59 protein-coding genes and 1 tRNA gene (2 of these 60 running past the window's edge) are annotated in these 54,601 nt (G+C 65.2%); 36 read left to right on the forward strand and 24 right to left on the reverse strand.

What is annotated here, in order from left to right; all coding sequences use genetic code 11:
- The 6 genes from NGM99_RS02115 to glgX all read left to right on the forward strand — a co-directional run.
- Positions 1–166: the 3' end of a glycogen/starch/alpha-glucan phosphorylase gene (locus NGM99_RS02115; RefSeq protein WP_252815459.1), read on the forward strand. 2,303 nt of this gene lie to the left of the window's left edge; only the last 166 of its 2,469 coding nucleotides appear in the window; the start codon falls outside the window, past its left edge; the stop codon is at positions 164–166.
- 77 nt (positions 167–243) lie between these two features.
- Positions 244–2,454 (forward strand): 1,4-alpha-glucan branching protein GlgB, encoded by a 2,211-nt coding sequence (gene glgB, locus NGM99_RS02120; protein ID WP_252815460.1) that lies wholly within the window; start codon positions 244–246, stop codon positions 2,452–2,454.
- Between the two features lie 22 nt (positions 2,455–2,476).
- On the forward strand, positions 2,477–3,739 hold the full coding sequence (gene glgC, locus NGM99_RS02125; RefSeq protein WP_252815462.1) for a glucose-1-phosphate adenylyltransferase: 1,263 nt from the start codon (positions 2,477–2,479) through the stop codon (positions 3,737–3,739).
- Positions 3,740–3,754: 15 nt separating this feature from the next.
- Positions 3,755–5,203, forward strand: coding sequence for a glycogen synthase GlgA (gene glgA / locus NGM99_RS02130; RefSeq protein ID WP_252815844.1), 1,449 nt, complete (start codon positions 3,755–3,757; stop codon positions 5,201–5,203).
- Positions 5,200–6,828 (forward strand): alpha-D-glucose phosphate-specific phosphoglucomutase, encoded by a 1,629-nt coding sequence (locus NGM99_RS02135; protein WP_252815464.1) that lies wholly within the window; start codon positions 5,200–5,202, stop codon positions 6,826–6,828. The genes glgA and NGM99_RS02135 overlap by 4 nt, the downstream gene beginning before the upstream one ends.
- A 42-nt stretch (positions 6,829–6,870) precedes the next feature.
- Complete coding sequence (glgX, locus tag NGM99_RS02140; protein ID WP_252815466.1) at positions 6,871–8,835, forward strand: glycogen debranching protein GlgX; 1,965 nt, start codon at positions 6,871–6,873, stop codon at positions 8,833–8,835.
- A 13-nt stretch (positions 8,836–8,848) separates the two neighbouring features.
- Here glgX and NGM99_RS02145 read toward each other — a convergent pair whose 3' ends face one another.
- The 11 genes from NGM99_RS02145 to betI form a co-directional block, all read right to left on the reverse strand.
- Positions 8,849–10,528 (reverse strand): pilus assembly protein TadG-related protein, encoded by a 1,680-nt coding sequence (locus tag NGM99_RS02145; protein WP_252815467.1) that lies wholly within the window; start codon positions 10,526–10,528, stop codon positions 8,849–8,851.
- Positions 10,528–10,962 (reverse strand): TadE/TadG family type IV pilus assembly protein, encoded by a 435-nt coding sequence (locus NGM99_RS02150; RefSeq protein WP_252815468.1) that lies wholly within the window; start codon positions 10,960–10,962, stop codon positions 10,528–10,530. Before NGM99_RS02150 ends, NGM99_RS02145 begins: the two co-directional genes overlap by 1 nt.
- Positions 10,963–11,835: 873 nt before the next feature.
- Complete coding sequence (locus NGM99_RS02155) at positions 11,836–12,159, reverse strand: hypothetical protein (protein WP_252815470.1); 324 nt, start codon at positions 12,157–12,159, stop codon at positions 11,836–11,838.
- Positions 12,160–12,217: 58 nt separating this feature from the next.
- Positions 12,218–12,517 carry a DUF6719 family protein gene (locus NGM99_RS02160; protein ID WP_252815472.1) on the reverse strand — a complete coding sequence of 100 codons (300 nt, stop codon included), beginning with the start codon at positions 12,515–12,517 and terminating at the stop codon, positions 12,218–12,220.
- A 227-nt stretch (positions 12,518–12,744) separates the two neighbouring features.
- A tRNA-Pro gene (locus tag NGM99_RS02165) sits at positions 12,745–12,821 on the reverse strand.
- Positions 12,822–12,887: 66 nt separating this feature from the next.
- Complete coding sequence (gene betB, locus NGM99_RS02170) at positions 12,888–14,351, reverse strand: betaine-aldehyde dehydrogenase (protein ID WP_252815474.1); 1,464 nt, start codon at positions 14,349–14,351, stop codon at positions 12,888–12,890.
- Positions 14,352–14,697: 346 nt separating this feature from the next.
- Positions 14,698–14,844: a hypothetical protein gene (locus NGM99_RS02175; protein WP_252815476.1), complete on the reverse strand. Its 147-nt coding sequence runs from the start codon at positions 14,842–14,844 to the stop codon at positions 14,698–14,700.
- 65 nt (positions 14,845–14,909) lie between these two features.
- Positions 14,910–16,562: a choline dehydrogenase gene (betA, locus tag NGM99_RS02180; protein ID WP_252815478.1), complete on the reverse strand. Its 1,653-nt coding sequence runs from the start codon at positions 16,560–16,562 to the stop codon at positions 14,910–14,912.
- Positions 16,555–17,550 (reverse strand): threonine/serine dehydratase family protein, encoded by a 996-nt coding sequence (locus tag NGM99_RS02185; protein ID WP_252815480.1) that lies wholly within the window; start codon positions 17,548–17,550, stop codon positions 16,555–16,557. The genes betA and NGM99_RS02185 overlap by 8 nt, the downstream gene beginning before the upstream one ends.
- On the reverse strand, positions 17,550–19,076 hold the full coding sequence (betC, locus tag NGM99_RS02190) for a choline-sulfatase (RefSeq protein ID WP_252815482.1): 1,527 nt from the start codon (positions 19,074–19,076) through the stop codon (positions 17,550–17,552). The genes NGM99_RS02185 and betC overlap by 1 nt, the downstream gene beginning before the upstream one ends.
- Positions 19,073–19,666 carry a choline-binding transcriptional repressor BetI gene (betI, locus tag NGM99_RS02195; protein ID WP_252815483.1) on the reverse strand — a complete coding sequence of 198 codons (594 nt, stop codon included), beginning with the start codon at positions 19,664–19,666 and terminating at the stop codon, positions 19,073–19,075. The genes betC and betI overlap by 4 nt, the downstream gene beginning before the upstream one ends.
- A gap of 111 nt (positions 19,667–19,777) precedes the next feature.
- Here betI and NGM99_RS02200 point away from each other — a divergent pair, with 111 nt between their 5' ends.
- On the forward strand, positions 19,778–20,170 hold the full coding sequence (locus NGM99_RS02200) for a GFA family protein (RefSeq protein WP_252815486.1): 393 nt from the start codon (positions 19,778–19,780) through the stop codon (positions 20,168–20,170).
- Positions 20,171–20,173: 3 nt separating this feature from the next.
- Here NGM99_RS02200 and NGM99_RS02205 read toward each other — a convergent pair whose 3' ends face one another.
- On the reverse strand, positions 20,174–20,938 hold the full coding sequence (locus NGM99_RS02205) for a DUF3750 domain-containing protein (RefSeq protein ID WP_252815488.1): 765 nt from the start codon (positions 20,936–20,938) through the stop codon (positions 20,174–20,176).
- Positions 20,939–21,057: 119 nt separating this feature from the next.
- Between NGM99_RS02205 and NGM99_RS02210 the strand changes: the two genes are divergently transcribed.
- Positions 21,058–22,071, forward strand: coding sequence for an asparaginase (locus NGM99_RS02210; RefSeq protein ID WP_252815490.1), 1,014 nt, complete (start codon positions 21,058–21,060; stop codon positions 22,069–22,071).
- Here the strand turns inward: NGM99_RS02210 and NGM99_RS02215 are convergent.
- The gene (locus tag NGM99_RS02215; protein WP_252815492.1) at positions 22,064–23,440 is read right to left on the reverse strand and encodes a TIGR03808 family TAT-translocated repetitive protein; all 1,377 of its coding nucleotides are present in this window, start codon (positions 23,438–23,440) and stop codon (positions 22,064–22,066) included. The two genes, NGM99_RS02210 and NGM99_RS02215, sit on opposite strands and share 8 nt — an antisense overlap.
- A gap of 47 nt (positions 23,441–23,487) precedes the next feature.
- On the opposite strand from NGM99_RS02215, the gene NGM99_RS02220 reads away from it, so the two are divergent.
- Positions 23,488–23,949, forward strand: coding sequence for a GreA/GreB family elongation factor (locus NGM99_RS02220; RefSeq protein ID WP_252815493.1), 462 nt, complete (start codon positions 23,488–23,490; stop codon positions 23,947–23,949).
- A 77-nt stretch (positions 23,950–24,026) separates the two neighbouring features.
- Positions 24,027–25,589, forward strand: a complete 1,563-nt coding sequence (locus NGM99_RS02225; RefSeq protein ID WP_252815495.1) for a helicase HerA-like C-terminal domain-containing protein — start codon at positions 24,027–24,029, stop codon at positions 25,587–25,589.
- A 225-nt stretch (positions 25,590–25,814) separates the two neighbouring features.
- Here the strand turns inward: NGM99_RS02225 and NGM99_RS02230 are convergent, their stop codons facing one another.
- Positions 25,815–26,543 (reverse strand): L,D-transpeptidase, encoded by a 729-nt coding sequence (locus tag NGM99_RS02230; protein ID WP_252815497.1) that lies wholly within the window; start codon positions 26,541–26,543, stop codon positions 25,815–25,817.
- 259 nt (positions 26,544–26,802) lie between these two features.
- On the opposite strand from NGM99_RS02230, the gene NGM99_RS02235 reads away from it, so the two are divergent.
- The 4 genes from NGM99_RS02235 (at position 26,803) to NGM99_RS02250 (ending at position 30,032) form a co-directional block, all read left to right on the forward strand.
- Complete coding sequence (locus NGM99_RS02235; RefSeq protein ID WP_252815499.1) at positions 26,803–27,672, forward strand: branched-chain amino acid aminotransferase; 870 nt, start codon at positions 26,803–26,805, stop codon at positions 27,670–27,672.
- Positions 27,673–27,799: 127 nt separating this feature from the next.
- The gene (locus NGM99_RS02240) at positions 27,800–28,402 is read left to right on the forward strand and encodes a superoxide dismutase (protein ID WP_252815501.1); all 603 of its coding nucleotides are present in this window, start codon (positions 27,800–27,802) and stop codon (positions 28,400–28,402) included.
- 241 nt (positions 28,403–28,643) lie between these two features.
- Positions 28,644–29,072 (forward strand): cytochrome c, encoded by a 429-nt coding sequence (locus tag NGM99_RS02245; protein WP_252815502.1) that lies wholly within the window; start codon positions 28,644–28,646, stop codon positions 29,070–29,072.
- A 9-nt stretch (positions 29,073–29,081) separates the two neighbouring features.
- The gene (locus NGM99_RS02250; RefSeq protein WP_252815505.1) at positions 29,082–30,032 is read left to right on the forward strand and encodes a cytochrome c; all 951 of its coding nucleotides are present in this window, start codon (positions 29,082–29,084) and stop codon (positions 30,030–30,032) included.
- 9 nt (positions 30,033–30,041) lie between these two features.
- Here NGM99_RS02250 and NGM99_RS02255 read toward each other — a convergent pair whose 3' ends face one another.
- From NGM99_RS02255 to msrB, 3 genes are all read right to left on the reverse strand, one after another.
- Positions 30,042–30,425: an SET domain-containing protein gene (locus NGM99_RS02255; RefSeq protein ID WP_252815507.1), complete on the reverse strand. Its 384-nt coding sequence runs from the start codon at positions 30,423–30,425 to the stop codon at positions 30,042–30,044.
- Between the two features lies 1 nt (position 30,426).
- The gene (locus NGM99_RS02260; protein ID WP_252815509.1) at positions 30,427–32,541 is read right to left on the reverse strand and encodes a S9 family peptidase; all 2,115 of its coding nucleotides are present in this window, start codon (positions 32,539–32,541) and stop codon (positions 30,427–30,429) included.
- A 131-nt stretch (positions 32,542–32,672) separates the two neighbouring features.
- Positions 32,673–33,098: a peptide-methionine (R)-S-oxide reductase MsrB gene (gene msrB, locus NGM99_RS02265; RefSeq protein ID WP_252815511.1), complete on the reverse strand. Its 426-nt coding sequence runs from the start codon at positions 33,096–33,098 to the stop codon at positions 32,673–32,675.
- A gap of 346 nt (positions 33,099–33,444) precedes the next feature.
- Here msrB and NGM99_RS02270 point away from each other — a divergent pair, with 346 nt between their 5' ends.
- A complete protein-coding gene (locus NGM99_RS02270) occupies positions 33,445–33,870 on the forward strand; it encodes a Ros/MucR family transcriptional regulator (protein ID WP_252815513.1) in 426 nt (141 codons plus the stop codon).
- Positions 33,871–33,877: 7 nt separating this feature from the next.
- Here the strand turns inward: NGM99_RS02270 and NGM99_RS02275 are convergent, their stop codons facing one another.
- Positions 33,878–34,192, reverse strand: a complete 315-nt coding sequence (locus NGM99_RS02275) for a hypothetical protein (RefSeq protein ID WP_252815514.1) — start codon at positions 34,190–34,192, stop codon at positions 33,878–33,880.
- Positions 34,193–34,408: 216 nt separating this feature from the next.
- Here NGM99_RS02275 and NGM99_RS02280 point away from each other — a divergent pair, with 216 nt between their 5' ends.
- Both NGM99_RS02280 and NGM99_RS02285 read left to right on the forward strand, forming a co-directional pair.
- The gene (locus NGM99_RS02280) at positions 34,409–34,825 is read left to right on the forward strand and encodes a helix-turn-helix domain-containing protein (RefSeq protein WP_252815515.1); all 417 of its coding nucleotides are present in this window, start codon (positions 34,409–34,411) and stop codon (positions 34,823–34,825) included.
- Positions 34,826–34,827: 2 nt separating this feature from the next.
- Positions 34,828–35,583 carry a DUF6456 domain-containing protein gene (locus tag NGM99_RS02285; protein ID WP_252815516.1) on the forward strand — a complete coding sequence of 252 codons (756 nt, stop codon included), beginning with the start codon at positions 34,828–34,830 and terminating at the stop codon, positions 35,581–35,583.
- Between the two features lie 6 nt (positions 35,584–35,589).
- Here NGM99_RS02285 and NGM99_RS02290 read toward each other — a convergent pair whose 3' ends face one another.
- Together NGM99_RS02290 and NGM99_RS02295 are read right to left on the reverse strand one after the other, a co-directional pair.
- Positions 35,590–36,021 (reverse strand): SufE family protein, encoded by a 432-nt coding sequence (locus NGM99_RS02290; protein ID WP_252815517.1) that lies wholly within the window; start codon positions 36,019–36,021, stop codon positions 35,590–35,592.
- A 31-nt stretch (positions 36,022–36,052) separates the two neighbouring features.
- Positions 36,053–36,415, reverse strand: a complete 363-nt coding sequence (locus NGM99_RS02295) for a DUF5330 domain-containing protein (protein ID WP_252815518.1) — start codon at positions 36,413–36,415, stop codon at positions 36,053–36,055.
- 546 nt (positions 36,416–36,961) lie between these two features.
- On the opposite strand from NGM99_RS02295, the gene NGM99_RS02300 reads away from it, so the two are divergent.
- From NGM99_RS02300 to NGM99_RS02310, 3 genes are all read left to right on the forward strand, one after another.
- Positions 36,962–38,296, forward strand: a complete 1,335-nt coding sequence (locus NGM99_RS02300) for a sensor histidine kinase (RefSeq protein ID WP_252815520.1) — start codon at positions 36,962–36,964, stop codon at positions 38,294–38,296.
- Positions 38,253–39,002, forward strand: coding sequence for a peptidoglycan-binding domain-containing protein (locus NGM99_RS02305; protein ID WP_252815522.1), 750 nt, complete (start codon positions 38,253–38,255; stop codon positions 39,000–39,002). Before NGM99_RS02300 ends, NGM99_RS02305 begins: the two co-directional genes overlap by 44 nt.
- Before the next feature lie 348 nt (positions 39,003–39,350).
- Positions 39,351–39,695: a DUF1491 family protein gene (locus NGM99_RS02310; RefSeq protein WP_252815846.1), complete on the forward strand. Its 345-nt coding sequence runs from the start codon at positions 39,351–39,353 to the stop codon at positions 39,693–39,695.
- Here NGM99_RS02310 and NGM99_RS02315 read toward each other — a convergent pair.
- Positions 39,685–40,533, reverse strand: coding sequence for a hypothetical protein (locus NGM99_RS02315; protein WP_252815524.1), 849 nt, complete (start codon positions 40,531–40,533; stop codon positions 39,685–39,687). The genes NGM99_RS02310 and NGM99_RS02315 overlap by 11 nt on opposite strands.
- A 425-nt stretch (positions 40,534–40,958) precedes the next feature.
- On the opposite strand from NGM99_RS02315, the gene NGM99_RS02320 reads away from it, so the two are divergent.
- Both NGM99_RS02320 and NGM99_RS02325 read left to right on the forward strand, forming a co-directional pair.
- Positions 40,959–41,951 (forward strand): hypothetical protein, encoded by a 993-nt coding sequence (locus tag NGM99_RS02320; protein ID WP_252815528.1) that lies wholly within the window; start codon positions 40,959–40,961, stop codon positions 41,949–41,951.
- Positions 41,952–42,149: 198 nt separating this feature from the next.
- On the forward strand, positions 42,150–42,320 hold the full coding sequence (locus NGM99_RS02325) for a hypothetical protein (RefSeq protein ID WP_252815530.1): 171 nt from the start codon (positions 42,150–42,152) through the stop codon (positions 42,318–42,320).
- Here the strand turns inward: NGM99_RS02325 and NGM99_RS02330 are convergent.
- Genes NGM99_RS02330 through NGM99_RS02340 form a run of 3 tightly spaced genes read right to left on the reverse strand, consistent with a single transcriptional unit; the run spans position 42,314 to position 45,600 of the window.
- On the reverse strand, positions 42,314–42,862 hold the full coding sequence (locus NGM99_RS02330; protein ID WP_252815532.1) for a DUF1254 domain-containing protein: 549 nt from the start codon (positions 42,860–42,862) through the stop codon (positions 42,314–42,316). The genes NGM99_RS02325 and NGM99_RS02330 overlap by 7 nt on opposite strands.
- On the reverse strand, positions 42,855–43,430 hold the full coding sequence (locus NGM99_RS02335; protein ID WP_252815535.1) for a DUF1214 domain-containing protein: 576 nt from the start codon (positions 43,428–43,430) through the stop codon (positions 42,855–42,857). Before NGM99_RS02335 ends, NGM99_RS02330 begins: the two co-directional genes overlap by 8 nt.
- Before the next feature lie 13 nt (positions 43,431–43,443).
- On the reverse strand, positions 43,444–45,600 hold the full coding sequence (locus NGM99_RS02340) for a transglycosylase domain-containing protein (RefSeq protein WP_252815848.1): 2,157 nt from the start codon (positions 45,598–45,600) through the stop codon (positions 43,444–43,446).
- Positions 45,601–45,880: 280 nt separating this feature from the next.
- On the opposite strand from NGM99_RS02340, the gene NGM99_RS02345 reads away from it, so the two are divergent.
- The 14 genes from NGM99_RS02345 to NGM99_RS02410 all read left to right on the forward strand — a co-directional run.
- A complete protein-coding gene (locus NGM99_RS02345; RefSeq protein ID WP_252815537.1) occupies positions 45,881–46,369 on the forward strand; it encodes a hypothetical protein in 489 nt (162 codons plus the stop codon).
- Positions 46,308–47,591, forward strand: a complete 1,284-nt coding sequence (locus NGM99_RS02350) for a DNA-packaging protein (protein WP_435371365.1) — start codon at positions 46,308–46,310, stop codon at positions 47,589–47,591. The genes NGM99_RS02345 and NGM99_RS02350 overlap by 62 nt, the downstream gene beginning before the upstream one ends.
- A gap of 15 nt (positions 47,592–47,606) precedes the next feature.
- Positions 47,607–48,800, forward strand: coding sequence for a phage portal protein (locus NGM99_RS02355; RefSeq protein WP_252815538.1), 1,194 nt, complete (start codon positions 47,607–47,609; stop codon positions 48,798–48,800).
- 164 nt (positions 48,801–48,964) lie between these two features.
- The gene (locus NGM99_RS02360; RefSeq protein WP_353937361.1) at positions 48,965–49,306 is read left to right on the forward strand and encodes a DUF6107 family protein; all 342 of its coding nucleotides are present in this window, start codon (positions 48,965–48,967) and stop codon (positions 49,304–49,306) included.
- Positions 49,299–49,847: an HK97 family phage prohead protease gene (locus tag NGM99_RS02365; protein ID WP_435371366.1), complete on the forward strand. Its 549-nt coding sequence runs from the start codon at positions 49,299–49,301 to the stop codon at positions 49,845–49,847. The genes NGM99_RS02360 and NGM99_RS02365 overlap by 8 nt, the downstream gene beginning before the upstream one ends.
- A gap of 7 nt (positions 49,848–49,854) precedes the next feature.
- Complete coding sequence (locus tag NGM99_RS02370; protein ID WP_252815540.1) at positions 49,855–51,102, forward strand: phage major capsid protein; 1,248 nt, start codon at positions 49,855–49,857, stop codon at positions 51,100–51,102.
- 116 nt (positions 51,103–51,218) lie between these two features.
- Positions 51,219–51,788 carry a head-tail connector protein gene (locus tag NGM99_RS02375; protein WP_252815542.1) on the forward strand — a complete coding sequence of 190 codons (570 nt, stop codon included), beginning with the start codon at positions 51,219–51,221 and terminating at the stop codon, positions 51,786–51,788.
- On the forward strand, positions 51,788–52,120 hold the full coding sequence (locus tag NGM99_RS02380; RefSeq protein WP_252815544.1) for a phage head closure protein: 333 nt from the start codon (positions 51,788–51,790) through the stop codon (positions 52,118–52,120). Before NGM99_RS02375 ends, NGM99_RS02380 begins: the two co-directional genes overlap by 1 nt.
- 105 nt (positions 52,121–52,225) lie before the next feature.
- The gene (locus tag NGM99_RS02385) at positions 52,226–52,603 is read left to right on the forward strand and encodes a DUF3168 domain-containing protein (protein ID WP_252815546.1); all 378 of its coding nucleotides are present in this window, start codon (positions 52,226–52,228) and stop codon (positions 52,601–52,603) included.
- A 25-nt stretch (positions 52,604–52,628) separates the two neighbouring features.
- Entirely contained in the window at positions 52,629–53,045 is a 417-nt protein-coding gene (locus tag NGM99_RS02390) for a phage major tail protein, TP901-1 family (protein WP_252815548.1), read from the forward strand.
- Positions 53,042–53,389 carry a gene transfer agent family protein gene (locus tag NGM99_RS02395; protein WP_252815550.1) on the forward strand — a complete coding sequence of 116 codons (348 nt, stop codon included), beginning with the start codon at positions 53,042–53,044 and terminating at the stop codon, positions 53,387–53,389. The genes NGM99_RS02390 and NGM99_RS02395 overlap by 4 nt, the downstream gene beginning before the upstream one ends.
- Positions 53,390–53,418: 29 nt before the next feature.
- Positions 53,419–53,592 carry a phage tail assembly chaperone gene (locus tag NGM99_RS02400; RefSeq protein WP_252815552.1) on the forward strand — a complete coding sequence of 58 codons (174 nt, stop codon included), beginning with the start codon at positions 53,419–53,421 and terminating at the stop codon, positions 53,590–53,592.
- Entirely contained in the window at positions 53,585–54,121 is a 537-nt protein-coding gene (locus NGM99_RS02405; RefSeq protein WP_252815554.1) for a phage tail tape measure protein, read from the forward strand. The genes NGM99_RS02400 and NGM99_RS02405 overlap by 8 nt, the downstream gene beginning before the upstream one ends.
- Before the next feature lie 75 nt (positions 54,122–54,196).
- Positions 54,197–54,601: the 5' portion of a DUF2460 domain-containing protein gene (locus NGM99_RS02410; protein WP_252815556.1), read on the forward strand. It continues 240 nt past the right edge of the window; only the first 405 of its 645 coding nucleotides appear in the window; its start codon is at positions 54,197–54,199; its stop codon lies beyond the right edge, outside the window.

The following is a 54,601-nucleotide window of genomic DNA, read 5'->3' on the forward strand; positions in this document are numbered from 1 at the left end:
CGCCTACACCGACGCGCAGCGCAAGGTCGACGCGATCTGGCGCGACCCGCAGCTCTGGGCTGAAAAGTCCATCCTGAACACCGCGCGCATGGGCTGGTTTTCTTCGGACCGGACCATTCGCGAATATGCCAGGGATATCTGGAATACGCCGACAGTGGGCGGATAGCCGAACCGGAGCACTGGCGGGAACTGGCCTGCGCCCCAGATAGTTGGAATGAAAAGGGCAAGCAGACAGGGGGCGGCATGACGGTTTCAGAGGCGCGCAAGGCGAGCGTTGCGGAAGATGCGCGCGTGTCGCCGTCGGAAGTCGATGCCATCATCTCCGGCAGCCATGGCGACCCGTTTCGCGTGCTGGGCGTTCAGGAGGCGAGCGACCGGTTGCTGGCGCGCGCCTTCGTGCCACATGCCGAAACGCTCGACGTCTTCACGCTTGCCGGCGAGCCGCTGGGCGAGCTTCAGCGCACAAACGATTCCGGCTTTTTCGAAGGGCCGGTCACCATCAAGACGCGGCAGCCGCTGAAATATCGCGCGCGCAACGCGGGCGGCGAATGGTGGGTGACGGACCCGTATTCGTTCGGTCCGGTGCTCGGGCCGATGGACGATTATTATATCGGCGAGGGATCGCACCTGCGGCTCTTCGACAAGCTCGGCGCGCATGTGATCGAGCATGAGGGTGCGAAGGGCGTGCATTTTGCCGTCTGGGCGCCGAACGCGCGGCGTGTTTCCGTGGTCGGCGACTTCAATGAATGGGACGGCCGCCGCCTGCCCATGCGCCTGCGCCGCGACACCGGCGTGTGGGAAATCTTCGTGCCCGACATCGAAGCGGGCCGGGCCTACAAATATGAGATCATCGGGGCTGACGGCGCGCGTCAGCCGCTCAAGGCCGACCCTTTCGCGTTCCGCTCGGAGCTGCGGCCGAAGACGGCCTCCGTCACCGACTGGCAGCCGGCGCATGAGTGGGCCGATCAGGGCCACCGCGAATACTGGCAGAAGGCCGATGCGCGGCGTCAGCCGATCTCGATCCTCGAAGTGCATGCGGGGTCTTGGCAGAAGCGCGAGGACGGGTCGTTCCTGTCATGGGACGAGCTGGCGGACCGGCTGATCCCCTATGCGGTCGATATGGGCTTCACCCATGTCGAGTTCCTGCCGATTTCCGAGCACCCTTACGATCCGTCATGGGGCTATCAAACGACCGGCCTCTACGCGCCCTCGGCGCGCTTCGGCGAGCCGGAAGGCTTCGCGCGCTTCGTGGACGGCGCGCATCTGGCGGGCCTCGGTGTCATTCTCGACTGGGTGCCGGCGCATTTCCCGACCGATGCGCACGGCTTGGCCCATTTCGACGGCACCGCGCTCTATGAGCACGCCGATCCGCGCCAAGGCTACCATCCCGACTGGAACACGCTGATCTACAATTTCGGGCGCAAGGAGGTTCTGTCCTTCCTCGTCAACAACGCGCTGTTCTGGGCCGAGAAGTATCATGTCGACGGGTTGCGCGTGGATGCGGTGGCCTCGATGCTCTACCGCGACTACTCCCGCAAGGAAGGCGAGTGGATCCCCAACGAGCAGGGCGGGCGCGAGAACTGGGAGGCGGTGCGGTTCCTGCAGGACATGAACAAGGCCGTTTACGGCACCCATCCCGGCATCATGACGATCGCCGAGGAATCGACCTCTTGGCCGAAGGTCTCGGCGCCCGTGCACGAGGGCGGCCTGGGCTTCGGCTTCAAGTGGAACATGGGCTTCATGCACGACACGCTGCAATATCTCGCGCGTGACCCGGCGCACCGGAAGTATCACCACGACGAGATCACCTTCGGGCTCGTCTATGCCTATAGCGAGAACTTCGTTCTGCCGCTGAGCCACGACGAGGTGGTACATGGCAAGGGCTCGCTGCTCGCCAAGATGTCGGGCGACGACTGGCAGAAATTCGCGACGCTGCGCGCCTATTACGGCTTCATGTGGGGCTATCCCGGCAAGAAGCTGTTGTTCATGGGACAGGAATTCGCCCAGCGCGCGGAATGGTCGGAAAGCCGGCCGCTCGACTGGTGGCTGCTCGATGCGCCCGCGCATGAGGGCGTGCGGCGGCTCGTACGCGATCTGAACTTCGCTTATCGCGAGGTGCCGGCACTGCATGCGCGCGATTGCGAGCCCGAGGGCTTCCAGTGGCTGATCGGCGACGACAGCCAGAACTCGATCTTCGCCTGGGCGCGGATGGCCCCTGACACGGCACCCGTGGCGGTCATCACGAACTTTACGCCGGTTGTGCGGGAAAACTATCGCGTGCCCTTGCCGAAAAAGGGAAAGTGGCGCGAAATCGTGAACACCGATGCCGAGTCTTACGGGGGCTCGGGCGTCGGCAATAACGGCGCCGTGGAGGCGGTGGAGGATGGGAACGGTGCGGCCGCATGGCTGACGGTCCCGCCGCTCGCGACGCTGATACTGGAGCTGGAAGCGTAAGGGGTTCGAGGGAGGAAACCGGATGGAAGGATCGAGACGAGTTCAGCCGCTGGCGCGTGACGCCATGGCTTATGTTCTTGCGGGCGGGCGGGGAAGCCGCCTGAAGGAACTGACCGATCGGCGCGCCAAGCCCGCCGTTTACTTCGGCGGCAAGACGCGCATCATCGATTTCGCGCTGTCGAATGCCTTGAACTCCGGCATTCGCCGCATCGGGGTGGCGACACAATACAAGGCGCATTCGCTGATCCGCCACCTGCAGCGCGGCTGGAACTTCCTGCGGCCCGAGCGAAACGAGAGCTTCGACATTCTGCCCGCCAGCCAGCGCGTGTCGGAAACGCAGTGGTATGAGGGCACGGCGGATGCGGTGTTCCAGAACATCGACATCATCGAGGCCTATGGGCCCGAATACATGGTCATCCTCGCGGGCGACCACATCTACAAGATGGACTACGAATTGATGCTGCAGCAGCATGTCAATTCGGGTGCGAACGTCACCGTCGGCTGCCTCGAAGTGCCCCGCATGGAAGCCACGGGCTTCGGCGTGATGCATGTGGACGAGACCGACCGCATCATCTCCTTCATCGAAAAGCCGGCCGACCCGCCCGGCATCCCGGGCCAGCCGGACCTCGCGCTGGCTTCGATGGGCATCTACGTCTTCAACACGGCGTTCCTGATGGACCAACTGCGCCGCGACGCGGCGACCGACGGTTCGGCGCGCGACTTCGGCAAGGACATCATTCCCTATATCGTCGAGCACGGACACGCGCAGGCGCACCGCTTCGCGCAGTCCTGCGTGCGCTCCTCCTTCGAGCGCGAGGCCTATTGGCGCGATGTGGGAACGATCGATGCCTATTGGGAAGCCAATATCGACTTGACGGACGTCACGCCCGAACTCGACCTCTACGACCGCGAATGGCCGATCTGGACCTATGCGGAGATCAAGCCGCCGGCGAAATTCGTGCATGACGACGAGGGTCGGCGCGGCTCGGCGGTGTCGTCGCTGGTCGCGGGCGACTGCATCGTGTCGGGCGCGTCGCTGCGCCGTTCGCTGGTCTTCACCGGCGCGCGCATCAATTCGTTCTCCTCGCTGAACGAGGCGGTGGTGCTGCCCGATTGCACGATCGGACGCGGCGCGCGGCTCAACCGCGTGGTGATCGATCACGGCGTGAAGATCCCCGAAGGTCTCGTGGTCGGCGAGGATGCCGTGCAGGACAGCGAGCGGTTCCGCGTGTCGGAGGGCGGGATCGTCCTGATCACGCAGGATATGATCAACAGGTTGGATTGATTGGCTCGTTCAAACATGAAGGTCTTGTCCGTCACGCCGGAAATCTTCCCCCTCATCAAGACGGGCGGGTTGGCCGATGTGACGGGCGCCCTGCCGCTGGCGCTCAAAAGCCAGGGGATCGAGGTGAAGACCCTGATCCCCGGCTTCATCCCCGTGATGAAGCAGTTCGAGGGTGAGGCGGTCTATTCGTACGACGATCTCGCGGGCGGTCCTGCGACGGTGCTGATGGGCACGGTGGCGGGTCTCGACCTGCTCGTGCTCGATGCGCCGCATCTCTACACGCGCGCAGGGGGCCCTTATGCCGATCCGGGCGGCAATGACTGGCCGGACAACTGGCAGCGCTTCGCGACCCTGAGCCGTGTCGGGGCCGATATCGGGCAGGGGAAGCTCGGCGCATTCCAGCCCGATCTGGTGCATGTGCATGACTGGCAGGCGGCATTGACGCTGGCCTATCTGCGTTTCGAGGATGCGCCCGCGCCCCCGTCGGTGATCACGGTCCACAACCTCGCCTTTCAGGGCCAGTATGGCGCGGATATCTTCCGCTTACTCGGCCTGCCGCCCGAGGCGATGAGCGTGGACGGCGTCGAATATTATGGCGGCGTCGGCTACCTGAAAGCCGGCCTGCGCGCGGCCAGCGCCATCACGACCGTGAGCCCGACCTATGCGCAGGAAATCCGCGAACCGGCATTCGGCATGGGGCTGGACGGGCTCATCAACACCCGTGCCAACGAGTTGTCAGGCATCGTCAACGGCATCGATACCGTGGTGTGGGACCCCAGCCGCGACCCGCATCTGAAGCGGCCGTTCTCGCGCGAGCATCTTGACGGACGCAGGCATAATCGCGCGGAGCTCGAGCGGCGCTTCTTCCTCGAAGAAGGCCATGACCCCATCATCGCGGTGGTCAGCCGTTTGACGTGGCAGAAGGGCATCGACCTGATCGCACAAGAGCTCGACAACATCGTCGCGGCGGGCGCGAAGCTGGCGATCCTCGGCAAGGGCGATGCGGAGCTCGAGATTGCCTTGGCAGCCGGCACCGCGCGCCATCATGGGCGGATCGGGCTGCATCTCGGCTATGACGAGGGCCTGTCGCATCTGATGCAGGGCGGGGCGGATGCGATCCTCGTGCCCTCGCGCTTCGAGCCCTGCGGTCTGACCCAGCTCTACGGTTTGCGCTATGGCTGTGTGCCGGCGGTGGCCCGTACGGGCGGCTTGGCCGATACGGTGACCGACGCCAATGAGGCCGCGCTGGCCGCGGGCGTGGCGACCGGTTTCCAGTTCGCCCCCGACAGTGCCGCCTCGCTGACATATGCCGTACGCCGCCTCGTCAACGCCTATCGCGACCGCGAGGTCTGGACCGGTCTGATGCGGGAAGGCATGAAGGCCGATGTGTCATGGGACCGGAGTGCCGCACGCTATGCGGCCCTGTTCCGCTCCCTCGTTTCACCGAAAGAAGAGAGTGCATGAAACAAACGGTCGAAACCAAGCCCTTTTCCGACCAGAAGCCCGGCACTTCGGGCCTGCGCAAGAAGGTGCCGGTGTTCCAGCAGGAGCACTATGCCGAGAACTTCATCCAGTCGGTGTTCGACAGCCTCGAGGGCTTCGAGGGCCAGACGCTGGTGGTGGGCGGCGACGGGCGCTTCCTGAACCGCGAGGTGATCGGCAAGGTGATCGCGATGGCCGCCGCCAACGGCTTCGGCCGCGCGGTGGTGGGGCAGGGCGGCATTCTCTCGACGCCGGCGACCTCCAACGTCATCCGCAAGCGCAAGGCCTTCGGCGGCTTCATCCTGTCGGCCAGCCACAATCCGGGTGGGCCGAATGAAGATTTCGGCATCAAGTACAATATCGGCAATGGCGGGCCGGCGCCGGAGAAGATCACCGACGCGATCTTCGCGCGCTCCAAGGTGATCGGCAAATACTACACCACCGATCTGGGTGTGCTCGACCTCGACACGCTTGGCGAGCGCGAGGTGGACGGGTTCGTGATCGAGGTCATCGACCCGGTGAAAGACTATGCCGAGCTGATGGAAAGCCTGTTCGATTTCGGCGCCATTCAGGGCATGTTCCGGAGCGGATTCCGCATGAGCTTCGACGCCATGCATGCCGTGACGGGGCCGTATGCGAAGGAGATCCTGGAGCGCCGGTTGGGCGCGCCGGAAGGAACCGCGCGCAATTTCGTGCCGCTGGAGGATTTCGGCGGGCACCATCCGGACCCGAACCTCGTCTATGCCAAGGACCTTTATGACGAGTTGATGGGCCCGGACGCGCCGGATTTCGGCGCGGCCTCGGATGGCGATGGCGACCGCAACCTCATCATCGGGCGCGGCATCTTCGTGACGCCCTCGGATTCGCTGGCGCTGCTCGCCGCCAATGCGCATCTCGCACCCGGCTACCGGCAGGGGCTGAAAGGCATCGCGCGGTCGATGCCGACTTCGGGTGCGGCCGATCGCGTGGCGGAAAAGCTCGGCGTCGGCATCTACGAGACGCCGACGGGCTGGAAGTTCTTCGGCAACCTGCTGGATGCAGGCCTGGCGACCATCTGCGGCGAGGAAAGTGCCGGCACCGGCTCCGACCATGTGCGCGAGAAGGACGGGTTGTGGGCCGTGCTCCTCTGGCTCAACGTGCTCGCCGCGCGCGGGCAGAGCGTGAAGGACATCGTGTCCGAGCACTGGCGCACCTATGGCCGCAACTATTATTCGCGCCATGACTATGAGGGCGTGGAAACGGAAGCGGCGAACAGGCTCGTCGATGGGTTGCGGGCCAAGCTCGACACGCTGCCGGGCCCGAAGATCAACGGATTGACGGTGTCAGCCGCGGACGATTTCGCCTATCACGATCCGGTCGATGGCTCGACCAGCAAGAACCAGGGCATCCGCATCCTGTTCGAGGGCGGCAGCCGCGTGGTGTTCCGCCTTTCGGGCACCGGCACGAGCGGGGCGACGTTGCGTGTCTATATCGAGCGCTACGAGCCTGATCCGGCAAAGCACGATATCGAGACGCAGGCAGCGCTGGCGGACCTGATCCAGGCGGCGGAAGAGGTCGCGAATATCAAGGAACTGACAGGTCGAAATATTCCGACGGTGATCACTTAACCTTCTCTGTCTTACGGTCGCGTCCCGAAAATGGGGCGCGACATGACCGAAACCTCCTCCATCAAGCTCGGCGCAACGCCTGAAAAGAAGGGCGTGCGCTTTGCCGTGCGTTCGGAAACGGCGGAACGGGTCTGGTTTTCGGTCTTCAACAAGAAGGGCGATGACGAGATCGCGCGGGTCGAGCTGACACGGGACGGGACGGTCTTTTCCGGGCTGGTGCCGAAGCTGAAGGCCGGCGCGCGTTACGGCTTCCGCGCGGATGGGCCCTATGACCCGGCGCGGGGGCTTTGGTTCGACCCCGACAAGCTGCTGATCGACCCCTATGCGGCCGCGATCGACGGGCCATACCACTACGATGCGCGACTGGGCGCGAAGCGCGGCGAGGGAGGCGATACCGCGCCTCTGCTGCCGAAATGCGTGGTGGTGGAGGAAACAGGGCCTTTGAGGCTCGAAGCACCGCGCTTCGCGCCGGGCGGACTGATCTACGAGCTCTCGGTTCGCGCCTTCACGATGCTGCACCCGAAGGTACCGAAGAAGAAGCGCGGCACGGTGGCGGCACTCGCCGAACCGGCCGTGATCGAGCACCTGAAGACGCTCGGCGTTGCGGCTGTCGAGCTGATGCCGATCACCGCGACCATGGACGAGCGGCATTTGCCCTCTTTGGGTTTGAGCAATGCCTGGGGCTACAATCCGGTGACGTTCATGGCGCTCGACCCGCGCCTCGTGCCCGGCGGCATGGCGGAATTGCGCCAGACGGTGGCGAAGCTGCATGAAGCGGGGATCGGCGTCATTCTCGATCTGGTGTTCAACCATACGGCGGAAAGCGATGCCGAAGGGCCGACGCTTTCCCTGCGCGGGCTCGACGCGCCGGCCTATTTCCGGCACGCGGAAAACGGCGCGTTGATCAACGATACCGGCACGGGCAACACGGTGCGCACCGATCACCCGGCCGTGCAGGCGATGGTGCTCGAAAGCCTGCGCCGCTTCGTGGAACTCGCGGGCGTGGACGGCTTCCGCTTCGATCTCGGCACGGTGCTGGGGCGAGGGGAGAACGGGTTCGCGCGCGACGCGCCGCTGCTCGACGCCATCCGCAACCATCCGGTGATCGGCAGCCGCCTGCTTGTCATGGAGCCTTGGGATATCGGGCCGGGCGGCTATCAGCTGGGCAGGTTCGGTGCGCCGTTCCTCGAATGGAACGACCGCGCACGCGACGACATCCGCCGCTTCTGGCGCGGCGATGGCGGCATGGCCGGGCAGCTCGCCACACGCATCGCCGGGTCGTTCGATCTGTTCGACGGCGAGGCGACGCGTAGCGTGAACTTTCTCGCGGCCCATGACGGCTTCACGCTGGCCGACACGGTTGCCTACCAAGCCAAGCACAATGAGGCGAATGGCGAGGAAAACCGCGACGGGCACGACGACAACCATTCCTGGAACAATGGGGCCGAAGGGCCGAGCGATGACCCGCATGTGCTGGACGCGCGCCGGCGCGACATCCGCGCGCTGTTGTCCACGCTGTTCGTCTCGCGCGGCGCGATCATGCTGACTGCCGGGGACGAGTGGGGCCGCACGCAGCATGGCAACAACAATGCCTATGCGCAGGACAATGAACGCTTCCGGCTGGACTGGAAGAACCGCGACAAGGGGCTCGAAGCGCATGTCGCCGCCCTTGCGTCGCTGCGGCGGCAGGTGCCGGCTCTTCACGATCTCGGCCATCTGAGTGAGGCGACGGCGTGGCTCGGGGCGGACGGTGTGTCACTCTCCCCGCAGCGCTGGGAAGAGCCCGAGCGCCGTCGTTTCACGTTGTTGCTCAAGACCGGCTCGAGCGATGGTTCGCGGCTGGCGATCGTCATCAATGGCGACCGTCGGGCCCAGCATTTCGCGCTACCGCAGCGAGACGGGTGGCGCTGGGAATTGGCAGTGCCCGAGGAGGCGCGGATCGGGCTGGATGGTGTGGTGGCGGATGGACGCACGGTCGTGATCCTGATCGAGCGCGCGGCGGGCTGAGGCGCACTCGCGCCTAGCGCACGATCACCGCGCGGCCGCATGAACCGCCGTGATAGGCGATGTCGGCTTCGCCGAGCGACAGGCCGACCGCGTCGAGAACGCCCATCAGCAGCGCATCGACGGGCGCGCTCGCTTGTTCGAGGGTCGAGGCAAGCAGAGGTTTGAGGGCGCCGCCGAGCGGCAGGCCGAGACCCAGCACTTTGACTTCGATCTCGGTGTTCTTGAGAAGCGATGCCGTCAGGCTCGCGGTCGGCGTGCGGGTGGAAACGGTTTTGACCGCGCGGGCGTCGATCTCGGTTTGCGAGAAGCTGAGCGGGGTTGCGCTGCCATCCGACACGACACGTGCGCTGCCCGTTGCCTCGACGGCGGGGAGCATGACGAGCTTCGCTGGACCGAAGCTCGGTGGGCGTGACCAGCGGTTGAGCGATTTGAGGTCAGTGGCCGCGATGCGCAGTTCGGCGATGCCCGGCCGTGCCGTCAGATCGACGCGTGTCGGTTCGCGTCGGGCGGCGCGACAGGCGAGGTCGGTCAGCGTGGCTTCGCCGTAGGCGATCTCGACATAAAGCGGCAGGTGGATGGATGCACCGAGCGGACCGCCAGGCCCAAGCAGCTTGATATCGAGCAGCAGGCGCGTCTGCGCGGTGCGGATGGTGGCACCCTTCTCACTGACGCTGAACACGGCCTGCGGCGGCTCGCCGACCGCGAGGCTGAGCGTCGCCTGGAGGATGCCGGGCAGTGCGGTGCCGAGATCGACCGCGGCAATGCGGTCGCCATTCGCAAGCTGGGCTGCGGCCTGCACGATCTGCAGCGCGTTGGCCTGAAGCTGGAAGTGGCTGGCGCCCACCGGCAGACCCGCAAGGCTACTGTCCAACTGCACGAGCTTGGCGAGCGGAAAGGAACCGGCACGGCTGGCGCCGGCGAGCTTGCGCAGAACGGTGGCGGCCGCGGCACTCGTCGGCGGGAGCCTGGAGAGTGCTGCCGCGATGATGCCGGGTGAGGCCTCGGCCTCCAGGATGCTGCGATAGCTGCCCGCCTTGATGCCGAGCTCAGTGCCGACGCCGGCCAGAAAGGGAAGCAGATCGACTTTCGCGTCGGCCAGCGCCCGGTAGTCCATCAGCTTCAGCGACAGCTCGGTGTCGAGCAGCGATGAGAGAACCTGATTGGCGATGCCGCCTTCCAGCCGCGCGAGGCGTGAGCCGATCGTGACGGCTGCTCCGTTCGTGGTGCGCGCGATGGCCTGTGTCTCGATGGTGGGCGGTGTGATCAACGCTGTGCCGAAATGGAGCGTGCCGGGGCGGCGGAGCGTCACCTGTGCCGCGTTGGACGGCGTGGCCCCGGCCACGAAACGTTCGCCCACCTGCGTGCCGGCCTGCGGCTCATAGCGGCCCGGCTGAACGGAAATGGTGGCCTCCACGTCGAGGCTGGAGGCTGACACCGTGCCCAGCCTCGCCGCGATGCCGTTGCGGCGCACGGTCTCCAAGGCCAGGCCGCTGCCCGCGTCCGGCTGGCTCGAGGCTGCAAGAGCCGCCAGATCGGTCACGCCTTGCAGCATCCGCTTTTCGCGATAAAGCGCGCCTTGGTCGATGGCGATGGCAGTCAGCACCATGGCCGGCGGCAAAAGAAGCGCGCCCATCATGGCGATGTTGCCGCTCCGGTCGCGGACGAAGCGGCGTAGCGTGTTCCGGGTCGGCATCATGCGCCTCCCATGCGGATGGTGGAGCGACGTTCGATGAGCGGGCTCGGCATGGGGATGAAGCTGAACAGGTTCCAGATCGGCAGAGCGCGGGCGTCATAGGTTGCAAGCACTTCGAATTGCGGCGCGCCATCCATGCTGTCCGCGACCGAAAGGTTGAGATGCCGCGTGTCGAGGAAGCCGTATGCGCCGCCATTGCGCTTCGCATAGTCGCTGATCAGCGTTTGGCGCTCGGCATTGTCGAGGCCGGCAACGGCTGTGCGGGCCGCGTCGGCCGCGATCTGCTCCACGGAATGGCAGGCGCTGAGATAGATGCCATAGGCGATCATGCCGGACATCAGGACGATGAAGATCGGCGCGACGATCGCCATTTCGACGGCGGCAGTGCCCGTCGTGCTGAAACGAAACCGGAGAAGTGCGGCTGACCATCTCATGATGGATCAGAGGTGCAGCCAAAGGTTGTATCAACCTGAAATTGTATCGTCGCGCGTGGGTTGTTCGCGGTTGTGTGGCACGAAGATGAAAGCTCGGCATCCCCGAAGAAGGAAATGGATGCCGAGCCAGCGCGCGACAGACTAACCCCAATCGTCGCTCGCGCCGAAGACACGAGATGGCAGGAAGATAGTTTCAGGGAAAAAGCGGGGAGGGAAGAAAGGTAAGGCCCGGCGCTTAGGGAGAGTGGGGGGTGTGAGCGCCGGGCCAAGAGAACGTGAGGGGGTTACTCACGCCACGCGACAAAAACAGATCGGCGTGGCTTTGGGAAGCCCACATCGCCTGGAAAGTTAACACCAGCGGCGCGAAATTTGCGCTATTTTAGCGAAGAAGGGCGGCCCGGCACTAACCCCCATCAATGCCGGGCCTATGAGGAGCGCGACAACCCCACCGCGTCCTCAAGTCAGAAGAGACATGAAGGCGAAGGCAGCGGCGAAGCACAGAAGCAGAGCGACAGACAGTTTCAGCGGGAAATGATCCCGCCCTGTCAGCCTGCCCGCTGTCCCGATCTGGTGCATTTTTCCTGCCCCACGCTGCGATATCGAAAGCGTCGCAAATCACGGGCCAAGTCGGAGGGACGGGCGGAATTAGTTGTTGACGCCTCCCGCAGGACGCACGACGCGCGGCACCCTCAGGCGAGAGCGAATTCGGAACGCGGCACGAAATGCCTGGCACGATCGGAACGTCCCGAACGAGTGCCGGTCGATCCGGCCAGCGACCTCAGGGTGCTCCCATAAGGACAACCGGGAAGCCGGGTCGGTCCACGCTGCGGCGCCAATGGCTCGAAAACGGGAGGTTGGCCGGACCGTCTTGTGTCAGCAGCCGAACTCGCCGCCGCGCAGGCATTCCGAATCGACACAAAAGCGTTCGTCGCCGACGGTGTCGGTGTCACGCTGGCACGACGACACGCATTGGCGATAACAGGCGAGATATTCGCGGCGGTCGGTTTTCTTGATCTTGGTTCGATAGGCGGAGCAATCCTCGCCATCCTGAAGCTCGCCGCCAAGACAGCGGAAATAGCCTTCGTCGATCGTCTTGACTGTGATGCCCTGGCCGGCGCCTGTGCCGACCCAAGTGAACAGCAGGGCACCCACCGCGAGGAGTGTGGGCAGCGATTTTCCGAGGCCGGCTTTCTTCATCACGCGTTCCTTCACCGCGAATGATGAGGTGGTTTATGATCCCGAGATGTGCTGCGTCTCAGTTTCTCGGGTCATCGACGCATCGGTAAATTCTGTTGCTTCTGACTTCCGGCTTGCTCAAACTCTGGAGCTGACCTGCCGGGCACTTGCCGTTGTCGATAAGCACAGTCGCGCCGACCCGCATCAAGCGAAACGGCGGCTCATGCGTAACGACCTGCGGAACCTCGGCGCTTGCAGCACTTGTGGTCGGCGCGCCGACAGTTTGTGCGCTGCTCGTTTCCTGTGTGGTGGTTTCGGTTGTTTGACTGCAGCCAGCCGAAAAACAGGCGAGCGCCGCCATCGCGATGACGCGTTTCATGTTCCCCTCCGTCCATGTCTGTATGTGAGTGTGATGGAGGCGGGAGTGATGGAACAAGTCGCCCAACGGATGAAGCCGGCTCGCAAGAATGGTGTGCTGGCGCGGAGCTGATTCACTCTTCCGGATGATGCCTATCCGCCGATCGCGGGATCGGAATCGAAGCTGATGCTTCGAGGTGGGCTTAAATCAACCGGGAGCAATCGGGCGGGTCGGGAGCCCTCTTAAACTGGTCGGAGTGGCAGGATTTGAACCTGCGACCCCGTCGTCCCGAACGACGTGCGCTACCAGGCTGCGCTACACTCCGTGACCAGTGGCCGGGCTTATAGCCAAGGCATGGGAAGCCCGCAAGCGGGCATCGGCATCAATGTGGTCAATATGGGCTCTGAACGTCGCCGGTTTCCACATAGACGGATTTGAGCTGGCTGTAGTGGCCGAGCGCCGCCAGAGCGTTCTCGCGGCCGATGCCGGATTGCTTGGCGCCGCCGAAGGGCACCTCCACGGGCGTGAGATTGTAGGCGTTGATCCAGCAGGTGCCGGCCTCGAGGTTGCCCACCACGCGGTGTGCGCGGGCGATGTCGCGCGAGAAGACGCCGGCGGCGAGGCCGAACTCGGTGTCGTTGGCGCGTGAGACGACTTCGTCTTCCTCTTCGAAGGACAGGACCGACATCACCGGGCCGAAGATTTCCTCGCGGGCGATTCGCATGGAATCGGACACGCCGGTGAAGACGGTGGGCTCGATGAAGAAACCGCGCTCGAAGCCTTGAAGGTTGGGCACATTGCCGCCGCAGGCGAGCGTGGCGCCTTCCGATCGTCCCGTTTCAATGTAGTCGAGGACCTTGCGGTGCTGCGCTTCGGAGACGAGGGGGCCCATCTGGGTTTCGGGATCGAGCGGGTCGCCGATGCGGATGGTCTTGGTGCGCTCGACCAGACGTTCCACGAAGCGGTCATGCAGGCCGCGCTGGACGAAGACGCGGGTGCCGTTCGAGCAGACCTGGCCGGTGGAATAGAAATTGCCGAGCATCGCGCCGCCGATGGCGTTTTCGAGATCGGCGTCGTCGAAGACGATCAAGGGCGACTTGCCGCCAAGTTCCATGGTCGCGTGCTTCATGTGCGAGCCGGCGAGGCCCATGACCTTGCGGCCCGTCGGCACCGAGCCGGTGAGCGAGACCTTGGCGACGTGGGGGTGGGAGACGAGCGACGCGCCGACATCGCCCAGGCCCTGGACGACGTTGAAGAGGCCGTCGGGCAGGCCGGCTTCGGAATAGATCTCGGCAAGCGCCAGAGCCGAGAGCGGCGTGTTCTCGGAGGGCTTGAAGATCATCGCATTGCCCATGGCGAGGGCCGGGCCCGACTTCCAGCCGGCGATCTGGATCGGATAGTTCCACGCACCGATGCCGACGCAGACGCCGAGCGCCTCGCGCTTGGTGTAGGCGAAGGGTCCGCCGAGATCGATGAAATCGCCGTTGAAGGTGGCCACCGCGCCGCCGAGGAATTCGAGCGCATCGGCGGCGGACGGCGCGTCGGCGACAAGGGTTTCCTGAATGGCCTTGCCGGTGTCCAGCGTTTCCAGACGGGCGAGCGTGTCGTTGCGCTCGCGCAGGAGGGCGGCGGTGCGCTGGAGGATGCGGCCGCGCTCGACGGGCTTGAGGCGCGCCCAGCCTTTCTGCGCTTCGCGGGCAGATGCGATGGCCTGCTCGACGATCGCGGGGGTGGCAGCGCGGACGGTGGCGATGGTTTCAGCCGTGGCCGGGTTGATGACCGGGATAGGCGTGCCGGCGGTGTCTTCGACGAAGCGGCCGTTGATGTAATGGGACGCTTTGGGCTGGGCGTTCATGTGGCGGCTCCGGGGGGTAGTGAGTGTTGTTGGGGTGGTGCGGGTGGAGACGTTACCCCCACCCTGTATCTGCCTTTCGCATGGCTCAAGGCGTTCGAAACTCGAAAAGCCATCTCTATGGCTTTTCGCCGGCCCGAGGTCCGTCGTTTCTCACCCCCACAAGGGGGAGGGAGGGCGTCATCGCTGTGACTTACCTTCAAGCTAGGCCACCGGCTTCAAAATTTCGGCTTGGCGCTCACGTCCTCGCCTCCTCCTTGTGGGGAGGGGTAAGTGGTGGGGGTGACGTTTCAGTCTTACTGAGGCTGATCCATGATCCTCAGCAAAGCCGCGTCAGCCGTCCAAAGCCTCAATTCTCCTCCACCGAAATTCCCTGTTCGCCGACATTGATCTGCACGCCATCGGGTTTCGACTCTTCGCGGTAGACATAGACGCCCAAGCCGATGACGACGACCAGAAGGGCGCCGATGAGGAGGTAGAGGCCGTTGCGGTTCATGGAATTCTCTCAAAAGTTAAATGCGGGCGTCCTCTGCATCGTATGGGAGGCGTCCGCAAGACCGCCTAGCGGTCCGATTCCTGCCAGCGCGGGTTGATCCAGGGTTCCTGGTTGGAACGCGGCAAGGGCTGGCGGCCGAGGATGTGGTCGGAGGCTTTTTCGCCGGTCATGATCGAGGGACCGTTGAGGTTGCCGTATGTCACGCGCGGGAAGATCGATGAGTCGGCGACGCGCAGGCCCTCGACGCCGATCACGCGGCATTCGGGATCGACCACGGCAGGCGGATCGGATGCCGCGCCCATGCGGCAGGTGCCGCAGGGGTGGTAGGCGCTTTCGGCGTGGTTGCGGATAAAATCGTCGAGTTCGTCATCGGTCTGCACGTGGGAACCGGGCGAGATCTCCTTGCCGCGAAACGGGTCGAAGGCGGACTGGCTGAAGATCTCGCGGGTGAGGCGGATGGCGTGGCGGAACTCGCGCCAGTCGTCGGGATGGGACATGTAGTTGAAGCGGATGACGGGCTTTTCGCGCGGGTCGGGCGAGCGAAGCGTGACGCTGCCGCGCGACTTGGAGCGCATCGGGCCGACATGGGCCTGGAAGCCGGCGACGCCCGCCGTGGCCTTGCCGTCATAGGAGATGGCGGCGGGGAGGAAGTGGTACTGAATGTCAGGATAATCGACGCCGGGTGCCGAGCGCACGAAGGCGGCGGCTTCGAAGTGGTTGGTGGCGCCGAGGCCCGTCTTGAAGAGCAGCCATTCTGCGCCGATGCGAGCCTTCGAGATGGGGTCGAGCACATCGTGGAGGGTGGCGGTGTCCCTGGCTTCCTGCTGGATATAGAGCTCCATATGGTCCTGCAGGTTGGCACCGACGCCGGGGCGGTCGGCGAGAACCGCGATGCCGTGTTCGCGCAGGTGGTCGGCGGGGCCGATGCCCGACAGCATCAGGAGCTTGGGCGAGTTGATCGAAGAGGCGGCAAGGATCACTTCGCGTTTCGCGTGAACCGCTTGAATCCGTTTCTGAGCTTCGAACTCGACGCCGACAGCACGTTGATTCTCGAAGAGAACGCGGCGGGCCAAGCCCCTGACGACACGGACGTTTCCGCGTCGCATGGCGGGGCGCAGGTAAGCGTTCGCGGTGGACCAGCGGCGGCCCTGATGGATGGTCTGCTCCATCGGGCCGAAGCCCTCGCCCTTGGACCCGTTATAGTCGTCGGTGGTCTCGAAGCCCGCCTGGCGGCCCGCTTCGATGAAGGCGTTGTAGAGCGGGTTGGTGCGGGAGCCGCGCTGGATGTGCATCGGGCCATCCGTGCCGCGCCAGCCAGCCTCGCCGCCATGCGCAGTTTCCATGCGCTTGAAATAGGGAAGCACGTCCGCATAGGCCCAGCCGGTCGCGCCGACTTCCGCCCAATGATCGTAGTCGCGGGCGTGGCCGCGCACATAGACCATGCCGTTGATCGAGGACGAGCCGCCGAGCACCTTGCCGCGCGGGGTGGCGAGGCGGCGATTGTTGAGGTGTGGCTCGGGCTCGGAACTGAAGCCCCAGTCATAGGTCGCCATGTTCATCGGATAGGACAGGGCGGACGGCATCTGGATCAGCGGGCCGATATCGGTGCCGCCGAATTCGAGCACGATCACGGAATGCTTGCCGTCCTCGCTCAGGCGATAGGCAAGGGCCGAGCCGGCGGAGCCGGAGCCGACGATCACGAAATCCGCTTCAAGCATCGGCGATGAATCCCATGAAATCAGACAGTGCGATGTTGCCGCCGGTGGCGATCAGGACGACGGTCTTGCCCGCAACATCGAGCTTGCCGGAAAGGAGTGCTGCGGTCGTCGCCGCACCGGACGGTTCAAGAACGAGCTTCAGCCTGTCGGCGGCGAAGCGCATGGCGGAGCGCACCTGCGCGTCGGACACGGTAAGCCCGGAAAGATTCGTTTGCGTGACGGCGGCGAATGGAGCTTCGCCCGGACGGCGAGCCATCAGGCCGTCGCAGATGGACTTTTCCTCCAAGGGCACGGTGACCCGCTCACCGGCGCGCAGGGATTGGCCCATGCCGTCGAAGCGCTCGGGCTCGACGGCGATGAGTTGGGTTTGCGGCGAGCGATAGTGGAAGGCGAGTGAGACGCCGCCGATCAGGCCGCCACCGCCCACCGAGCAGAAGAGGAGGTCGGGTTTGGCACCGAGCGCTTCGAGCTGGTCGAGCGCTTCGAGGCCGACACCAGCCTGGCCCGCAACGATCTCAGGATCGTCGAAGGGGTGGAGGAGGACGAGGCCCTCGTCTTCGGCAATCGCGCAGGCCCGTTCGGCGGCGACTTCTTCGCGGGCTCTCGTGCCGTGATCGGTGGAGATGACTTTTGCGCCATAGCCTTGCGTTGCCGCGCGCTTCGCCTCGGGCGCGTCGATCGGCATGACGATCGTGACGGGAATGCCGAGGCGTTGGCCGGCGGCGGCGAGGCCTTGGGCGAAGTTGCCGGATGAGTAGGCGACGACACCGCGTTTGGCTTCTTCGGGCGAGAGGCAGCAGAGACGCCAATAAGCGCCGCGAATCTTGAAGGAGCCTGTCCACTGGAGGGACTCGGGCTTCACGAAGACGGCCGCGGCACCGGTCTCGGCGGCGAGTGCGGGCGAGCGCAGAAGCGGCGTGAGCTGCGTCACTCGCCGCGTCTCAGTGTAGGCGCGCTGGAGGTGGGCGAGATCGGGAACCAGCGTCATCAGCGGCCTCGCGGAAAGCGTTTGCTGTCTTCGAGGATGTCGAGGTTCATGTGGTTGCGCATGAAGCGCTCGGAGGCCTGGCGTAGAGGCTGGAAATCCCACGGGTAATAGGACCCGTTGCGGAGTGCGGGATAGACGACCCAGCGGCGGGCCTGGCTTTCACGAACGTCGCGGTCGAAGGCGGCCATGTCCCAGCGCGCGCGGACGCGGGCGGTGAATTCGGCGACCAGATCGGCGTGGTCTTCGTCTTCGGCCAAATTGTCGAGTTCGTGCGGGTCGTTCTCGAGATCGAAGAGCTGGGGCGGGTCGATCTCGCAATGGACGAACTTCCACCGGCTGTCGCGAATGGCGACGAGCGGGGCTTCGGAGCCCTCGGCGGCATATTCCATCAGCACCGGCTGGCCTTGGCTTTCGCCCCGGATGAGGGGGAGAAGCGAATGGCCGTCGGTCCAGGGCATCACGGCGGACATGTCGATGCCAGCGATGTCGCAGAGTGTGGGGCAGATGTCGAGGTTGGACACAGGTGCCGAGACGAGACCGGCGGGGATATCGCGGCCGTTGATCAGCAGAGGCACGCGGGCGGAGCCTTCGAAGAAACACATCTTGAACCACAGGCCGCGCTCGCCGAGCATGTCGCCGTGGTCGGAGCAGAAGAGGACGAGCGTGTCGTCCGCCATCTCCGTGCGGTCGAGGACAGCGAGGAGTTCGCCCACCCGGTCGTCGATATAGGAGATCGAGGCGAAGTAGCCGCGCCGCGCGCGGGCGACCTGCTCGGGGGTGATATCGAAGCTCGGATAATCGCTCGCCGTATAGAGGCGCTGGGAGTGCGGGTCCTGCGCTTCATAGGGCATGAAGCCGATTTCGGGTTCGAGCGCGGGGCAGTCCTCGTAGAGATCCCAGTGCTGCTTCCTCGCGACATAAGGGTCGTGCGGGTGGGTGAAGGAAACGGTGAGGCACCAGGGCTTGGCGGTCGCGTCGTCCGAGCTGCGCGACCATTCGTAGAGCTTCTGGGAGGCGAGAAAGGCGACCTCGTCGTCATATTCGAGCTGGTTGGTGATCTCGGCGGTGCCCGCGCCCGAGACCGAGCCGAGATTGTGATACCACCAGTCGATGCGCTCGCCCGGCTTGCGGTAGTCGGGCGTCCAGCCGAAATCGGCCGGATAGATGTCGGTCGTCAGGCGTTCCTCGAAGCCGTGGAGCTGGTCGGGACCGACGAAATGCATCTTGCCCGACAGGCAGGTACGATAGCCTGCCGCGCGCAGGTGATGGGCGAAGGTCGGGATCGAGGAGGCGAACTCGGCGGCGTTGTCATAGACCTCCGTGCGCGATGGCAGCTGGCCGCTCATGAAGGAAGCGCGGGCCGGCGCGCAAAGCGGCGAGGCGGTGTAGCAGTTGGCGAAGCGCGCGGAACGTTCGGCAAGCGCCTTCAGATGAGGCGCGTGCAGGAAGGGGGCCGGTCCGTCCGGGAACAGGGTTCCGTTGAACTGGTCCACCATGATGATGAGGATGTTGGGCTGACGGCTCATGCGGATGGCTTTGAGTGGGCGAGGGTGGCTTCCACGACCTGTTCGACGAGCGCCACCGCACTTGCGGAATTGGGCAGACCGTCTTTCAGCGCGCGGCGGATGTAGAGGCCGTCGATGAGCGCTGCGATGGCTTCCGCACCCTTCTCGGCCTGCGGGCGGGGGAGGAGGGCGACAAAGCCGCTCAAGAGATTGGAATGGAGCCGGCGGGCATAGACGCGCAGCAGGCGGCGCAGGCGCGCCGACTTCTGGGCCTCGACATAGAAGGCCAGCCAGGCGGCGACGATCTCGGGGCGGAACTGGGTGACCGAGAAGTTGACCGCGACCACGGCCGAGATGCGGGCGCGGGGCGTTTCCGCTTCCGAAAGGGCTGCGCGGACATCGGTGCCGAGTTCAGTCAGGAGATGCCGCATGGTGGCGAGCAGCAGTTCTTCCTTGGCGCCGAAATAATGATGCGCGAGCGCGGACGAGACCCCGGCACGGCCGGCGATCTCGGACATGGTGACATCGAGCGAGCCGCGCTCGCCGATGGCCGCGATGGCGGCATCGATCAGCGCGCGGCGGCGCAAGGGTTCGGCGAAGGGACGGGGCATCAGGAGACCTCTGCCGAAGTTTATTGACTGATCAGTCAATTAAAATCAATGGCGGGCGTTCCGGCGATAAGGCAGGCTGTGGACGGTTATTGCGATGGGAGGAGGCGCGCGGTGAAACGGATCGAGGCTGGGTGCCTGTGCGGCGCGGTTCGGCTGGTGGCCGAGGGAGAGCCCTATCGGGTCGGGCTCTGCCATTGTCTCGATTGCCGCAAGCATACCGGCTCGCTCTTCCACGGGTCGGCGATCTATCCGGAACGTGCCGTGACGATCACGGGCGAGACGGGGGATTACAAAGGCCGGAACTTCTGTTTGCGCTGCGGATCATCGGTGTTCGGGCGCAGCGAGGATGAGGTCGAGGTGAGCATCGGGGCATTCGACGCGGTCGACCAGTTCAAGCCGACATACGAGCTTTGGACCGTGCGGCGGGAGGGATGGCTGCCGCCATTTCCCGTCGCGCATCATTATGAGCGCGACCGGGAAGGTGTCGGGCGTTCGGAAGACTGACCCTCACGCTTCGGCCAGTTCGCGGCTGTTCCACAGTTCGACGCGGCCGAAGGCAGGGATGAGGATGGCCGGGCGGGCGAAGTCGAGGCCGGCGACGAGGCCCATGAAGTGCAGCTCGACGCCGCTTCCCCAGCCGAGCGAAAAGCCGGCGAGGCCGTTCAGCGTGACGTGCAGGTCCCAGCTTTGGGGATACCAGTCGGCGGCGAACCAGCCGGCCTCCCAGTCGCGGCCGACCGCATTGGGCGGCATGCGCGCCCCGAGTTCGGGCACGGTCTTCACCACATGGGCGACGAAGCTGTTGGAGTTGGGGCCGGGCCAGATGTGGTAGTCGCCGCTTTTCGAATAGGGATAGCTGTTGATTGCCGCTTCGACCTTGGGGATGAGCGCCTGAGCCTCGGCACCCGTGACGGCGCGGACGATGACGGGCTCGTTGGAATACCAACGGGCATCGGGCGCGTAATTGTTGCGCCGGACGGGACTGCCCCAGCCGACCTTGTCGTAGCGGACGTAAGGCTTGTCGCCGGCTTCCTTGGTGACGATCCAGCTATGGACGGAAAATGCGCCTTTCAGCCCGCCGGTCCGCGCGGCCATCACATAAACGGCGGCATCCTTTGACGAATGGGCGACGGGCAGCACGCCGCTGGCCGACCAGTCGGCGGAGCGCCATGAGTTCGGGCGATCCTGCATCAGCCACCAGCCGAGGGTGGCGAGCGCGGGCAGGATGAACACGACAAGAATGAAAAGCAGGAGGCGTGTCGCCAGCCACATCATGAAAGGCCTTTTACGTGGGGGAGTCTGCACCTTATGTGGCCCTCGGAATCGCGGCGCGCAATGCGAAGCGGTTTCACATTGAAGCGAAGCGAGCGTGGCGGGTTCAAGGCAGGGAAATGGCTGAAACGAGCGATCCGGTTCTGGTCGAAGTGTTGCGTGGCGATCGTGTGGAAAGCCGCCATCGCGGCGCGGTCGTGGTGGTCGATGCCGATGGCGGCACGGTGCTGGCGCTGGGCGATGGGGCGCAAGCGGTTTTCCCCCGTTCGGCGGTGAAGGTGATACAGGCGCTGCCGCTAGTCGAAACGGGCGCGGCGGACGCATTCGGCTTCGGACAAAAGGAACTGGCTCTGGCCTGCGCCTCGCATGCGGGCGAGGCGGAGCACGTACGGCTCGCGGCCTCGATGCTGGAGCGCGCGGGGCTCGACGAAACTGCGCTGGAGTGCGGAACGCATTGGCCGACGCGCTCCGAGGCCACGCGGGAACTGGCGCGCGAGGGCCGGACGCCGAACGCGTTGCACAACAACTGCTCGGGCAAGCATTCGGGCTTTCTCTGCACGTGCTGCCATACCGCGCATGAAACGGCGGGCTATGTGAAGCCGGGGCACTGGATCCAGGAAGAAATACGCGCAGCGCTGGAAGCCGTGACGGGGGCCGAGCACAGTGAAGCGAACCGAGCGACGGATGGTTGCGCCATCCCGACCTATGCGGTGCCGCTGCGAAATTATGCGCTGGGTTTCGTGCGGATGGCTTCGGGGCAGGGGCTTGAGCCTGAGCGCGCGGTGGCGGCGAAGCGGCTGATGACGGCCTGCATGGCCGAACCCTTCTATGTGGCCGGCACGAAGCGGGCGGACACGCTGATGATGGAAGCGGGCGCGGGGCGGCTGTTCACCAAGACGGGCGCGGAAGGCGTGTTCTGCGCGGCAATTCCTGAACTGGGTTTGGGCATCGCGATCAAGTGCGACGATGGTCAGGCGCGTGCGTCGGAAGTGGTCGTGGCGGAGGTTGCGGCCAGGCTGTTCGGGAAGGACGACGCGCTGGGGGCCAGGCTGGCCGAGATGGCACGGCCGGCGGTGCGGAACTGGAACGGCGAGACGGTGGGTTCGGTTCGGCCAGCGGCGGCGCTTAGCTGAGCCGATTGCCGGTGATGGTGAGATGGGCGGGCGCGCCTTCGCCTGAGACGAGATCGCCGGTGACGTGATCGGCCCAGCGGTGGCCGACGATGCCGCCCTGTTTTGCGCCCGAGATCAGATTGTTGGCAATGAGCGCGGCGCCCGCGCCGTCCACGACCGAGACACCGATGCCCCAACCGCAGTCGCGGATGATGTTGCCGGTGGCGGATACATCGCGCAGATAGGGCCCCCAGCCGAGATGGATGCCGGTGGCGGGGGCACCTTCGATGATGTTGCCGGACACGCTGGTGTCGGCTTCCACACTGATGCCGAGGCCGAAGCCAGCGGCGTCGGCGGGGTAGGGGCCTGATGCCGAGAGGTTGCGGACAAGGTTGTTGGCGCAGATCGCGAGCCTTCCGCCCTCGTTGAAGTTGGCCACCGAGATGCCGACGGCGGCGCCATCGACCGTGTTGCCGGTGATCGTCGCGCCTTGAAACGTGAATTCCGAATAGATCGCGGTTTCGCCGGAGCGGAGGCAGAGATTGTTGCTGATCTGGATGTTGTCGGCGCTGTTGGCGCGGATGGCGGAAAAGGCGCAATCGGCGACGTGGTTGTTGGAAACGATCACGTTGCCGGCGCGGAAGACGTTGACGCCGTTGCCGTTCTGGCCGGTGCCGCCAGCATCCGCGCGGATGGCGGTGACGCGGTTGTTGGCAACGATCGTGCCGTCCGCGCCCTGTTCCCAGCGATGCACGAGGATGCCGCCATTGCCGCAGGCGTGGACGGTGTTGTTGGTGATCGACAGGCCGGTGGAATCGACGGCGAAGATGGCGGCTTGGGTTGCACGTTCGATCGTGCAGCGTTCGACGCGGCCAGCGCAGGCTTCGAGCACGAGCGCGTGGCCGCCGGTGTTCTGGATTGTGCAGTTATCGATCTGGACAGAGCCGATGCGGCGAAGTTCGAGAAGGCCGGCGTTGGGCTCGGGCAGCTTGCGGTTCGCGCCGTCGAAACTGATTCCTGAGAGCGAGACGCGGTCGATGTCCTGGGCGACGAGCGTGTTGCGCGACAGGATGAAGCGCGTGGCGCCGGGGACGCCGACGAGGCGCAAGGGGCCGGGACTGGTAAATTCGCGGAAGTCGTAGTCGCCGGGGGCGAAGAAGATCGGCAGGTTGCGCTGGGCGGATTCGGCGAGGAGGCGTGATAACGCGCGGCTCTCGACGGTGCCCGGAAGCACGCCGAAGTCCGAGGCCATGAGGACGGGCACCAGAGGCGCGGTCTGGGCCGCGGCTTGGCCCGTGAGGGCTGCGCCGAGAACAGGCAGAGCGAGGGCCGTGCGGAAGAGCTTGCGACGGTTCGCCTTGTGCTCCGATCCCGGCTCCGATCCCGACATGCCGCTGCTCCTTTTGTTTTTCGTCTTTCCGACACTAGATCAGGAAGATGAGCAGAGCATTCACCAAGGAAGATGAAAGCGGCGATGTGCTGGGCGGGATCGGCGAGCGGCCGGTCAGCACGCACCGCAATCTCGTGACGCCTCAAGGCATTGCCGCGATGGACCGCGAGATCGCATCCTTGCGCGAGGAACTGGCGAAAGGGCCGGACCGCGAGAAGGTGGCGCTGCTGTCGCGCGACCTGCGCTATTGGACGGCGCGTCGGGAAACGGCGGAATTGTCGGTGCCCGAGCCCGGCTCGGATGTGGTGCGCTTCGGCATGGTGGTTTCGCTCGAAAGCGAGGACGGGCGCGAAGCGCGCTGGCGGATCGTGGGCGAGGACGAGGCGGATGCGGCGCATGGGTCGATCAGCCATGTCTCGCCGATGGCCCGCGCGCTGTTCGGCAAAGGCGTGGGCGACGTCGCGACGGTCAACGGCGTCGAATGGGAGATCGTCGGGCTCGGCGCGTGAGCGGCGTTGAGGTTTCCCCCATCGCATCTATAAACATCGCCATGGGAGGCTGGGCGCCTCGGTGAGAGGGAGCCAGCATGGCGGACGGCGACAGCATCTTCATCGGCGCGAGCCGCAAGCCGGATGACAGCTACAACCGGCCCGAACAGCTTCTCCTGAAATACGGCAACCGGCATGGGCTTGTGACGGGCGCCACGGGCACCGGCAAGACGGTGACGCTGCAGGTGATGGCCGAAGGCTTCTCCTTGGCTGGCGTGCCGGTATTCTGCGCCGATGTGAAGGGCGACCTTTCCGGCATCGGCGCGATGGGCCAGCCCAACGACGCGATGCGCAAGCGCGCCGAGGACGTGCAATTCTCGCCCTACGAGCCCAGGCAGTTTCCAACGATCTTCTGGGATCTGTTCGGCGAAAAGGGGCATCCGATCCGGGCCACGGTTTCGGAGATGGGGCCGCTGCTGCTGGCGCGGCTGCTCGACATGACGGACGCGCAGGAAGGTGTGCTCAACATCGCCTTCAAGCTCGCCGACGAGGAAGGGCTGTTGCTGCTCGATCTCAAGGATCTGCAGGCCCTGCTTGCCAATATGGCGACGCGCGACAAGGAGATCGCGGCGCGCTACGGGCTGGTGTCGAAGGCCTCGATCGGCGTGATCCAGCGCGCGCTTCTGGTGCTCGAAACGCAGGGCGGCAATCACTTCTTCGGCGAGCCGGCGCTGCGCATTCCGGACATCATGCGCACCACGCCGGATGGGCGGGGCATGATCAACGTGCTGGCCGCCGACAAGCTCATGATGAACCCGCGTCTCTATGCGACGTTCCTGCTCTGGCTGATGTCGGAACTGTTCGAGGAACTGCCCGAGGTGGGCGACCCGGAAAAGCCCCGGCTTGCCTTCTTCTTCGACGAGGCGCATCTGTTGTTCGACGATGCGCCGAAGGTGCTGGTGGAGCGCGTGGAGCAGGTGGTGCGGCTGATCCGCTCCAAGGGCGTCGGCATCTATTTCGTGACGCAGAACCCGCTCGACATTCCCGAAAGCGTTCTCGCGCAGCTGGGCAACCGGGTGCAGCACGCGCTGCGCGCCTATACGCCGCGCGAGCAGAAGGCGGTGCGCACGGCGGCCGAAACGTTCAGGCCCAATCCCGATTTCGACTGCGCGACGGTGATCACCAATCTCGGCGTGGGCGAGGCGCTGGTTTCGACGCTGGAAGCGAAGGCCGTGCCGAGCATGGTGCAGCGGACGCTCATCCGCCCGCCGCTGTCGCGCATGGGACCGATCACGGATGCCGAGCGCGCGGTGTCGATGACGATGAGCCCGGTGTCGGGACAGTATGACCGGACGGTGGATCGCGAGTCGGCCTACGAGGTGCTGCAGAAGCGGGCGACCGACGCGATGGCAAAGGAGGCGCGGGCATCCGAAGCGGAGGCGCCGGCGCAGGCGGGAACGCGCGGGCGGTGGACGCTGCCGGATTTCGGAGGTGGGGAGTCTGGCTCCGCGCCTCAGACGCGGCGAGCCCCGGCGCAGCGGGCTTCGAACCGGCAGACGGTGGCGGAGGCCGCGATCAAGTCGGTGGTGCGGTCGGTAGGCTCGCAGGTGGGGCGGGCGCTGGTGCGGGGAATCTTGGGAAGTTTGAAGAAGGGGTTTTGATGGGGGCTCATCGCGGAGGTTCGCGAGGCGGACAGGTCACCCCCACCCCATACCCCTCCCCACAAGGGGGAGGGAGGGCGTCAGCGTTGCGCTTTTTTCTTCGTGCCAGGTGCCGAGTTTTGGAGTTGAACTCGGCGCTGGCGTCCCCTTTCTTATGGGGAGGGGTATGGGGTGGGGGTGACTTTGCCGCCCCTCGACCCCTCGACGAATAGTACGCCCGAACCCTCAGATCACCTTCAGCTTCGAGCCGTTCGGGACGCGGTCGTAGAGGTCGATGATGTCCTGGTTCATCAGGCGCACGCAGCCTGAGGAGACGTTGCGGCCGATGGAGGTCCATTCGGGGTTGCCGTGGAGGCGGTAGAGCGTGTCCTGGCCGTTCTGGAAGATGTAGAGGGCACGGGCGCCGAGGGGGTTCATCAGGCCGCCGGGCATGCCGCCGAGGTCCTGGTCGTATTTGGCGAGTTCGGGCTGGCGCGCGATCATTTCGCGCGGGGGCGTCCATTTCGGCCAGACCTGCTTCCACTGGATCACGCCGTCGCCCGACCACTCGAAGCCCTGACGGCCCAGGCCCACGCCGTAGCGCATGGCCCGGCCGCCCTGCTGGGTGAGGTAGAGGAAGTGGTTGCGGGTGTCGACGATGATCGTGCCCGGCAGTTCGCCGAACGGATCGGGCACCTGCTGGCGCAGGAATTGCGGGTCGATCTTCTGCCACGGCACGGCGGGAACGGTGAAGCCGTTGTCGACCACGGGGCCATACATCAGCGCATAGTTCGAGTCCTGCTCATAAACGCCCGGCTCGTTGCCGCCCGGTTCAAGAGAGGGCACGCCCGAGTAAACGGGAACGCGGCTGAACGTGGTGCAACCGGCGAGTGCCGCCGAACCGAGGAGAGCTGAACCGATTGAAAGAAAGCGGCGCCGGGAGGTTGGCGCATTGAAAATGGATGAACTCGACATGTGACCCCACTGGCGCGGCGATAAGAGGAACGCTGCCACGCGATTTCGACAAAGACGTTATGGCACCAGAAGAGTTCCGATTGCGGCTTTGCCGAGGACAAAGATTGGTGAGCCTGTGATGGAACGGCCACTGTGGCGGATCGGCAACGGGGCGGTGAGCGCCTGCAATCGGTGCACAAGGGAAGGGACGGTTGTGCCAGCGGTTGACGCGTAGCGCCGAACTGTCGTCCAACGCGCGGGTAACCTCGGGAGAACAGCGATGGCGCAGACCGCAGCGGCGCAAGGAGCGACCTGGACATTTGTCGATGGCGACTGGCACGAGGGCAATCCCGGCATTCTCGGACCACGCAGCCATGCTTTCTGGCTGGGCTCGAGCGTGTTCGATGGGGCGCGGTGGTTCGAAGGCGTGACGCCCGACCTCGACCGCCATGCGGCGCGCGTGAACGCTTCGGCCGAGGCATTAGGCCTGTCGCCGAGCATGGCGGCCGACGAGATCGTCGGGCTGACGCATGAGGGGCTGAAGAAGTTCGACGGTAAGACGGCCGTCTATATAAGGCCCATGTATTGGGCCGAGCATGGCGGCTATATGGGCGTGCCGGCGGACCCGGATTCCACACGCTTCTGCCTCTGCCTTTATGAGGCGCCGATGATCGCGCCGAGCGGGTTCTCGGTAACGGTCTCGCCCTTCCGCAGGCCTTCCATCGAGACGGCGCCGACGAACGCCAAGGCAGGCTGCCTTTACCCGAACAACGCCCGCGCGATCCTCGAAGCGCGCAAGCGTGGGTTCGACAATGCACTGGTGCTCGACATGCTGGGCAATGTCGCCGAAACGGGCACGTCCAACATCTTCATGGCCCGCGATGGCGAAGTGTTCACGCCCGCCCCGAACGGCTCGTTTCTCAATGGCATCACGCGCACGCGCACGATCGGGCTTTTGCGCGAGAGCGGCGTGACGGTGACCGAGAAGGCGTTGAGCGTGCGCGACTTCCTCGATGCCGACGAGATCTTCTCGACCGGCAACCATTCCAAGGTCGTGCCGGTGACGCGGATCGAGGAGCGTGACCTGCAGCCCGGTCCGGTGGCGGAAAAAGCAAGAAAACTCTATTGGGACTGGGCCCATGGGGGCTGAAATTCTTTGACGGATGAAGCCTCTAACCCTATCTCGCCCAACAACCCTATAGTGGGGGCGAGGGGCTTCGGGGCGCTGATCCAACCCGGACCACCCGATCACTGGGATTCAAGAAGGAGAGACGACCATGGCTTTCACCCTGCCCGAGCTTCCCTACGACTACACGGCGCTTCAGCCTTTCATGTCGCAGGAAACGCTGGAGTATCACCACGACAAGCACCACAAGGCCTATGTGGACAACGGCAACAAGCTTCTGGCTGAATCGGGCCTGGGCGACCTGCCGCTCGAAGAGGTAGTGAAGCAGTCCTATGGCAAGAATCCCGGCCTCTTCAACAATGCCGGCCAGCACTACAACCACCTCCATTTCTGGAACTGGCTGAAGAAGGACGGCGGCGGCAACAAGCTGCCGGGCTCGCTGCAGCAGGCCTTCGACAGCGATCTGGGCGGCTATGACAAGTTCCGCGCCGACTTCATCAATGCCGGCACCACGCAGTTCGGTTCGGGCTGGGCCTGGGTCGCGGTGAAGGACGGGAAGCTGGAAATCAGCAAGACGCCGAACGGCGAAAACCCGCTGGTGCATGGCGCGACGCCGATCCTGGGCGTCGATGTGTGGGAGCACTCCTACTACATCGACTATCGCAACGCGCGTCCGAAATACCTCGAGGCGTTCGTGGATAGCCTGATCAACTGGGACTACGTGGCCGAGCTTTACGAGAAGGCACGCGGCTGAGCCGAAGCCTGTCGGGGCGCAATCTCGGGTCGGCCAAAGCCTTCCGCCGATGAATGTGCCAAACACGCTCATTCCCGCATCGGACCAAGGTCTGAAACGAGCCCCGGCCATCGCGCCGGGGCTTTGCTTTAGGGAGAAAGTGTTCGACACTGGCCCGGCCGATGGGAGCCGAAAGCCCTTCTTCCGCGTTCCGCCCGTCAGGCGATCCAGCCAGCCGTCATGGCCAGCCACGAGGACAGTGATGAAGAAGACTCTCTTGATTTTGCCTCTGATCGCGCTGGGCGCGACAGCCGCACTCGCCGACCCGAAGGAAGACCGTGAAGCGCTGATGAAGGAGCGCGCAGGCATCCTTCGGCAGATTGCGCCGGTGGCCAAGGGCGATGCCGCCTTCGACGCCGCCGCCGTGCAGGCGCTGCTGGTGAAGCTCGACGAGAACGCCAAGCGCGATGGCGTGGACGAGCTGTTTCCCGAGGGCAGCCAGGGCGGCGAAGCTTCGCCGAAGATCTGGGAAGACAAGAACGGGTTCAAGGCCGAGTGGGCGCGCTACGCGGATGCGACCGCAGCCGCCGTGGCCGCCGCGCCGAAAGACCAGGCTTCGCTTCAGTCCGCGATCGGCCCCGTTACCAAGGAATGCGGGGTTTGCCACCAGAACTTCCGGGTCAAGGACTGAGCCCGGCCAGTGCGGCTGGTCGCGAAACTCGGTGCCGCCGCGCTCATTCTCGTCGGAGCGGGTGCGGCGGGTGGCTGGGCGCTGACCGCGCCGCGAAGCTTGAGCGAAGCGGAACTGGCCGGCATCAGCAGCGGTGATCCGGTTCAGGGCCAGCGCATCTTCAACGCGGGCAGCTGCGCTTCATGCCATGCCGCACCGGGCGCGGAGGGCGAGGCGCGGAAGCGCCTCGGCGGCGGCGTCCGGCTCGCGACGCAGTTCGGCACCTTCGTCGCCCCCAACATCTCGCCGGACCCGCAGGACGGCATCGGCAACTGGGCGCTGCAGGATTTCGCGAATGCCGTGCTGAGGGGCGTGTCGCCGGGCGGCCAGCATTATTACCCGGCGTTTCCCTACACATCCTATGCGCGGATGAAGCCACAGGACGTGGCCGATCTCTACGCTTACCTGCGCACGCTGCCGCCCGTTCAGGGCAAGGCCGCGGCGAACGAGGTGAGCTTTCCGTTCAATATCCGGCGTGGCCTTGGGCTCTGGAAACTGCTTTATCTCGATCCGGCACCAGTGGTCGCGGAGGCTGAAAGCGCGGGCGGCGCGATTGCGGCTGGCCGCTATCTCGTCGAAGGGCCGGGGCACTGCGGGGAATGCCACACGCCGCGCAACGCCATTGGCGGCCTCAAGAAGGACCAGTGGCTCGCGGGTGCGGCGGCCGCCGAGGGGCAGGGGAACGTGCCCAACATCACCGGTGGCGAGGGCGGCATCGGCGAATGGTCCGAAGAGGATATCGTGAACCTTCTGGAAACGGGCTTCACGCCGGAGTTCGATTCGGTCGGCGGGCCGATGGCCGATGTGGTGAAGAACACCGCGCAGCTGACGGCAGATGACCGCGCGGCGATGGCGGCCTATCTCAAATCGATCCCGCCGCATCCGAACGGCTACACTTCGGCGCCGACGCCCGCGCAATAACCGCCTGGGTCACCGCTCGCCCAGGAACTCGAAGCCTTCGGGGAAGAAGGCGTTGTAGTCGCAGGTGAGTTCCTCGCCGGCTGCGATGTCGCGGATGGCGTAGTGGTCGTCCTCATCGCGGACGTCGCAGTTGGGGTCGTCGGCGTGGTTCATGTAGCGCGCATCGTCGGCCTCGAAGAGGATGAAGCCGGGATGCTTACGCGACGGATAGGCGTAGCGGTCGAGGGTCGCCTTCACGGGGCCAGTTTCGCTCTCGTAGAGATCGACCGGAACCAGCCGGTCGTAATCGGGGTGGAAGGTCCAGGTGCGCGTGCCGGCGGGAATCGGCTTCTTGGCGAAGACGCCGATGCCTTCGAGCGGCGAGGGCGCGAGATAGACCTCCACCAGAAGCATGTCAGGCGCCCGTCTTCGCATGCCGGCCCGCGACCTTGATGGCGAAGGCATAGGAATAGGCGATCTCCTCGAGGCGCGAGAAGCGACCGGACGCGCCCGCATGGCCCGAATCCATGTGGATCTTGAACAGCACCGGATTGGTGCCGCGCTTGCGCGCGCGCAGGCGAGCGACCCATTTCGCGGGCTCCCAATAGGTCACGCGCGGGTCGGTGAGGCCGGCGACCGCGAGGATCGGCGGGTAGTCGAGCGCGTCAACGTTATCGTAAGGCGAGTAGGAGGCGATGATGTTGTAGTCGCTTTCCGACGCGATCGGGTTGCCCCATTCGGGCCATTCGGGCGGGGTGAGGGGAAGCGAGGCGTCGAGCATCGTGGTCAGCACGTCCACGAAAGGCACTTCCGCGATGACGCCGCCGAAGCTTTGGGGCGCCATGTTGGCCACCGCGCCCATCAGCATGCCGCCGGCCGAGCCGCCTTGCGCGACGATGCGGTCGTGGCTCGTGTAGCCGTGCTCGACCAAGCGGCGGGCAGCCGAGATGAAGTCGTGGAATGTGTTGGCCTTCTTCTGGCGCTTGCCGTCCTCGTACCAGCCGTAACCCTTGTCCTTGCCTCCACGGATATGGGCAATGGCATAAACGAAGCCGCGATCCACCAGCGAGAGCAGGTTGGTGTTGAACGAGGCGGGGATGGAGATGCCGTAGGAGCCGTAGCCGTAGAGCAGGCAGGGGGCCTGGCCGTTGAGTTCGAGATCGCGGCGGTGGATGAGCGAGATGGGAACGAGTTCCCCGTCATGCGCGGGCGCCATCAGGCGGCGGGTGACGTAATTGGACGCGTCATGGCCGGAGGGCACTTCCTGCGTCTTGAGCAGCGTGCGCTCCCGCGTGCGCATGTCGTAGTCGAAGACCTGCGCGGGCGTGGTCATCGACGAATAGGAGAAGCGGATCACATCCGTGTCGTACTCGTAGGAGCCCGACAGGCCGAGCGAGTAGGCCTCCTCGTCGAAGGCGATGGCGTGTTCTTCGCCGGTCTCGCGCTCGCGGATGACGATGCGGGGAATGCCGTCCTTGCGCTCGAGGCGGACGAGGTGACGGGCGAAGCCCATGATGGAAAGGATCAGGCGGCCGGGCTCGTGGGGGACGAGATCGGTCCAGTTTTCGCGCGACGGATCACTGGCCGAAACAGTCGCGATCTTGAAGTCCTTGGCGCCATCGGCGTTGGTGAGGACGAAGAAGATGTCGCCGCCTTCTTCCAGTTCGTATTGAAGGCCGGACTCGCGCGCGGCGACGATGCGCGGTTCGGCGTGCGGCTGGTCGGCGGGGATCAGCCGGTATTCGGTGGTCTCGTGATCGTTGATGGACAGCACGATCCAGTCATTGCGACGCGTGCCGCCGACGCTCATGAAGAAGCCCGGATCGGTTTCCTCATAGACGAGGCGATCCTGCGCGGGATCGGTGCCGAGCACGTGGTAGAAGGCCTTGGAGGGACGGTGGTTCTCGTCGAGGCGGGTGTAGAAGAAACCCTTGTCGCCATCGGCCCATGTGCCGGAGCCGCCGGTGTCGGTGATGATGTCGCCGATATCGGCGCCGGATGAAAGGTCGCGGACCTTGAGCGTGTAGAACTCCGAGCCCTTGTCGTCGAAGCTCCAGATGAGCCTGGAATGGTCGGAAGCGTGGTCGGTGCCGCCGAGGCGGAAATAGGCCTTGCCTTCCGCCTCGTGATCTCCGTCGAGCAGCAGTTCCTCCACGCCGCCCTCGCGCGGGGTGCGGAAGAAGCGGGGCTGCTCGCCGCCGGTGCGATAGGCGGTGCCATAGGCGAAGGGGCCGTCCTTCATGGGAACGGAACTGTCGTCCTCCTTGATGCGGCCCTTCATCTCGGCAAAGAGCGTCGCCTGCAGACCTTGCGTATCGGCCATCATCGCCGTCTGATATTCGTTTTCGGCGAGCAGGTGGTTGCGGATCTTGTCGTCCAGCGTGGACGGATCGCGAAAGACTTCCTGCCAGTTCTCGGCGCGCATCCAGGCATATTCATCGACCCGGGTGATACCGTGCCGGGTGTCCGCCTCGGGATGCTCAGCGGCGACAGGGGGTTCGATGGCGGGAAAGTCTTTGTGGATCGTCATGAAGGGATGAGCAGTCCTGAGGGGCGGGCGGGTGTTGCGGTTGAAGCCTGTTTCGGGCGGCCGCGCAACCGCCGTCAAAGGACGGGCCGGCATTGAGCCGGCCCGGTGGGGAAATCAGCTGAGGTGTGCGCTTACGTGGCGTCCTTCTCGAAATCGAGTGCCGTGCCGTTCATGCAGTAGCGAAGGCCGGTCGGCTGCGGGCCATCCTCGAAGACGTGGCCGAGATGGGCGTCGCAGTCGGCGCAGCGGACCTCGGTGCGGGTCATGAAATGCGAGCGGTCGGAATGCTCGGCGACAGCCTCGCCACTGACAGGCTGGTAGAAGCTCGGCCAGCCCGAACCGGACTCGTATTTGGTTTCGGACCTGAACAGCGGCTTGCCGCAGGACACGCAGGTGTAGGTGCCGGCTTCCTTGTTATCGAGAAAGGGACCGGTCCAGGCGCGCTCGGTGCCGTGCTCGCGCGTGACGTGGTATTGCGCGGGCGTCAGCTCGGCGCGCCATTCGGCATCGGACTTCTGAACCTTGGGATGGCCGGTGGGATGGCTCGTATCGGACATGAGAAGACTCCTTGGCTGCCGCTCAATATAGGGAGCGCCGAGGATTTCTTGTAGATTGCACGCTAGCGTATCGGGGACACGAACGCGCAATCTTTCCGAAACGCAAGCTGACAAAATTCATAGGGAACCAATCAGGAACAAGTTGCGGGCCCATGAACCCAAGTGATTGCGAGTATTGCGAACTCGGGTCGTAGTGACGTGCCGAAGCGGAAATAGAAGTGATACGCCCTGTTCCTTTCTCTTTTTGCTTGTTAGAAGGCAATTGGTTTGCCGGTTGCGCACCAATCGCTTGGTGAGGCGATGCGCGACTGAAACCATATTCACGATGAACTTTTGGGGTTAGAAAATGGAAGAAGATCTGCTCGCACCGCCGGGCGATAACTCGTTGATTTCGCTGACGGCCGATGTCGTATCTGCCTATGTGAGCAACAATGCCGTGCCGGCCAGCGAGCTGGGCAACCTGATCGCGGAAGTGCATTCCGCGCTCGGCCGAGTCGGCGGCAACACCGTCGAGCCCGTGCAGGCCGACAAGCAAAAGCCGGCAGTCAATCCGAAGCGCTCGATCCATGATGACTACATCATCTGCCTCGAGGATGGAAAACGCTTCAAGTCGCTGAAGCGCCATCTGATGACGCACTACAACATGACGCCCGAGCAGTATCGCGAGAAGTGGGGCCTCGACGCTTCCTATCCGATGGTCGCGCCGAACTATGCGGCCGCGCGCTCGCAGCTTGCTAAGAACATGGGCCTGGGCCGCAAGACTCGCGACTGAGCTTCGTTTACATCTTGTGAGATCGGCGGCGCCTGCGGGCGCCGCTGTTGTTTTTGGCGGTCGGTTCGCTGCAGGCCAGACGGTCGAGCGAGCGCTTGAGCGCGATGTGGCGATCGAGACTGTAGCCCCGCGCACCGCCGAGACCTTTCAGCCTTTCCTTTTGGATACCACGCGCGAGATGCGCGGCGATGCGCGACCGCTCGGCCGGCGGACGATCCTCGACGCGCGTGAGGTCGATGCGGCAGCATAGCCACGCGGCGGCGACCTCCGCGCCGGATATGGCGGATGTGGTCGAGGAATCGAGAAGAAGCAGGTCGGTCATGATTGGCTCATCGAGTCGTCGTTCTGATGGCCATGAAGATGAGCGATGCTGCAGGGCGGCGGATGAAAGCTGGCTGTCGGGCAAGAAGAACTCGAAAAATACTTGAGCGCGAACAACGGCTTGCATGTTCTTCCACCGGTGCAATGTTCTTGTTTTGTTCACTACTCGCAGGAATTTCGATATAAGACGAAATTCCTAGATCATGCGAGGGTGTCCGTGTCCGCCAAGCCTGCCTGCAAAGAGTGCGAAGTACGGGAAGCGGAGGCGGACACCGCCTTCGAACCCGCGTCCGCGCCGCAGCCCAAGAAGCGCGACGAGCGGGTGCTTTCGCTCTGCGAGGGCATGATCGACATCGCGGCAGCGCTCTTCAGCGTGTCGGGACGCGAATTGCGGCGCGGCGGGCGGAGGAGCTTGCCGGTGGCGCGCGTGCGCCAGATCGCGATGTATGTGGCCCATACCGTGCTGGGCCTGAGCATGAAGGAAGTGGGGCGGGGCTTCGGCCGCGACCGGACCACGGTGCTCCACGCCTGCCATCTGGTCGAGGACATGCGCGACGAGGAAGAATTCGACCGCCATGTGGTGCTGACCGAGCGCGTCGCGATGGCCGCGTTCCGCGACCGTCTGGAGCGCTGAGCATGGAGCGGGGGAAGGAACGGGTCCTCCACTTCCTGCGTGGTGGCGAGGCGACGGAAACGGCGGCATCGGGCGGCGCTGGGACGCGGCTGCTGGAGCGCGGAGGCGGATCGCTCAGCGTGGCTGCGGCCGATCTGGATGGGCTGGTGAAGCTCGGCCTGATCGAGCGCGCGGGCGGTGTGGTGCGGCTGGTGAAGCAAAAGGGCGATGCGCTGGGCGCGCAGCCGCGCCAAGTGGCGTCAGTCGCAGTCGGCGGAAGCGCGCCGGCGCGTGCGGCGATCAATCTCTCCGAATCGCCGCTCGGCTCGCTGATGCGGCGAAAGACCAAGGAGGGCGAGGCGTTTCTGAGTGACGCGGAGTTTCACGCGGGCGAGCGGTTGCGGGCGGATTTCACGCGGGGGCAGCTGATGCCCCGGCTGGGCGCGAGCTGGGTCGGTTCGGTCTCATCGGGCAAACGCGGCGCGGGCGGCGGGGTAGTGGAACTGACGGATGCCGCCATGGCCGCGCGGCTGCGAGTGGGCAAGGCGCTGGACGCGGTGGGTCCGGAACTGTCGGGCGTGCTGGTCGATGTCTGCTGTTTCCTGAAAGGGCTGGAGCAGGTCGAAAGCGAGCGGGGCTGGCCGGTGCGCTCGGCCAAGATCGTGCTGAAGACGGCTCTGGGCGTGCTGGCACGGCACTACCGGCCGGAAGATGAAAAGCCGAAGGCCGGCGTTTTTCACTGGGGTGCGGCGGATTACCGCCCCAAGCTGAAGGACTGACGCGGCTCAGGCGGCCACTTCGAGGGCTTCCTGGGCGTCGTGCTTGATGCGGCGGATCATGGAGCGCAAGCCGTTGGCGCGCTGGGGGGTGAGGTGCTCGTTGAGGCCGAGCTCGCGCAGGATCGGCTCGGCATCCGTTGCGACGATCTCCGAGGCGTGCTTGCCGGAATAAAGCGCGAGCATGATGGCGACGAGGCCGCGCACGATATGGGCGTCGGACTGGCCGCGGAAGCGCACGACGGGATCGGCCCCGCTCTCACGCTCGGTGACGAGCCAGACCTGGCTGACGCAGCCCGACACCTTGTTCTGGGACGACTGCTCGTCGGGCGCGAGTTGCGGCAGGTCCTCGCCGAGCTCGATGACGTAGCGATAGCGGTCGTCGAAGCTGTCGGCGTCGAGAAACGCGAAGTCGTCGCGAATTTCCTGAATGGTCTTCATGAGGGGGATATAGGGAGCGAAATCACTCGCGTCACGGCTGCGCGGGCAGATCGTCGAGATTGGCGGGAATGGCGGAAACGGTTTCGGGGAGAACAACGGCTTCGAGCGCCGCCGGGCCGGCGTTCTGCGTTTCTTCCGTATCCAGGAGCTTCATGGCGATGCGGCCGGTTTCCTGCGCGCGCACGCTGACGGTGTGAAAGGCGGTGCGGCCCGTCTCGCAGACATCGGGCTTGCGCTCGCACAGGCCCGCGAGATCGCCCACCGCCTCGCCGGCGGCGGACAATGCCTGGATGGCGTTCACGCGCGGCGCGCCATCATCCGCATTGCCGAAATCGAACGGCAGCGCGAGCAGCACCAGCGAGAACCAGAAACCCATCCGCAACAAGAAGAACACCGGCGAACCCTTTTCCGTGAGCGAGCCGGACGCATCCGGATCGAGACCACAGTGACATAGAGGTGTGGAAGCCAGTTTGAAGATGAGAGGCGAATTGGAGGGAAGGGGGAAAGGAATTGGTTACCGATATCCACAGGCGCGTCGGAAGTTTGAAGAGGATCGGGTGACTCGCGATGACGGTGTTCCATTGCGGAAAAAAATTCGCCGGCGGAAGCGTTACCCCCACCCTTTATCCCTCGCCACAAGGGGGAGGGAGGGCGCCGGCGCCGCACCTTTTCCCTGAAACTTGGCGTCAGCTTCGAGATTGAACTCAACGATGAGGTCTCCCCTCCCACCTGTGAGGAGGGGTAAGGGGTGGGGGTGACGTGGCCGCTGGCGCCGCCATTCCTCCAATGCAAAACTCGAGCACGAAAACTTCCCGGCACTTATCCCTTCCTTAAAGCCTCGGATGCGAGTTTGGGCTTGTTCGAGTTCGGTCCATGATGGGCCGCCAAGTTTGGGCACCTGCGTTTGAGTTTGTTCGGGTATCAGAGCGGAAGGGCCATGATGGCCACGGCTTCGCGCGCTGCGGCCGTCGGCGCGGGGCTTGCTGTGCTGAATGGCGGCGTTGCCGCGGCTTTCGGCTCGGTGAGCCTGTTTGCGCTGAGCGCCGGAAGTGCCTTGGCCTGCGGCATGGCGGCATGGGCCGGCTGGCAATCTTCCAATGAGCGCGTCGCTTCGACGGCCGACGACAATCGGGCGGATGAACGAGGCGTGCTTCGGCTGCGATTCGATGCGACGGGCGAAGCCGACGATGTCGCGGGCGATGCGCGGGCGCTGGTCGGGCTCGCACCGGAGCTTCTGCTGGGTGCCGGGTTCTTCGATCGCCTGCAGGTGTCCGACCGCGTGAGTTTCCTTTGCGCGCTTTCCGAGATCCGTGCGGATGGACAGGCGCGCACGCTTTCCCTGCGCGTGCGTCTGCCCCGCGTCGCGCATGAACAGGCTTCGGGCTATCGGCGCTTCACGGTCGAGCTTCAGAGGTTGGGCTCGGAAGGGCGCAGCGTCGAGATGGCGTTGCGGGATACGAGCGAGATCGATTCGCTCCGCGCCGAACTCGATGAGGCGCGGAAGGCGACGGCCGATGCCTGCGCCGAGCGACAGCGCATCATGGCCGCACTCGGCCACGAGATCCGCACGCCGCTGAACGCCATCATCGGTTTTTCGGACATGCTGGGCGAGGAAAGCCTCGGCGGCTTCAGCGACCCGCGCCAGCAGGAATATTCGCGGCTGATCAGGCAATCGGGCGAGCATCTGCTGCTCGTGCTCGACGGTGTGCTGCAGGCTTCCGCCATGGAAGCCGGCGCCTATCGGGCCGAAAGCGAGAGCTTTTCCATCACGGACGCGGTGGAAACCTGCCGCGCGATGCTGGCCGACACGGCGCGCCTTAAGGGTGTGACGCTGAAGGTTCAGATCGCCTCGTCCTGCGGGACGGTGAGCGGGGACCGCCGGAGCGTGCAGCAGATCCTCGTCAATCTCGTATCGAACGCCATCAAGTTCACGCCGTCGGGCGGCGAAGTAGCGGTTGGCGGCCAGCGCGTGGGGTCGCGCCTTCATCTCTGGGTGCGCGACAATGGCGTGGGCATCGATGCGGGCGACCTCGACCGCGTGGGCCAGCCCTTCGTCCGCGTGGGGCGGGCGAGCGCGGTGGAAGGCCACGGCCTCGGTCTGTCGCTCGTGAAGACGCTGGTGCAGAACCAGGGCGGGACATTTTCCATCGAAAGCGCGCCGGGCGAAGGAACCCTGGCGACGGTCAGCCTGCCGGTTGACCAGCCGAGCATCAGACGACCGGAGACGACCAGTGCCGAAACCAAGAACGACGCAACGTTCCGCAAATCGGCCTGAGCGCAAGAAGCAGCCTGTCGCGGTCAAGCGAAAGGCGCAGAAGCCATCGGCCATCGCCGCATTCGCTGCGCGGCATCCGTTCGAGCTCGTGGGCTCGGCCGGGTTTCTGCTCGCGCTGAGTTTCGTGTCGGCGAATGCGCTGTGGTATCAACCGCACAAGCATCTGGGGGCGTTCTTTGCCACGCGGCCGGATGCGTCGGCGCTCGAGGCGCCGGCCGAGCCGGTGGTGCTCACATCCGACCCGACCGTGCGGCATGTTCAGGAAAAGCTGAAGGCGCTGGGTATCCATCGAGGCGCGGTGGACGGGCTGCCGGGCGCGGACACCCGCAAGGCGGTGGCGGTGTTCCAGGCCGAAGCGGGGCTGGAGCCGACAGGCATCATCGACCGGGCGCTGCTGACCGCGCTTGAGGCGGCAAGCGGCAGCACGGGGAGCGTGGCACCTGAACCGGCGCGGTCGCGGATCGATCCGGGCGATATGCCCGCGCTGCCCGCAGCGGGCGCCTCGGCAGCGGATGGGCAGCGTGTGATGCTGATCCAGAAAGGGCTGCGCGCCTTCGGCAACGAGGCCATCGAGGTGGACGGCAAGATGGGCACGCGGACGCGCGCGGGCATCAAGCAGTTCCAGGCGATGTTCGGCTTGGCGCAGACGGGCGAGCCGGAAGAAGCCGTGCTGGAAAAGATGCGGGAAGTCGGGTTGGCGGATTGAGGGGAGTATCGCCTCCGGGCGAGAGCCGCGGAAGCGGACGCGTCACCCCACCCCGTACCTCGCACCGCAGGTGGGAGGGGGACGTCGGCACTCCTCTATTCTTTCAGGCCAGGCGACAAGCTTTGGGAGCGACGCTCGGCGATGACGTTCTCTCTTCCTTGCGGGAAGGTACGGGATGGGGTGATGCCTCTGCTTCGCTGACTTTGCCGGTTGGTCACTCCAAACAGTTGCGGCAGATCAGGCCGCGAATTCGGGATGGGCTTTCGGCTGGGCGATGGCGATCGACAACCCTCGATCATCCTCGCCGACATCTGGCTTATCCACCCCAAACCCGGTTATTCCCGCCTCATGCGATTGACGAGTGATTTCTGGGTGTCCGTTCTGATCCGGCGCGTGAACGATGGCGGCGGGTTCGCGGCGGTCGTTCGGCGTGGAGCGACGGAAGCCGGGGCGGTCTTCATCGTCGTGCGGGACCGGTTCGGGGGCGTGGCGCTCTACGGGCCGGCGGCGCAGACGAGTTATGGGGATGAGCCGGTCTCGGAGCGGTTGTTCGCGCTCGTGCCCGTCGAGGGCGAGGAGGCCGTGGATGCGCGGCTGGAGCGGGAGAAGCGGTTCGATCCGGATAGTTGGGTGGTCGAGATCGAGCCCGGGCGCGAACCGATCGAGGAACTGATCCCGCTCGCTAAGCCCTGACGCGCGACCCCGGCCGGCCATCCTCGCGCCAGCGCTCGAGCGCGGTGGCGACCTGCTGGGGCGTGATCGAGTCGTAGGCGCGGATGAAGTTCACGATACGGTTGAGGTCGCCGAAGGCATGGGGCGACACCATCGCCGTGAGCACGAAGGCTTCCTCCGACCGCAGTTCGACGGCGCGCAGGGCGAGGCCCAATTCGGCGAGGTCGCCATGCGCGACGATGCTTGCGGCGCGGTCGAACCAGATGCCGAGGGCATCGGCCAAAGCCGTTGCGAGAAGCGCGGGCTTGCCGGTGAGCGCGCTGTCGCGCAGGCGCAGGAAGGTGGTCCGCCGGGTGGCGGGCGCAGGGCGCATCATGGTGCGCAGATGGTCGCGCGTCTGAGCGGCCGGGTCGGGCTTCGCTTCGGGTTGCGGGGGCACCAGCGGCTGCTCGATGGCGCGCACGAGGCCGGCGATGACGGGGTTGAGGTCACGCCGGCGGCCGATGGCAACCGCATGGGCCTGGCCGTGACGGCCGATCAAAGTGAGCAGGTCGACATCGGAAATGGCGGGCGAGCGGACCAGCAGCGGGGCGGCGACGTCGATCGTGTCGTTGCAGAGGTGACGGACCAGATCGCGCGGCGCGGTCTCGCATTCCGAGAGGGCCGCCGAGGCGAAGCGGCGAGCGGCGGCGGGCACTTTTTCGAGAAGCGGCACGGCGAGCGTGTCGAGCCGGCTCGCATCCTGCCGCGAGGGGCGCGGCAGCGAGCAATAGGCCGAGACTGCGGCACGAAAGAGCCCTTCGGCCCGTTCATCCGCATTGTCGGCGAGCGCAATCTGCCTGAAGACAGAAGAGGACACGAGCTACCCGAAACGCAACAAAAACAGATATCTACCGGCATCTCCGAATGCAGAGGTGACGGTTAGGAAAAGGTTACGCCGAATTCCTTAGTGCGCCATTAACGATGGCGGAAATCGGTAGTCCGAAAGCCATCTCTAGACGGACAACCTCTCTGCGATGCCCATGAGTGACCTGACCATGTCACGCGCCCGACGTCGATATCGTCGTGCGGCCGAACTAGGCATTCGTCGTTTGCCGACTTATATCCTGATGACTCATGGTGATCGATCGCGCCGGGGTAGCATGGCTTCACACTCCAACCGCGACGAGTTTTGGCTCTGTGCCAAAGTCTTCGAGTGCCCTGAGGGGCCTGACGCCGTGACCACGCATTATCGCGTCGAGAAAGAGATCCGCGGTGCCTGATATCGATTTCGTCATAACATGGGTGGACGGCTCGGACGACAGATCAACCCACGCGCACATGCGCGCAAAGGCTGAAACCGGCGACGGAAAGCGCGCCTTGCGATTTCAACAGAGCGGCGAAGTTTACTATTTGATCGCGTCCATCCTCAAATACGCGCCTTTTGTTCGGCGAATCTATCTCGTCACCGACAACCAGAAACCGCCGTTGCTCGACCATTTCTTCGAAGCGGGGCTCTGCAGCGCGGACCGGCTCCGACTCGTGTCGCATGATACCATCTTCGAAGGCCTCGATGTGCCGAGGCCGACTTTCAACTCGCTGACGATCGAAGCCGCACTCTGGCGCATTCCGGGGCTGTCGGAGCATTTCGTTTACAGCAATGACGACATGTTCCTGAACGCACCGCTCAAGGAAGAAGACTTCTTCCGAGGTGATGTCCCGGTGATCGGCGGCACTCTGACAGTGCCGGATGCGTGGCGTCCGCGCTCATTCGCGCGCAACCTGCTCGCCCGTCTTCGGGGAAATGAGGTGCGCGAGCGTCCGAGATACAGCCGGGATCATGAACGAGGCGCGAGACTGGCCGGCAATCGGGGCCTGTTCCTGCTTGCCCATCATCATCCCCATCCCCTGCGTCGCTCGACGTTGGAAAGCTTCTATGCGGAAAGACCGGACGTGCTGACAGCCCAGTTGCAGCATCGGTTTCGCCACGGATCTCAATATCTGCCGGTCGGGCTGTCCAACCACCTCGAGCGGCTGAAGCACGGTGCCAAATTCGGTGCGAAGAGGTCGGTCGTCTACATACGCAGAAATCGAAGCTCCTTCGAGATGAAGCGGAACCTTGCCGCAATCCGCGATGCTTCGACACAGTTCGGCTGCGTGCAAAGTTTGGAGCGGTTCCCGCCGGCTGCTCAGAAGCAGATCCATGCGGCGCTGACCGAGAAATTCGCGGAGACACTTCCGCCCGGCATCATCCATCGGAACCCGTTATCGGGGCCGTCACGGTTGAAGGCAGCATAAAGAGGGCGGGATTGAACTGCTTGTGACGCACCCGGCTGAAAGCGGTGCGGGCTGTATCGGTTGTTGCAACTTTGCAATGGCGGCCAGCGACCTCTGCGTGAGCTATCTTACATTAGTGTCTCGTTAACCATGGCATGTGTTGATCTGTGGCGGAGGCGTTGCGTTGTGCTCCGGCGTTTTTCCGCGAGAAGCCTGGATATGTCAGCTCAGATCATTTCATTCACGCCGCGCAGTCCCCGACCAAAGCCACAGGCGGGACCGGGGGAGATCGTGTTTTTCCTGGGCGTTCGCTACGAGCGCTATGACGGGGATGAGGCGCAGCCGGTTCGGGTCGAGCCGGCGGATGCGCGCCGCAGCGGCACTCACTGAGGAGGCGCGGTCGTCTCCGCCGGACGCGAGCAGCGCAGGCTGGACAGGAAAGCGCGCACGGAGGCGGTCCAGCTCGGATCGGGGTTGAAGCTCCGCAAGACGAGGATGCCTTCCTCAGTGTCGATCCGCACCGGCGTGGGGGCTTGCGGGTCGGGTTCGGCATTGCCTTGGGCGGCAGCTTGCGAGGGGTCGAGCAGGACGAGACCGAGTTGGCCCGCGAGCGCGCGGTCGGTGAGGCTGTAAAGGTTCTGGCCTTCGCGACCATAGACGGAAATCGACCAGAACGGGACGCTGCCCTGGGCGGCAACGGTCACGGGACCCTCGGAGAGGTCGAAACGGCAGGCAGCACTTGCGAAGAACGGGTCCTGGCCGAGCGCGGTGGGCGCACGGTCCTGCGCAACCGTTTCGTAAAGGGGAGCCGCGCTCGCGAGACTGGTCCAGGCATCGCGCTGCGAGAGGGCGGGCAGAAGCAGGAGCATCGCGACATGGACGATGCCGGCACCGACGAGCCCCTCGATGATCGCGTAGAAGACTTTAGCCATCGCAAGCGCTCCGCCGGATCGTGGGGAGCGAGACGGTGCCGAGCGCCAAACCGCCGGCCGTAGGAGTATCGTAAAGGGTCAGCACGAGCGTCCAGCTTTCGGCGTCGCCGGTGGACAGCCAGTTTCCGGACTGGGCCGCGCGGCCGATATTGACCGAAACCGAACCGTCTTCGCTGTGAAGCGTCTGCAGCGAGTGAATCGCGGCCGGCCGAGCGCCTTTCGGGGCGAGGGGGCGCAGGTCGGTGTTGGCGGCGAAGAGCGTCCAGAAGCGCGCGACGGGCATCGGTCCTTCGAGAACATAGGAACAGTTCGCCTTGAAGCTCGCGCCTGTGGCGTCGTGGCGGGCGATGAAGGCGAGGCCTTCGGAGCGGCCCAATGGCAGGATGCCACGAAGCGCGATCTGCGCGCGCTGGTAGGGATCGGCATCGCTGGAGCCGTTGCCCGGATAGGGCAGCCAGCCGCGGCCGGGATCGGCGATGGGACGTTCGAGCGCGAGATAGAGCGTGCCCGCGCCACCACCGATGGCGATCAAGAACGCGAGGAGGACGAGCGCGACGGCGCGGGTCATGCGCGAGGCGTCGTCAAAGCGCGGAAAGCGTCGCGGGCTTCTGCGCGGCGACGGGCGGTGTCGCGATCGCGCCGAAGCGGTCGGCGAGGTCGCGCAGCACGCGGGTGGTGGCACCCGACAGGATCTGCGGGGCTGCGGGCTCCTCGGCGGGCGCGTCGTCGGTCTCGCCTTCCTTCTCCTTGGCCTTGGCGATCAGCTTGGGGTCCACGAACGGATTTTTGATGCCGGGGATAGGCTTGAGCGTGACGCCCTTGTGGGCGGACAGCATCAGGCGCTGCCAGACCATGGCGGGCAGTGAACCGCCGGTCATTTCATTGGTGGTGGTGTAGTCGTCATTGCCGAGCCAGACGGCTGCCGTGAAGTTGCCTGTGAAGCCGACGAACCAGGCATCGCGATAGGACTGCGAGGTGCCGGTCTTGCCAGCCGTGCGGATGCCGGGCAGGGCGGCCCGGCGGGCTGTGCCGATCTCGGGGATTTGGACGAGAATCGAGTTCATCGAGGCGACGGCCTGCTCGGAAAGCACACGGCGGGGCGGGGGCGCGTCGCGGTTCCAGTCGTAAACGGTGTCGCCGGAATGGGTGAGGATCTGCGTGATGCCGTGGCGCTTACCGGCGAAGCCGCCATCGGCGAAGACTTCGTAGCCGGTGGCTTGATCCATCACCGTCATGCCCGAGGTGCCGAGCACCATGGTCTTGTACTCGCTGATGGGCGATTCGACGCCGAACGCCTCGGCCATCGCCTTGATGGACTTGGTGCCGAGGTGTTCCTTGGCGAGGCGCACGGGAACGGTGTTGATCGAGTTGATGAGCGCGGTGGACAGCGTCATCTTGCCCAGGAAGCGACGGGCGTAATTTTGGGGTGACCAATTGCCCCAACTTATCGGGCCGCCGGAAACGACGGATTCGGGCTTGAAGCCGTTTTCCATGGCCGTGGCATAGACGTAAGGCTTGAACGACGAGCCGGCCTGACGCTGGGCGCGGGTGGCGCGGTTGAACTGGCTCGTGCCGTAGTCGCGCCCGCCGACAATGGCGCGGACCGCACCATCATTGTCGAGGACGACCACCGCGCCTTCCTTGACGCGATATTGCTTGCCGAACTGGCGCAGGTGGTATTCGAGGGACTCTTCGGCAGCCGTCTGGATGGAGGGGTCGAAGGTGGTGCGGGCCACCATGGAATGGATGCCGAGCGGGGTCGCGACCTTCTTCACCTCATCGAAGGCCCAGTCGAGGAAGTAGTCGGGCGATTTGATGGTGCCGCGATCGACCACTTCGGCCGGGTGCAGGCGGGCCTGGAGCACCTGGCCTTCGGACATGAAGCCGCCCTCGACGAGGTTCGATAGAACGACCGCGGCGCGGGCGCGGGCGGCCGGCAGATTCATATGCGGGGCGTATTTCGCTGGCGCCTTGAAAAGTCCCGCGAGCATGGCGCCTTCGGCAACGGTCAGATCCTTGACCTGCTTGCCGAAATAGAAGTTGGCCGCAGCCGTGATGCCGAAAGTGCCGCCGCCCATATAAGCGCGGTCGAGATAAAGCTGGAGGATTTCCTTTTTCGACAGGTTGGCCTCGAGCCAGAGAGCCAGGAAAGCTTCCTTGATCTTGCGCTCGAAGGTGCGCTCATTGGACAGGAACAGGTTCTTGGCGAGCTGCTGGGTGAGCGTCGAGCCGCCTTGGACCACCGAATTCGCGCGGACGTTCTCGCCCATGGCGCGCGCAAGGCCGAGGAAGTCGATGCCGTAATGGTCGAAGAAGCGGCGGTCTTCGGTGGCGAGCACGGCCTTGATGACGTGATCGGGCATCTCGTCGACAGGCACCGAATCGCGCTGGATGATGCCGCGCGAGCCGATCTCGTTGCCGTGGCGGTCGAGAAAGGTGACGGCGAAGTCGCCCTGGTTGCGCCAGTCGGTGGTGGTTTCCTCGAAAGCGGGCATGGCGAGCATCAGAAGAAGGATGCAGCCGGCGGTGCCGAGCGTGAAGCCTTCGCTTAAGACTTCGACGACGCCACGGCGCCAGCCGGACACGCGGAAGCGGCGGAAGAAGATGGTGAGGATTTCCCACGCTTCGCGGGCCTGAAAGCCGGCCTCGTAGAGAGACGAATCGATCCAGGCGTCGAATGCGAGCATTCGCCGTGCAAAGCCGCTGCGCAGCCTGCGCATATGCGATGGGCCTTCCATGGCTTTCGACACTCAGACTCCCTGTCGCACCGTTCTTGATGAGGCGCTTGCAGAGAACTGACCTAACCCTCCGCAGGTTAAGATTCTCCGCGATCTCAATGGCGCCTTCAAGGGCATCTGCGCCACACCCTTTGATGAGAAAATGGCAGCGCACAGAAAAAATAAATAGGAATATATTCTTGACACCGTGACGGTGGTTTGGTAGGGTCTTGTTATCGTCGGAGAATTGCGAGTGCGGGGCGCGGCCCTGCTGCTCCGAGACAATCTACAAGGACATCGGATGGGTGGGGACGAAGCAGAGGCGAAAACCTCGGATGCAGCGTTCGCGGCCATGCGCGCGATGCATGAGGGCGCGCCGGCGACGATCGAGCGATTGGCGGCAGCGATTGATCGCAGTGCGCGCGTGGTTCGGATGCGGGCGGATGCCGAGCGCTGGGTCGCAGCGGAAAGCGAGGAATCCGCCACGGCGCGGCTCAAGCGCGCTGTCGAGCGTGTGATGCGCGAGGTGGAAGCGATCGGGACAGAGAGTGGCGGGCAGGCGCTCGACAAGAGCCGGATCGACGCGGTGTGGTCGATGATCCGCACGCTGGAAAAGGTGGACGCGTTCGCCCGCGAACAGGCGAAGGAGGAGCAGACGGGCCGCGATGGAGAACTCGCCGATATTCTCGACCGCATCGACCGGCGCATCATCGAACTGGCTCGAGGCTATGCAGCTTGGCTGGTCGAGACGGGTGCTGTCACCCAACGAGGCGTGGCGCACGGAAGGTGAGTGGCTGCACCGGGCGCGGCTCAAGCAATATCCGCTGGAACGAATGCCGGACACCTGGCTGCTGACGGGCGGACGCGGCGCGGGCAAGACGCGGCTGGGAGCCGAATGGGTGAACGGCATGGTGCGCGGACTGCCGCCATTCGCCAAGCCCCACGACAAGCACATGGTGTTGGCACTCGTCGGTGAAACGCTGAGCGATGTGCGCGAGGTCATGGTGGACGGGCCTTCCGGCATCGTCAGCATCTCACGCGGCGACCGGCCGCGTTTCGAACCGAGCCGCAAGCGGCTGGTCTGGGACAGCGGGGCGGTGGCGCACATCTTCTCGTCGGAAGACCCGGAAAGCCTGCGCGGACCGCAATTCTATGCCGCGTGGTGCGACGAGCTGGCGAAGTGGAAGAACGCGGAAGCGACCTTCGACATGCTGCAGTTCGGTTTGCGCCTCGGCGAGCGGCCGCGCCAGCTGGTGACGACGACGCCTCGGCCGACGCCGCTGTTCAAGCGCCTGTTGAACGATCCATCGGTCCATGTGACGCGGATGAGCACGGATGAGAACCGGGACAATCTGGCGCCGGGCTTTCTGGCGGCAGTGGCGAAACGCTACGGCAACACGAGGCTCGGGCGGCAGGAGCTGGATGGCGAGCTGATCGAGGAGCGCGAGGGCGCGCTCTGGTCGCGTGAGATGGTGGAACAGGCGTATCTCGCGGATGTGCCCGAGATGCGGCGCATCGTGGTGGCGGTCGATCCGCCGGCGACGAGCCGCAAGAGTTCGGATGCCTGCGGGATCGTGGCGGTCGGGTTGACGGACGACGGGCGGATCGTCGTGCTGGCGGATGAGACGCTCGGCGCCGCGAAACCGCAGGCCTGGGCGACGCGGGCGGTGAGCCTTTATCACAGGCTGGGCGCGGATTGCCTCGTGGCGGAGGTGAACCAGGGCGGCGAGATGGTCACGGCTGTGATCCGCACGGTCGATCCGCTCGTGCCGGTGAAGCCAGTGCGGGCGGCGCGCGCGAAATGGCTTCGGGCGGAGCCGGTGGCGGCCCTCTACGAGCAGGGCCGGGTGAAACATGCCGGGCGCTTCAAGGCGCTCGAAGACGAGATGTGCGATTTCGGGCCGGACGGTTTGACGAGCGGGCGTTCGCCCGACCGCACGGACGCGCTGGTCTGGGCCGTAACGGAGCTGATGCCCGGCTGGGCACCGCGACCGCGCATCCGCGATATCTGATTTCGGAGGAAACCGATGGGTTTGAACTGGTTCCGGCCACGGGCTGGAAACGAGCCCGCGCGCGTCGAGGAGCCGCGTGTGGAAAGAAAGAGCGCTGGCGGGTTCGTCGCACTCCATCAGGCCGGCGAAGCACGCTGGGCGCGGCGGGACTATGCGACGCTGGCGCGCGAAGGGTTCATGCGCAACCCGGTGGCGCATCGCGCGGTGCGGATGATCGCGGAAAGTGCCTCGGCCATTCCCTGGCTGCTCTATGACGGCGCGGCGGAGATCGAGACGCATCCGTTTCTGGCGCTGCTCGGGCGGCCCAACGCACGGCAGAGCGGGCCGAGCTTCATGGAGGCGCTTTACGGGCACCTGCTAATTTCCGGCAACGCCTATCCGGAGCTGATCGAGACGGAAGGGGCGGCGCGCGAACTGCATCTGTTGCGGCCCGACCGGGTGAGCGTGGCGACCGACAGCCATGGTTGGCCGGTGGCGCTGGAGCATCGCGAGGGGCGGGCGAAGCGGCGTGTGGCATTCGGGATCGGAGCGGGTGGGGGCGTGGCGCAGCTGACGCTGTTTCATCCGCTCGACGACCATGCGGGCTTTCCGCCGCTCGAAGCGGCCTTGATGGCACTCGACACGCACAATGCGGCGAGCCGCTGGAACAAGGCATTGCTCGACAATTCGGCGCGGCCATCCGGTGCGCTCGTCTATGCGCCCAAGGATGGCGGCAACCTGTCGGACGACCAGTTCGACCGGCTCAAAGGCGAATTGGAAGAGGGCTATCAGGGGGCGCAACGGGCGGGGCGCCCGCTGCTGCTCGAAGGCGGACTCGACTGGAAGCCGATGGGGCTGACGCCGAAGGACATGGATTTCATGGAAGCGCGCAACGGCGCCGCGCGCGACATTGCGCTGGCCTTCGGCGTGCCGCCGATGCTGCTCGGCATTCCGGGCGACAACACTTACGCGAATTACCAGGAGGCCAACCGGGCCTTCTTCCGGCTGACCGTGCAGCCGCTCGCGAACCGCGTGGCGCGCGAGCTTTCGTGCTGGCTGGCGCCGGTGTTCGGCGAGCGGCTGCGGCTGGAACTGGACTTCGACCGCGTGGATGGGCTGGCGGCCGAACGTGACGCGCTTTGGGCGAGGCTCGAAGCGGCGAGCTTTCTTGATGAGGACGAGAAGAGGCAGGCCGTGGGCTATGCGCCCCGACCTCGTGAGCCTGCTTGAAAATGTCCTCGGGTCGGCCCAGCGGTTCTTTTTGCCGCCCGCCTCGTTGCCGAGCCTCGCCGATGCTTCAGGCATCGTCTGCGTTCGGCGCCTCGCGGAGCAACGAAAATCCCTCGCTGGCCCTCCGCCGATGAATTCTCAAACAGGCTCCAAGGAGGTGCGCCATGAGCGTGGAGAATGAAGCGGCCTGGCTGTGGGCCGCGAAATGCGCGGGCGCGGTGGCGGGCTCCGCGGTATCGCTGGCCTACATGCTGCCGAGCGGCCGTCATGAGGCTGCGGCCCGGTTCGTAACGGGCGTGACCTGTGGACTGGTGTTCGGGTCCACCGCCGGGCTGAAGATCGCCAACGAACTGCAGATCGGCGGGCTCCTGGGGCCGACCGAGATCATGCTGATGGGATCGGCGGCGGCGAGCCTTTGCGCGTGGTGGGCGCTGGGGCTGTTGCGGCACCTGATGCGCGCCACGCCGCGTTCGCAAAAGCACGAGGAGGGTGGCGAGCTTGGGTGAGTTTCCGTGGGTCTATGAGCGCAAGCGCGCGAGCCTGTCACGCGAAAGCGTGAAGCCCGACGGCGTGTTCGAGGGCTATGCGAGCCTGTTCGGCGTGGCCGATCTCGGCCGCGACGTGGTGGAACGCGGGGCGTTCAACCGGTCGCTGGAACGGCGGGGCGTGAAGGGCGTGCGGATGCTGTTCCAGCACGACCCGAACCAGCCGATCGGTGCCTGGCTGTCGATTGCCGAGGACCGGCGCGGGCTCTTGGTGCGAGGGCGGCTCGCGACGGATGTTTCCAAGGCGCGTGAGGTGCTGAGCCTGATGGAGGCGGGCGCCATCGACGGGCTTTCGATCGGCTTCAAGACGCTGCGGGCACGCACCGACAAGGCGTCCGGCACACGGCGGATCGTCGAGGCCGATCTTTGGGAAATCTCGGTGGTGACTTTCCCGATGCTGCCCGGCGCGCGGGTGGAAAGCCTGAAGGCCGAGCAGCGGCATGGGCGGAGCCTTGCGGGCCTGATCCGGCAGGCGAGCGAAATTTTCAACGTGAGAGGATGAGGGATAGATGGAAGCAGCAGAGAACGTGGCGGCATTGGAAACGAAATCGGCGGGCGACTGGGATGTGAAGCAGGCCTTCGGCGAGTTCATGACGAGCTTCGAGGCCTTCAAGGAAAGCAATGACCGCCGCCTGCACGAACTCGAAGGCAAGAGCGGCGAGGATGTGGTGACGGTCGAGAAGGTGGACCGCATCAATCGCGTGCTGGACGAGCAGAAGAAGGCGCTGGATGCGCTGACGCTGAAGGGGCGTCGTCCGGCACTCGGCGGGGGAGCGGTGACGCCGAGCGAGCACAAGAGCGCGTTCGAGGCCTATGTGCGCGGCGGCGACGAGGCGGCGATCCGCGCGCTCGACACCAAGGCCATGTCCTATGGTTCGGGGCAGGATGGCGGCTATCTGGTGCCGCCGGAAACCGAGGCCGAGATCGGCAAGCGGCTGGCTTCACTCTCGCCGATCCGTGCGCTGGCGACGGTGCGGCAGGTTTCGACGGCTCTTCTCAAGAAACCGTTCTCGGTGAGCGGACCGGCGACGGGCTGGGTCGCGGAAACGGCAGCGCGGCCGCAGACGGCAAGCGCGACGCTGACCGAGCTGCAGTTCCCGACAGTGGAACTCTACGCCATGCCTGCGGCGACGCAGGCGCTGCTCGAGGATGCGGTCGTCGATCTCGACCAGTGGATCTCGGACGAGGTCGAGGCGGCCTTCGCCGAGCAGGAGGGCAAGGCTTTCGTGGTTGGCGACGGCTTGAACAAGCCAAAGGGTTTCCTGACCACCCCGAACGTGCATGAAGGCGACTGGACCTGGGGAAGCCTCGGATATGTGCCGACCGGCGTTGCGGGTGCGCTGCCGGCGAGCAACCCGTCGGACGTGCTGATCGACCTCGTTTATGCGCTGAAGGCGGGTTACCGGCAGAACGCGAACTGGCTGATGAACCGCAAGGTGCAGGCGGCGGTGCGCAAGCTGAAGGACGCGGACGGCAATTATCTGTGGTCGCCCCCGGCGCAGGCGGGTGGCCGCGCGAGCCTGATGGGCTTCGGGCTGGTCGAGGCCGAGGATATGCCGGATGCGGCAGCCAATGCGACCCCGATCGCCTTCGGTGATTTCGCGCGGGGCTATCTGATCGTCGACCGCGCCGGCGTGCGCGTGCTGCGCGACCCGTATTCCGCAAAGCCTTACGTGCTTTTCTACACAACCAAGCGCGTGGGTGGCGGCGTGCAGGACTTCGACGCGATCAAGCTGCTGAAATACAGCGCGGCCTAACGGTCGGATAACAGGCGGAACCCCTGCCGCCTGCTGTTCGATGCCGTGCTGTGAGCGGCCCCGGTTTCTCCCGCCGGGGCCGCTTTTCTTTTCCCAATCGATGAGTGAGTGGCGCGATGACGCTTTTCAGAACGGTCGGCCCGGCGGTGGAGCCGGTGCCGCTGGCGCAGGCCAAGGCGCATCTGCGCGTGACGCATGAGAGCGAGGATGATCTGCTCGAAGGGCTGATCCGCGCCGCGCGCGAGGCGGTGGAGGATCAGACGGGCCTCGCGCTGATCGAGCAGAAATGGCGGCTGGTGCTGGATCGCTGGCCGCGCGGTGGCGTGGTGAAGCTGCTGCGGTATCCGGTTTCGGACGTGGATGCGCTGACGGTTTACGGAAGCGATGGCGTGCCGGTGGTGATCGAGCCGGAGCGGTATGGCGTGGATCGCGTGTCGCGGCCGGCGCGGGTGCAGGCCGAGATGCCGGCGGTGAATGCGCGGGCGCTGAACGGGATCGAGATCGATTTTACGGCCGGGTACGGCACCGACGGGACTGCGGTGCCGGAAGGGCTGAAGCTCGCGCTTTTGGTGCTCGTGGGGCACTGGTTCGAGATGCGTGGGAGCTTCGGGCCAGACGAGCAGCCGGTGTCTTACCCGGCGCAATTCGAGCGGCTGATCGCGCCGTTTCGGTTGAGGCGCCTCTAGTGGCGGCGCGCATCTTTGCGGGGACGCTGCGGCACGAGATGGTGTTGCAGCGCATGGCGCCCGTGCCGGACGGGCAGGGCGGGCATGCCGAGGACTGGCAGGAGGTGGCGCGGGTGTTCGCGCGGATCGAGCCGGTCTCTGCGCGCAGCGTGACGGTTGCCGATCATGCGGAAGCGCGGGTGACGCATCGGGTGACGGTGCGGTTTCGCGACGATCTGAAGAACGGGATGCGGTTTCTGTTCGGGGAGCGCGTGCTGGAGATTTCAGCCGTGCACGATCCGGAAGAGCGCGGGCGATTTCTGCAATGCCTGGTGCGGGAGGCGGGGCGGTGAAGCTTGGCGGAAAGCTCGATTTCAGCAGGCTGATCGCGGCGTTGCGGCTGCGGGCTCATGCACTGGCGGAGCAGGTTGCGACATCTAAAGCGGAAAGGAGAGGCGATGACGCAGGCGAGCGCTGAACTGCAAAGGGCGATGTTCGAGCGGCTGTCACTGGCGGGCCTGCGGGTGTTCGACGGCGTGCCGGTGGGGTCTCTGCTGCCTTACGTCTCTTTCGGGCGCGCGAGCGCGGTGGACTGGAGCACATCGACCGAAAAGGGCGAGGAACATCTTTTCAGCCTGCATGTGTGGGCGCGGGGGCGCAAGGCCGCGCAGGAGATGGCGGGGTCGGTGAAGGCTGTGCTGGACGGCGCGGGGTTGGTGCTAGGCGCCTGTCGGCTGGTCGATCTGCGCTTCGTGCAGGCCGAGTTTCGCGATGCGGACGGGTTGGGGCTGCGCGAGGGCATTTTGCGGTTTCGCGCGCTGATCGAGATCGCTTGAAGAATTCAAACATAAGGAGGGCCTGATGGCCGCACAGAAGGGCAAGGACCTTCTTTTGAAGCTCGACGCGGATGGCAACGGCAACTTCGTTTCCGTGGCCGGGCTGCGCTCGAAGCGATTGGCGTTCAACAGCCAGACGGTGGATGTGACCGACTCGGAGTCCGCCGGGCGCTGGCGCGAATTGCTGGGTGGCGCCGGCGTGCAGCGCGCTGCCTTGAGCGGGGCGGGCATCTTCAAGGATGCGCCATCGGACGCGGCGGTGCGCGAACGCTTCTTTGCGGGCGCGGTGAGCCGCTGGCAGGTGGCCATTCCGAGCTTCGGCGTGGTGGAAGGCCCGTTTCAGGTGAGTTCGCTGGAATATTCCGGCGCGCACGATGCCGAGCTGACCTTCGAGATCGCGCTGGAATCGGCGGGCGCCCTGAGCTTCACGGTGATGCCATGAGCGTGAACCGGCATCGCGGCGAGGTGGCGGCGGAACTGGACGGACGGACCTATCGGCTCTGCCTGACGCTCGGCGCGCTGGCTGAACTGGAAACGGCATTCGGCGTGGATGATCTGGGAGCACTCGCCGAGCGGTTCGGGACGGGGCGGCTCTCGGCGCGGGATCTGGTGCGCATCATCGGGGCGGGGCTGCGGGGTGGCGGCAGCGATATCAGCGACGAAGCCGTGGCCGCGATGCGGACGCCGGACGGGGTGACCGGGTTCGCGCGGATCGTCGGCGAATTGCTGGTGGCGACGTTCGGCGGCGAGGCCGCCACGCGCCCTCCGGTGCCGCAGGAAGCCTAGAGGCCAAGGCCTTTCCCTGGGCTCGCGCGATGGCGCTGGGCCTCGGCTTCCTGCGGCTGGCACCGCAAGAGTTCTGGACGATGACGCCGCGCGAGTTGGAGCGCGCGCTGAGCTTCTTTTTGCCTGATGTTGAAGGGTTCGGGCGCGAACAGCTCGGCGCGCTGATGCGGGCGTTTCCCGATACGGAGAGGGTGGATGGCTGAAGAAGTGACGGTGGCGGTAACGGCCGATACCGCGCCCTTCGAGGTGGCGCTGAACAATCTTCAGCGGCTTTCGAACGGGTTCGGCGCACAGCTGACGGGCGCGTTGCGGAGCGCGACTGTGGGCGGGCGGGAGCTGGACGATGTGCTGAAGCGCGTGGGGCTCAACCTCGCCGGCATGGCGCTGAGCGAGGGGCTCAAACCGTTGCAGGGCCTGGCGAGCGGGTTTCTGGGCACGCTGATGGGTGGGGTTTCGGTGATGCCGTTCGCGAAAGGCGGGGTGGTGTCTTCGCCGAGCTATTTTCCGGCTGGCAACTCGCTGGGCCTGATGGGCGAAGCGGGGCCGGAGGCCATCATGCCACTGGCGCGCGGCGCGGATGGCAGGCTCGGCGTGGCGGGTGGCGGCGGTGGGTCGGCGGTGAACGTGGTGTTCAACGTGACCGCGACGGATGCGGGGTCGTTTCGGAAATCGGAAGCGCAGGTGACGGGCATGCTGGCGCGGGCGGTTTCGAGAGGGGCGCGGACGTTTTGAGCAGCGTTGGGCGTTGGTGGCGAGGCCACGACGGTCCAATCCCACATCTCATCATTCACATTCAAAGGAGAACGCATGGCGCTTTCGGCGTTTCATGATGTGCGGTTTCCGCTGGCTGTCGCGTTCGGCGCGACGGGTGGGCCGGAGCGGCGGACCGAGATCGTTCAGCTGCAATCGGGGCATGAGCGGCGCAATGCGCGGTTCAGCCAGTCGCGGCGGCGCTTCGATGCAGGGTCGGGTGTGCGCTCGCTGGGCGATCTCTACGAGCTGATGGCGTTTTTCGAGGCGCGGCGTGGGTCGCTGCATGCGTTTCGCTTTCGCGATCCGTTCGACATGAAATCCTGCGCGCCGGACGGCGTCGTGCGGGCGACGGATCAGGTGATCGGAACGGGGACCGGATCAGAGGCGCGGTTTGCGCTGGTGAAGACCTATGGAACCGGGGCCGACGCTGTGCGGCGGCCGATCACGAAGCCGGTGCCG

Origin of the sequence: Mesorhizobium liriopis (assembly GCF_024053505.1) — a bacterium.
Classification (GTDB): domain Bacteria; phylum Pseudomonadota; class Alphaproteobacteria; order Rhizobiales; family Rhizobiaceae; genus Mesorhizobium_B; species Mesorhizobium_B liriopis.

Excerpts from the sequence above, each read along its gene's own strand:
- glgB (WP_252815460.1), top strand. The coding sequence starts at position 244 with ATGACGGTTTCAGAGGCGCGCAAGGCGAGCGTTGCGGAAGATGCGCGC.
- glgC (WP_252815462.1), top strand. The coding sequence starts at position 2,477 with ATGGAAGGATCGAGACGAGTTCAGCCGCTGGCGCGTGACGCCATGGCT.
- glgA (WP_252815844.1), top strand. The coding sequence starts at position 3,755 with ATGAAGGTCTTGTCCGTCACGCCGGAAATCTTCCCCCTCATCAAGACG.
- NGM99_RS02135 (WP_252815464.1), top strand. The coding sequence starts at position 5,200 with ATGAAACAAACGGTCGAAACCAAGCCCTTTTCCGACCAGAAGCCCGGC.
- glgX (WP_252815466.1), top strand. The coding sequence starts at position 6,871 with ATGACCGAAACCTCCTCCATCAAGCTCGGCGCAACGCCTGAAAAGAAG.
- NGM99_RS02145 (WP_252815467.1), bottom strand. The coding sequence starts at position 10,528 with ATGCCGACCCGGAACACGCTACGCCGCTTCGTCCGCGACCGGAGCGGC.
- NGM99_RS02150 (WP_252815468.1), bottom strand. The coding sequence starts at position 10,962 with ATGAGATGGTCAGCCGCACTTCTCCGGTTTCGTTTCAGCACGACGGGC.
- NGM99_RS02155 (WP_252815470.1), bottom strand. The coding sequence starts at position 12,159 with ATGAAGAAAGCCGGCCTCGGAAAATCGCTGCCCACACTCCTCGCGGTG.
- NGM99_RS02160 (WP_252815472.1), bottom strand. The coding sequence starts at position 12,517 with ATGAAACGCGTCATCGCGATGGCGGCGCTCGCCTGTTTTTCGGCTGGC.
- betB (WP_252815474.1), bottom strand. The coding sequence starts at position 14,351 with ATGAACGCCCAGCCCAAAGCGTCCCATTACATCAACGGCCGCTTCGTC.
- NGM99_RS02175 (WP_252815476.1), bottom strand. The coding sequence starts at position 14,844 with ATGAACCGCAACGGCCTCTACCTCCTCATCGGCGCCCTTCTGGTCGTC.
- betA (WP_252815478.1), bottom strand. The coding sequence starts at position 16,562 with ATGCTTGAAGCGGATTTCGTGATCGTCGGCTCCGGCTCCGCCGGCTCG.
- NGM99_RS02185 (WP_252815480.1), bottom strand. The coding sequence starts at position 17,550 with ATGACGCTGGTTCCCGATCTCGCCCACCTCCAGCGCGCCTACACTGAG.
- betC (WP_252815482.1), bottom strand. The coding sequence starts at position 19,076 with ATGAGCCGTCAGCCCAACATCCTCATCATCATGGTGGACCAGTTCAAC.
- betI (WP_252815483.1), bottom strand. The coding sequence starts at position 19,666 with ATGCCCCGTCCCTTCGCCGAACCCTTGCGCCGCCGCGCGCTGATCGAT.
- NGM99_RS02205 (WP_252815488.1), bottom strand. The coding sequence starts at position 20,938 with ATGTGGCTGGCGACACGCCTCCTGCTTTTCATTCTTGTCGTGTTCATC.
- NGM99_RS02210 (WP_252815490.1), top strand. The coding sequence starts at position 21,058 with ATGGCTGAAACGAGCGATCCGGTTCTGGTCGAAGTGTTGCGTGGCGAT.
- NGM99_RS02215 (WP_252815492.1), bottom strand. The coding sequence starts at position 23,440 with ATGTCGGGATCGGAGCCGGGATCGGAGCACAAGGCGAACCGTCGCAAG.
- NGM99_RS02220 (WP_252815493.1), top strand. The coding sequence starts at position 23,488 with ATGAGCAGAGCATTCACCAAGGAAGATGAAAGCGGCGATGTGCTGGGC.
- NGM99_RS02225 (WP_252815495.1), top strand. The coding sequence starts at position 24,027 with ATGGCGGACGGCGACAGCATCTTCATCGGCGCGAGCCGCAAGCCGGAT.
- NGM99_RS02230 (WP_252815497.1), bottom strand. The coding sequence starts at position 26,543 with ATGTCGAGTTCATCCATTTTCAATGCGCCAACCTCCCGGCGCCGCTTT.
- NGM99_RS02235 (WP_252815499.1), top strand. The coding sequence starts at position 26,803 with ATGGCGCAGACCGCAGCGGCGCAAGGAGCGACCTGGACATTTGTCGAT.
- NGM99_RS02240 (WP_252815501.1), top strand. The coding sequence starts at position 27,800 with ATGGCTTTCACCCTGCCCGAGCTTCCCTACGACTACACGGCGCTTCAG.
- NGM99_RS02245 (WP_252815502.1), top strand. The coding sequence starts at position 28,644 with ATGAAGAAGACTCTCTTGATTTTGCCTCTGATCGCGCTGGGCGCGACA.
- NGM99_RS02255 (WP_252815507.1), bottom strand. The coding sequence starts at position 30,425 with ATGCTTCTGGTGGAGGTCTATCTCGCGCCCTCGCCGCTCGAAGGCATC.
- NGM99_RS02260 (WP_252815509.1), bottom strand. The coding sequence starts at position 32,541 with ATGACGATCCACAAAGACTTTCCCGCCATCGAACCCCCTGTCGCCGCT.
- msrB (WP_252815511.1), bottom strand. The coding sequence starts at position 33,098 with ATGTCCGATACGAGCCATCCCACCGGCCATCCCAAGGTTCAGAAGTCC.
- NGM99_RS02270 (WP_252815513.1), top strand. The coding sequence starts at position 33,445 with ATGGAAGAAGATCTGCTCGCACCGCCGGGCGATAACTCGTTGATTTCG.
- NGM99_RS02275 (WP_252815514.1), bottom strand. The coding sequence starts at position 34,192 with ATGACCGACCTGCTTCTTCTCGATTCCTCGACCACATCCGCCATATCC.
- NGM99_RS02285 (WP_252815516.1), top strand. The coding sequence starts at position 34,828 with ATGGAGCGGGGGAAGGAACGGGTCCTCCACTTCCTGCGTGGTGGCGAG.
- NGM99_RS02290 (WP_252815517.1), bottom strand. The coding sequence starts at position 36,021 with ATGAAGACCATTCAGGAAATTCGCGACGACTTCGCGTTTCTCGACGCC.
- NGM99_RS02300 (WP_252815520.1), top strand. The coding sequence starts at position 36,962 with ATGGCCACGGCTTCGCGCGCTGCGGCCGTCGGCGCGGGGCTTGCTGTG.
- NGM99_RS02310 (WP_252815846.1), top strand. The coding sequence starts at position 39,351 with ATGCGATTGACGAGTGATTTCTGGGTGTCCGTTCTGATCCGGCGCGTG.
- NGM99_RS02325 (WP_252815530.1), top strand. The coding sequence starts at position 42,150 with ATGTCAGCTCAGATCATTTCATTCACGCCGCGCAGTCCCCGACCAAAG.
- NGM99_RS02330 (WP_252815532.1), bottom strand. The coding sequence starts at position 42,862 with ATGGCTAAAGTCTTCTACGCGATCATCGAGGGGCTCGTCGGTGCCGGC.
- NGM99_RS02335 (WP_252815535.1), bottom strand. The coding sequence starts at position 43,430 with ATGACCCGCGCCGTCGCGCTCGTCCTCCTCGCGTTCTTGATCGCCATC.
- NGM99_RS02340 (WP_252815848.1), bottom strand. The coding sequence starts at position 45,600 with ATGGAAGGCCCATCGCATATGCGCAGGCTGCGCAGCGGCTTTGCACGG.
- NGM99_RS02345 (WP_252815537.1), top strand. The coding sequence starts at position 45,881 with ATGGGTGGGGACGAAGCAGAGGCGAAAACCTCGGATGCAGCGTTCGCG.
- NGM99_RS02350 (WP_435371365.1), top strand. The coding sequence starts at position 46,308 with ATGCAGCTTGGCTGGTCGAGACGGGTGCTGTCACCCAACGAGGCGTGG.
- NGM99_RS02355 (WP_252815538.1), top strand. The coding sequence starts at position 47,607 with ATGGGTTTGAACTGGTTCCGGCCACGGGCTGGAAACGAGCCCGCGCGC.
- NGM99_RS02360 (WP_353937361.1), top strand. The coding sequence starts at position 48,965 with ATGAGCGTGGAGAATGAAGCGGCCTGGCTGTGGGCCGCGAAATGCGCG.
- NGM99_RS02370 (WP_252815540.1), top strand. The coding sequence starts at position 49,855 with ATGGAAGCAGCAGAGAACGTGGCGGCATTGGAAACGAAATCGGCGGGC.
- NGM99_RS02375 (WP_252815542.1), top strand. The coding sequence starts at position 51,219 with ATGACGCTTTTCAGAACGGTCGGCCCGGCGGTGGAGCCGGTGCCGCTG.
- NGM99_RS02385 (WP_252815546.1), top strand. The coding sequence starts at position 52,226 with ATGACGCAGGCGAGCGCTGAACTGCAAAGGGCGATGTTCGAGCGGCTG.
- NGM99_RS02390 (WP_252815548.1), top strand. The coding sequence starts at position 52,629 with ATGGCCGCACAGAAGGGCAAGGACCTTCTTTTGAAGCTCGACGCGGAT.
- NGM99_RS02395 (WP_252815550.1), top strand. The coding sequence starts at position 53,042 with ATGAGCGTGAACCGGCATCGCGGCGAGGTGGCGGCGGAACTGGACGGA.
- NGM99_RS02400 (WP_252815552.1), top strand. The coding sequence starts at position 53,419 with ATGGCGCTGGGCCTCGGCTTCCTGCGGCTGGCACCGCAAGAGTTCTGG.
- NGM99_RS02405 (WP_252815554.1), top strand. The coding sequence starts at position 53,585 with ATGGCTGAAGAAGTGACGGTGGCGGTAACGGCCGATACCGCGCCCTTC.